The organism is uncultured Methylobacterium sp. (assembly GCF_964244095.1).
Classification (GTDB): Bacteria; Pseudomonadota; Alphaproteobacteria; order Rhizobiales; family Beijerinckiaceae; genus Methylobacterium.
This window is the reverse complement of record NZ_CAXTHR010000017.1, coordinates 1-43246: the sequence shown is the minus strand read 5'-3', so window position 1 is coordinate 43246 and position 43246 is coordinate 1. Positions and strand designations below refer to the sequence as shown.

The following is a 43246-nucleotide window of genomic DNA, read 5'->3' as shown; positions in this document are numbered from 1 at the left end:
TCTTGTCGGCGTTCTTGATGCGCTTGGCGTCGAGGCCGAGGATGTTGCCCGAGGGAATGATCTTCTTCAGGCTGAAGAACTCGGTGTCGATGAGGTCGAAGGAGTTCGGCTGCGTCACCGCGCGCTTGGTCACCTCGTCGGTCACCACCGGGATGTATTCGATGGTGAGTCCCAGATCCTCCTTCACCTTGCGCGCGATGTCGGAGGACTGGTTCACCGCCGTGCCGAGGTAGCGCAGCGTGATCGGGTCGGCCGCGTGCACCGCCGGGAAGCCGGTGACCGGCCCCATGGCGAGGCCCGCGCCAGCCCCCTGGAGCAGCGTGCGCCGCGTCAGTCTCACCGTCTGGCTCATCGTGTTTCCCCTCGTGTCGTAATGGATCTGCGCCGTCATGCGTCGAGACGGTGCGCGGCGGCGGCGTCCCAGCCGAGCGCGACCACCTCGCCCGGTACGAGCGGCCGGCCCGCGAAGACCGCGTCGTCGATCACCGCGGTGAGGCCGCCGCTCTTGGCGAGCGCCTCGGATTCGAGCGCCACCTGCACGCTCGCCCCCTGGTACTCGACGGCGACGACCCGGGCCGGCACGGCGTCCGAGCCCGCCTCGGGGCCGAGCCGCATCCGGTCGGCGCGCACGGCGACCGTCCCCTTGGGCAGCGTGATGACGTTGTGGCCGCCGATGAAGCGGGCGACGAAGGCGGAGGCCGGCCGCTCGAACACGGTGCGCGGGTCGCCGGCCTGCTCGATCCGACCGCCGTTCATCACCACGACGCGGTCGGAGAGCGCCATCGCCTCCTCCTGGCTGTGGGTGACGTGGATGAAGGTGAGGCCGAGCTCGGCCTGGATGCGCTTCAGCTCCACCCGCATCCGCACCCGGAGGAACGGGTCGAGCGCCGAGAGCGGCTCGTCGAGCAGCAGCACCTTCGGGCCGGTGACGAGGGCGCGCGCCAAGGCCACCCGCTGCTGCTGGCCGCCGGAGAGCTGCGCCGGCAGGCGGTCGGCGAGGTGGCCCATCTGCACGAGGTCGAGCATCGCGCCCGCCTTGGCGCGGCGCTCGGCCTTCGCCACGCCGCGCATGCGCAGGGAGAAGGCGACGTTGTCGCGGCAGTTCAGGTGCGGGAACAGGGCGTAGCTCTGGAACATCATCGCGGTGCCGCGCGCCGAGGGCGGCGCGTCGCCGACGGCGCGCGGGCCGATCACCACCTCACCGCTGCTGACGGCCTCGTGGCCGCCGATCATCCGCAGCGTCGTGGTCTTTCCGCAGCCGGACGGCCCGAGCAGGCAGCAATAGGCGCCGGACGGGATCTTCAGGTCGATCGCGTCGACGGCGAGCATCGTGCCGTAACGCTTGGTCAGTGCGATCAGCTCGACGTTCATGCGATGCTCCGGTCATTGCCGGAGCAAGCCGCGCGCCATGTGCCTGCCGCGCCCGCGCGAGACGGCCCCGCGGGGCATGCGATAGGGCCTCCGGCCCGGGGGAGGCACACACGGGGGAAGGCACATACGGGGGAAGGCACATGGGATCACGCTCTACACGTTCGGGCCGTATTTCGGCCTGCCCGACCCGAGCCCCTTCGCGATGAAGGCCGATCTCCTGCTGCGGATGTCCGGGCTTCCCTACGTCGTGGAACGCGGCAACCTGCGCAAGGCGCCGAAGGGCAAGCTGCCCAAGAGCGTATCACTGTGAGCGGCCTTGCAGGGTATCTTATGTCTATGGCCTTGCAGACGGGAGGATGGACTGGCTCAGGCGCGACGCTACGGCATCGGGGTCCGGCCGTCCCGGGATGATCCTGCGCGTCACGCCGGAGGTCGGGTCCGCCGGCCAGGGGCCCCGAAGTCCAGCCCGTCCGGGTCCCGCAGGACCTCAGGCGGCCTGCGCCTTCGGTGCGAGACCGACCGCCTGGCGCAGCGCCTCGATCAGGCTGCGCTCGTCCGCGACCCCCGTGCCGGCGATATCGAAGGCCGTCCCGTGATCGACCGAGGTGCGGATCACGGGCAGCCCCACGGTGATGTTCACGCCGGCCTCGAGCCCCAACACCTTGATCGGGCCGTGACCCTGATCGTGGTACATCGCGACCACCATGTCGTAATCGCCGCGGCCCGCGAGGAAGAACAGCGTGTCGGCGGGCAGAGGCCCGCGCACGTCCCAGCCCCTGGCCCGGCAGGCCTCGACCGCGGGCGTGATCTTCTCCGCCTCCTCGCCGCGGCCGAACAGGCCGTTCTCGCCCGCATGCGGGTTGATCGCGCACACGCCGATCTTCGGGTTTTCGATCCCGGCCTTCACGAGCACGGCATGGCCCCGCGCGATCACGCGTTCGACGAGGCCGGGCTCGATCTTCGCGATCGCGTCGATGAGGCCGATATGCGTCGTGACGTGGATCACCCGGAGCTTGGGCGAGACCAGCATCATCGAGACCTCCGGCGTGCCCGTGAGGTGGGCCAGCATCTCGGTGTGCCCCGGGAATTTGTGGCCGGCGGCGTGCAGGGCCTCCTTGGACAGCGGCGCGGTGCAGATGCCCTGCGCTTGGCCGGCCTGCACCACGTCGACGGCCTTGGCGATGAAGCGGTAGGCCGCCTCGCCCGCCACGGGGGACACCGCCCCGAACGGGAGGTCGCCGGGGACCACCTTGAGGTCGAGGCACTGCACCGCGCCCGTCTCGAAGTCCGCGTCGCCGGCATCCGTCAGGGAATCAACCGGCATCTGCGATCCGACGATCGCGCCCGCCTGCCGGAGGCGCCCGGCATCGCCGATCACCAGGGGCCGGCACAGGGCCTGGACGTCGGCATGCGCCAGCGCCTTCATGATGATCTCGGGGCCGATGCCGGCCGGATCGCCCATGGTGATCGCGATGGTCGGACGGGTCATGAGAAGCTTCCTTCGGTTCGCACGATGCGCAGGCGCTCGCGGATGCGGACGAGGCTGTCGGCGTCGCCGAAGGCGCCCGCCTTGGTCGCGACGGGGACGGAGAGCCGGCCGAGCGTCAGGCCGAGCGAAACGCCTGGCTCGATCTCGTCGACGAGGCGAATCCCGTCGACGCCGAAGCGCGACAGCAGGGCGGCCGCGGTCTCGCCCCCGGTCGCCGCGAAGGCGCCGATCCCGGCGGCGACCGGACCGAGGGCGGCGGCCAGGCCCTGCGCGAGGCGCGGGCCGAGGGCCATGTCGGGGATGCCCGCCATCGCGATCTCGACCAGCGCGTCGTCGCCGGATGCGAGCACGGCCTCGACCCGTGCGGCCAGGGCAGCCGTGCCGGCGGGATCGCCGAGCAGCGTCCCCGGCGAAACCGGAAGGTGGACGACGCCGGCGAGCGCCGCGAGCTTGCGCGTGGCCGCGCGGGAGGCGGCCGCCAGGGACCCCACCACGATCAGGCTGCCGCCCCGGCCGGGCGCGATCCGGACGGGCTCCAGCGGCGGCTTGCCGTCGATCGCGGCCAGGGCATGGGCGAGCCCGGCGCTGCCGATGAAGAAGCGCGCCCGCGCGCCGGACAGGCCGGCCGCCGCGATGCGGTCGAGATCGTCCTCGGTCTCGGCATCGCAGACCGCGACCCGCTCGCCCGCGGCGGCGAGCCGTTCGAGGTGCGAGGCGAGCCCCGGCCCGCGCACGCTCGCCAGCGGCACCGTCTCGGCCTCCACGCCGGCGGAGGCCAGGACGACGGTGAGGTCGGCGCTGGGATAGGTGTGGTCGCGCGCCCACACCTCGGCTTCCTCCAGAGGGCGACCGCCGACATGGACGCGGCCGGCCACCGTGGTCCGCCCGGTCGCGGGGAAGGCCGGCGCGCAGATCCCGAAGGCGGTCCCGGCGCGGGCCCTGAGATGGGTGATCGCGGCGGCCGTCTCGGCGGCGGGCTGGCCCCGCAGCGTCGAGTCGATCTTCTTGAACAGGGTCCGGTCCGGATCGAGCAGCCGCGCCAGGCATTCGGCGTGCCGCTCCGCGGCGGCCTGGGCGGACAGGCCGCGGCTGTCGGCGTCGTAGGCCAGCACCGGCAGACGTCCGGCTTCGACGGTGGTCGCCGCGCCCCAGGTCACCGCCGCCGCGCGGCCGCGGCGAGCGAAGGCGATGGCGCAATCGGCGGCACCGGTCAGGTCGTCGGCGAGGATGAGCCAGCGGTCGGCCATCTCAGTGGCCGGCGACAGGTTTCGGGCCGGCGACGGGTTTCGGGCCGGCGACGGGTTTCGGGCCGGCGACGCGGTCCGCGGCCACCGTCTCCGCGGCGGGCGGGGTCTCGGCCTCCGTCGCCTCGGTGTCGCCGAACATCCCTGCGGCCCAGGCGGTCGCCACGGGGACGAGGATCGCGGTCACCACGACGCAGGCGGCGACCAGGATCGTCGCCGGACCGGCAGCATCCGCATAAGCCGGGTTGGCCGAGGCGACGATCGCCGGCACGGCCGCGGCATTGCCCGCGGTCGAGGCGGCGGCGATCCCCGCGACGCCGGTGCCGCCGGTCAGCCGGTCGGCGAAGAACAGCGGGATACCCGTCACGACCACCACCGCGACGCCCATCGCGAGGCCGAGCAGGCCCGCCTGCCAGACCTTGGACAGGTCGAGGCCCGCCCCGAGCGCGAAGGCGAAGAACGGGATCATCACCGGGATGGCCTTACTGAGGAAGGCGCGCATCTCGCGGTCGAGGTTTCCGATGATCATGCCGACGACCAGCGGCAGGATCGCGCCGACCAGGGTCTGCCAGGGAAAGGCCGCGAGCCCGGCGACGCCGAGCGTCACCATGGTGAGGAAGGGCCCGCTCTCCAGCGACATGACCGTGTAGGCGCCCACATCCCGCGGGCGGCCGTACTGGCCCATCAGCGCCATGTAGAGGCCGCCGTTGGTGTCGTTCATCGCCGCGACCACCGCCAGGGTGGACAGGCCCGCGAACATGCCGGCGGCCACCGGCGCCTCGCCGAGCACGCGGCCGAAGACCAGGCCGAGGACGACGGCGATGCCGACCTTCACGGCGAGCAGCGTGCCACCCTTCCTCACGATGTAGGGCGTCGCCCGGAAATCGATGCTCGCGCCCATGCACACGTAGAAGACGGCCAGGATCGTCAGGGCGCCGGAGAAGAGCGCCCCGGTAAACGAGCCGAACAGCTTCGGGGTGCCGGGGAAGAAGGTGGCGATGAGGGCTCCGGCGAGCAACGGCACCACCATCATGCCACCGGGCACGGCCTCGATCGCCCGCTTGATCGGGATCTGCATCTCGGTTTCCTCCATGCGCGTTTCGCGCAGATTTTTTCGTTTTGTATGCCCTACGCTTGGAGATGGACAGCCTCGTCGCGTTTGTAGCCCACGGTGAGTTCTGTGGTCGTGGCGGTGGCGCCGGTCAGGTCGATGATGACGCGATAGCTGATGGAGCGGCCTGACCTTCCGGTTCATTGGGCTGAACGAGAACAGGCGGTGCTCGATCGCGTTCCAACTGCTCGTTCCCGGCGGCAGATGATGGACGACGATGCCGATGTCGTCGGCCAGCCGTCGCAGTTCCCATTTTCAGAGGCGCACGCGCGAGCCGTTGCCGCCACCTCCATCGGCCGTGATGGTCAACCTGAACAGCCACAAGGGGCCGGCCGTGCGCGCGGCCATCGGAGCGGGCGGCGCAAGCCTGCTCGACTTTCCGCCCTACCCACAAGACTGCAACCCGATCGACATGGCTTTCTCAAAGCTCACGGCGCTGCGGCAGGGCGGCCGAGCGAACCGTCGAGGGCCTCCGGTCCGCCATCGAACGCGGCATCGACATCGTCAGACCGGACGAATGCACCAGCTTCCGCACTGCCGCTGGCCATGAACCTGACTGAACCGAGAACATTTTCATAGGACGGATCGAGAACAGCATAGATATCGATTTCTATATAACATTCATGATGAATATATATAATTATAAATACTAATTCGTAATATTTAAGGACGAGCATTTAATTGACGATAAGATACTAAAAGAACCGCAGCCGGTTGGTTCGAAATATTTGATGCGGCGTCAGTCAAGGTGATGTCATGTCTGTCAACCTCCTCAACGAGATTGAGCCGAGCACCTTCTCCGAACTGGTGATGCGCAACACCAACCTCGGGGACGTGACTTCATCCCACCTGCCGGGTCACCTGTTCCAGACGCCCGACCTGATCCTCGAACTCGATCAAGCCCGACAGATCAGGGCGGACCCGCTTCAGGACAGCCTCATCCTCCAGGCCATCGACCCGAAGGTGACGCGCCACGACCCCGGTGCCGACATCGACCGCGACGGGCACGCGGATGGGGGCTACCTGCGCATCTCGGGCGGCGACCACACCGTCCTCGGCGGCACGGAGGGCGACGATACGCTGATCGGCGACCGCGGCATCGACACGCTCTGGGGCGACGGCGGCGACGACCTCAATGCCGGCACCGAGAGCAGACGGACCGCCTTCAGGAACGCGACCGACTGTACCATCGCGACCGGGCCGAGAACCTCGACCTGTACAACATCGTCGAGGAGCAAGGGTTCGGCGCGATCATCGCGCGCAACACGGCCTGACCAACCTGCGGGAGAACGTCTTCGACGTCGTACCGCCGGGCTCCGGTCCCACGGGACCGGAGACGCTTGCGCCCACGGCGCCCGCTCCGGCGCCGTCTTCAGGTGCCGCCGGCAACGCTTCGGCGGAGCCGAGCCCCGACTCCACCCTCGATCACATCGCCCCGACCGCACGGGCGGACGCAGCGAGCGGTACGGGGGTGGGCGGCCGCGCTGACCGGGCACCTGCTCGCCAACGACGCCGACGCCTCGGCCCTGCATGTCGTGTCCGTGCAGTTCGCCAACGGCCTGTCGCACGCGGTGCCGGCCTCCGGCACGGTTCAGGTCTTCGACCCGAACGGCGCGCTCACCCTGTCGGCCGACGGTTCCTACAGCTACCGCCCGACGGGCTCCGGCCACGCCGTCTTCACCGAGACGGTGGCGGACGCCGCCGGCAACCCCAGCCAGACCACGCTCACCCTCGATGTCGCCAAGGCGGCGATCCCCGCAGCCCTGAGCTTCGCCTTCGCGCTGACCGACGCGCGGTTCGACTTCAGCCACGGCCACGCCCTGATGACGGCTCCCGACGGCACGCTCACGGATCTGACCGGGGTCGGCACCATCGCCTTCACCGACGGCACCGTTCCAGGAGCGGGACGGCTCGCCGCTCGTCGACGACCTCTACTACGCCGCCCACAACCTCGACGTCTGGCGGGCGCATGTCGATCCCGACCGGCACGACGCCGCGTTCGGCTGGCACGAGGGCCGCGATGCTCCTCTAGGGACGCCGCGAAAGCCCCGATGCGCGGGGATGAGGCGGGCGGTTTCCCCAACGCATCGGCCGACGGCCGCTAGAGCGCACTTCGACGAAGCGGATGCCGGTTCGTCGCGAAAGTGCGCGTTAAAACAAGGGTCTAGAGCCGTGACCCGACCCAACGTGGTCGGGCACGGCTCTAAGTCGCTGAGCACTGGGGGTAACAAGGCACGAGGCCGGCCGGTGTGCCCTTCGCTGCATGCGGCGGCTCAGGGATTGCAAGAGGGAGCGGGTGGCTCAGGCGACACCTTCGATCTGCGACCCGGATCTGCGCCGGCGCTTCCTCGGCGGCATGACGTCGGCCGCTTGCACCGCGTCGCGTCGTGACCGCCGCCGGGCCGTCCGGACCCTTCGGGGTCACAGTCTCGGCGATGGCCTCGGTCTCCGCCGACACGGCGACGCGCTCCTTGCGACGAAGCCGGCGTCCGGCATGTCCTGCGACGGCCGCGCCGTGACGGCGCGTCCGCTGGCCGAGACTGTGGAGGCGAACCGCCTCGTCCTGGCGCGGCGGGCCGACGGCTGCCTCGGCCCCGCGGCGGAGGCTTTTCGGATTCCCTATCCAACTGTTCGCCGGCGCCGGGAGCCCGGGCCCGCGCCCTTTCCCGATCCGTCGCAAGAAGAGGCCCCATGACCGTCCACAGGCGCATCCGTCCCTTCAACACCAAGGACACCTATCCGGAGCAGGCGCTCGACAACGACCTGTGCCAGACGGTGGTGGCCAAGGGCAGCATGGTCTTCGTGCGCGGGCAGATCGGCCAGGATCTCGACACCTCGGAGAGCGTCGCGATCGGCGACGCCGGCGCGCAGGCCGAGAAGGCGATGGCCAACATCGCGATGCTGCTGGAGGAGGCCGGCTCCCGGCTGGAGCACGTGTGCAAGGTCACGATCTACCTCGTCGATCCGCGCTACCGCGAGGCGGTCTACCGCACGGTCGGCCGCTGGCTGAAGGGCGTCCACCCGGTCTCGACCGGCCTCGTGGTGTCGGCGCTGGCCCGGCCGGAATGGCTGGTGGAGATCGACGCCGTCGCGGTGATCCCGGAGGACGCGCCATGACCTTCTCCATCGTGGCGCGCTGCGCCGAGACCGGCATGTTCGGCGTCGCAGTCTCCTCCTCCTCGCCGGCCGTCGCGGCGCGCTGCGCCCATGCCAGGGCCGGCATCGGCGCCGTGGCGAGCCAGAACGTCACCGATCCCGCCCTCGGCCGCAGGGCCCTCGACCTGATGGCGCTCGGGGCCGGCGCGGAGCAGGCGGTCGCGGTGCTGAAGGCGGGGCCGCACATGGCCTACCGGCAGGTGCTGGCGGTGGACGCGCACGGCATGCCCGCGATCCATTCCGGGCCGCACGCCCTCGGCACCTGGGCCGAGGCGAGCGCCGAGAACGTCGCCTGCGGCGGCAACCTGCTCGCGGACCGCAACGTCCCGCAGGCGATGGTCGCGGCCTTCACGGCCGCGCCCGGCCATCTCGGCGACCGCCTCCTGGCTGCGATGCGGGCGGCGCTGGCGGCCGGCGGCGAGACCGGCCCGGTGCATTCGGCCGGGCTGATGCTGGTGCGCGAGGTGTCCTGGCCGGTGGCGGACCTGCGCGTCGACTGGACCGAGGACTGCCCGATCGCCGCGCTCGCGGACCTCTGGGCGCTCTACCGGCCGCAACTCGACGCCTACGTCACCCGCGCCCTCGACCCCTCGGCGGCACCGCGCTACGGCGTGCCGGGAGATCCCTGACCGCGATGCCGGCCGGACGCGCGCGAGGCGCTGGACAAGACCGATGCGCTTCTCCCTGCGTCAGCTCGAATATTTCATCGCCGCCGGGGAGACCGGCAGCATCACGCTCGCCTCCGAGCGCATCCACATCTCGCAGCCCTCGATCTCGACCGCGATTTCGCAGCTCGAGAAGGAGCTTCAGGTGCAGCTCTTCGTCCGGCACCACGCGCAGGGGCTGTCGCTGACGCCGGTCGGGCGGGACATGCTGCGCGAGGCGAAGGGCCTGATCGCACAGGCCGAAGGACTCTACACCCTGGCCTCCGAGACCGGCGGGCAGGTGCGCGGGCCGCTTTCGCTCGGCTGCATGGTGACGCTGGCGCCGATGCTGGTGCCGGAACTCGCCCACGCCTTCACCACCGCCTTTCCGGCCACGCGGCTCCGGCACGTCGAGGGGGATCAGGAACAGTTGATCGGCGGCCTGCGGCGCTCGGAGACCGACCTCGCCCTCACCTACGACCTCCAGGTTCCGGACGACATCCTGTTCACGGGCCTCGCCGACCTTCCGCCCCACGTGCTCGTGGGCGAGGCCCATCCGTTCGCGCGGCGGCCGGCGGTGGCGATGGCCGACCTCGTCGGAGAGCCGATGATCCTGCTCGACCTGCCGCTGAGCCGCGAATACTTCCTCGCGCTGTTCATGAAGGACGGGCTCCAGCCGTCGATCGCCGCCCGCTCCGCCCACCAGGAAGTGGTGCGGACCATGGTGGCCAACGGCTACGGCTACACCCTGTTCAACGTCCGCCCGCGCTCCGAGCAGGCGCTGGACGGCAAGCGGCTGGTGCGCGTGCGGCTGGCCGGCGAGCATCGGCCGATGCGGATCGGCCTCGCGCGCCTACGCCAGCTCAACCGCTCGCGCCTCGTCGAGGCCTTCGAGACCCACTGCCGGGCCTTCATCTCCAACGCCTACATCCCCGGCATGGTGGCGCCCGCCACCGAGCGCTGGGTCGCGCGGACCTGATCCGAAGGATGCCATGAGCCCGATTTCCGTCGTCTTCCTCAACGGACCGAACGCCAACCTCTACGGCCTCGACCCGGACGGGACCTACGGCCGCGAGAGCTTCCCCGCCCTGAAGGCCCGCTGCGAGCGGCACGCCGACGGCCTCGGGGTGAGGCTCGACTTCCGCCAGTCCAACCACGAGGGCGTGCTGATCGACTGGATTCAGGAGGCGCGGGGGCACGCGGACGGGCTGATCGTCAACGCCGCCGGCCTGACCTACACCTCGGTGGCGATCCTCGATGCGCTGCTGGCCTTTCCGGGGCCGATCATCGAGGCGCACATGAGCAACATCTGGAAGCGCGAGCCCTTCCGCCACCATTCCTTCGTCTCGAAGGCGGCCACCGGCATCGTCGCCGGCCTCGGCGGCCTCGGCTACGAACTGGCGATCACGGCGGTCGCGACCCTCGTGCGCGACGCCCGGACCTGATGGAGACCCTGGTCTTTTCGAGCCCGGTCGATCCGATCGAACCGTGGCGGACGGCGATCGAGGCGATCCTGCCGGACATCGCCGTCCGGGCGCCGGACGCGATCGAGCCCGACGCCTCCGTCCGCTACGCCCTGGTCTGGAAGCCGCCGCAAAACTTCTTCGCGCGTTATCCCGCCCTCGACCTCATCACTATCCTCGGCGCCGGCGCCGACGCGCTCGCCGGGCGCGACGACCTCCCGGACGTGCCGGTCGCCCGGCTGTCGGACCCGGAGATGGCCCGGATGATGAGCCATTACGTGCTCTTCGCGGTGCTGCGCTACGCCCGCGACATCCCGGCCTTCGAGGCGGCCCAGCGCGAGCGCCGCTGGCACTACGTCCATCCGCGCGAGGCCCGCGAGATCCGCGTCGGCGTCCTGGGGCTCGGCCAACTCGGCGCCGCGGCCGCGACCGAACTCGCCCGCCAGGGGTTTTGCGTGTCCGGCTGGTCGCGCACGCCGAAGCACCTTCCGGGTGTGGCCTGCCACGCCGGGCGCGAAGCGTTGGCCGCCTTCCTCGCCGACACCGAGATCCTCGTCGTGATGCTGCCGCTGACGCCGGAGACCCGCGGGCTGCTCGGTGCCGGCGAACTCGCCGCGCTGCCGGCGGGCGCCAAGCTGATCAACGTCGCCCGCGGCGCGATCGTCGACGAGGCCGCCCTCGTCGAGGCCCTGGCCTCGGGCCGTCTCGGCGGGGCGACGCTGGACGTGTTCGCGCGCGAGCCCCTCGACCGGGACCATCCGCTCTGGCGCCTGCCGAACGTCCTGGTCACGCCCCACCTCGCCTCGGTGGCGATCCCGGCCTCGGCCGCGCGGCAGGTCGCCGACAACATCGCCCGCGTGCGGGACGGCCGGGCGCCGCTCCAGCGGATCGACCTCGCGCGGGGCTACTGACCCGTCCGCCCCCTTGGATCGGGAAACCCGATCCAAGGGCATCCTCAAATCGTATTTTATCGAGGCCCGGCCCCGGCGCTAAGGTTCTCCGACGAGCACGGAGAGAGCGCATGATCCGCACCGGACAAGCCTATCGCGAGGGCCTCAGGGACGGCCGCGAGGTCTGGATCGACGGCGAGCGTGTCCGCGACATCACCAGCCACCCGACGCTGAAGCCGATCATCGACGTCCGGGCGCGCATGTACGACATGCAGCACGAGGCGGCCTTCCAGGATCGCCTGACCTACATCGAGGACAACCAGCGCAGCCCGATCTTCTACCGGCCGCCGCGCGAGAAGAAGGACTGGGCGGACAAGACGACGGCGATCGACCTCGTCCTGAAGGACGTCGGCGGCGTGGTCACCCGCGTCGGCGACGAGACCGTCGGCGAGATGTGGTCGCTGATGGACGGCCGCGACGTCCTCGCCGAGATCGACCCGCGCTTTGCCGACAACATCGACCGCCACATCCGCATGGTGATCGAGAACGACGTCTTCCACGTCTCGGCCAACACCGATCCGAAGGGCGACCGCGGCCGCCCGCCGCAGGACCAGGACCCGGACATGATGGTCCGCGTCACCCGCGAGACCGATGCCGGCATCGTCATCCGCGGCGCCAAGTACGAGACCGCGTCGGCCTATGCCGACCAGGCGTTCCTGAAGCCGACGGTCGGCGCCTGGGCCAACGACGCGCTCTCGGATTACGCCGTCGGCTGCATCGTCAAGATGGGCGCGCCGGGCGTGAAGCACATCTGCCGGGCGGGCTTTGCCGGGCGCTCCAACCCCGAGGACTACCCGCTCGCCAACCGCTTCGACGAGGTCGAGGCGCTCGTGGTGTTCGACGACGTGCTGATCCCGTGGGAGGACGTGTTCTTCTACCGGCACACCAAGGCCGCCCAGCACGTGCGCGCGACGCTGCACCGCTACTCGGCGTTTCCTTACGTCCTGCGCCTGCTCTACACCGCCGACATGATGATCGGCGCGGCGATGTGGAACGCCAAGCAGACCGGCCTCGACAAGCTGCAATCCGTCCGGGAGAAGCTCGCCGACCTCGTCTGCTACCGCGAGGGCATCAACGCCCACCTCACCGCCGCCATCGCCATGGCCGAGCCGAGCCCCGGCGGCCTGCTCATGCCGCAGCAATCGATGCTCTACGCCGGCCGCGTCTTCGCCTGCTCGCAACTGCCGGCGATGATGCACATCGCACGCGAGCTCTGCGGCGGCCAGATCTGCATCACGCCGAACGCCGACGCCTTCCGGGCTTCGGGCTCCGGCGCGTGGCTGAACAAGTTCTACAGTCTCAACGATCAGTGGCAAGCCGACGACCGGCGCAAGCTCCTGGCATTTGCCCGCGACCTGCTGAACTCGGACTATGCCGGCCACCGGCTGACCTTCGTCCAGTTCGCCCAGGCCCCGCACTTCAACCATCTCGCGGCGGTCTACAACAGCTTCGACTTCTCCGGACCCCTCGACTTCGTCCGCAATTCGGCCGGGCTGTCGGATCGGATTCTCAGCCCGCAATCGTAGGCGCGAAGGCAAGGCCGCGGCTCACACGCGGTCTCTCGTAGTCGAACAAGCGGGATGCGCTGCATATGCAGTCATCCTTCGATGAAGCTCGCCCATTGAAATCGATCGAATTCTATAGGATCGGGTGTCCCAGATCGAGAGATCGAAAATTTATTACCTTTTCTCACCAAATGGCACAGCGATTGCCTTTTGAGGACTGCCATCCTCGATCCGGAGCGCGCGTGTGAAACACCATCTGACTGCCGCCCTCGTCGGCCTGTTCGCCGCCTGCGCGCCCGCCGCGGCGGCCGAGACACTCGTGGTCAGCACCTGGGGCGGCAGTTTCCGCGATCTGATCGACGAGACGATCGCGGCGAAATTCAAGGCCGAGACCGGCGCCGAGGTCGCGTACGTCACCGGCGGGACCATCGACCGCCTCAACAAGGCCAAGCTCTCGAAGGGCTCGCCGGAGAGCGACGTGACCTTCACCACCGCGCATGTCGGCTGGCTCTATGCCAATGACGGCCTGTTCGAGACCCTCGACCTCGCCAGGGTTCCGAACGCCAGGAACCTCGTCGAGCCCGCGCGGGTGAGCCCCTACCACCTCGGCACCTGGGGCTACGTCTACACCATCGGCTATCGCCCAGACCTCGCGCCGAAGGGCATGACCTTCTCGTCCTGGGCCGACCTCTGGGACCCACGGCTGAAGAACAGCTTGGCCGCGCCCGACTTCGACCCGAGCCACATCATCGCCGTCTCGGCGATCCTCGCAGGCGCCGACCCGGCGCATTGGGAGAAGGGACAGCAGAAGCTCGAGGCGCTGAAGCCGAACTTCAAGGCGTTCTACACCAACGACGCCAACAGCCAGCAGCTCATCGCCACGGGCGAGACCCCGGTCCAGGTCGTGCTGACGATGAACGCCTATTATATGAAGGCGCAGGACGTGCCGATCACCGTCGTGATCCCGAAGGAGGGCGGCGTGCTCGGCATCGACACGGTGGCGATCAACGCCGGCTCGAAGAAGGCGGATCTGGCCTACAGGTTCATCGACATCGCCCTCGATGCGGGCGTGCAGGCCAAGATCGCCGCGCTGAAGAAGGGCAGCCCCACCGTCACCGACGCGAAGGTCGACCCCGAGGTCGCCAAGCTCCCGGGCGTGTTCACGACGCCCGAGCAATGGGCCACGCAGGCGATCCTCATCGATCCGAAGATGCGCGCGCAGATGACCGCGACGTGGCGCAAGTGGTTCGCCGAGAACATCATGGCGAAGTAGGGCTCAAGGACTGCGACCTCCGAACGAGCGCGCTCGAACGCTGCGCCCGGCCCTGATCATCGCGAGGCATCCGATGCGCCGCAGACCCTTCCTGGCCCTGTTCGTGACGCCGGCCGTCCTGGTCGCCGTGGCGATCGCGGTCGCGATGGCCATGATCCTGCAATACAGCCTGCGCGCCTACGTGCCGGGCTCCCTCGACGTCGGCGGCTTCACCCTGGAGAACTTCACGGACCTGACGCGGCCGATCTTCCTGCGCGCCTTCCGCGACACGGTCGCGATCTGCTTCCAGACGGCGCTGTTCACCCTGATCCTCGGCTACCCCGTCGCCTACGCCCTGGTGCGGACGCGCTCGGTCGCGCTCAAGTCCTTCATCCTCGTCACCGCGGTGACGCCGCTGTTCCTCGGCGAGGTGGTGCGGACCTATTCCTGGACCGTGGTGCTCGGCAATTCCGGCTTCCTCAACGCGGTGCTCGTCGGGAGCGGGCTGATCGACCGGCCGATCCAGTTCCTCTTCACCGAGTTCGGCGTGGTGCTGGCGCTCGTCCACGTAACGCTGCCGGTGATGGTGATCATGCTGACCGCCGCCCTCTCGCATATCGACCGGGACTACGAGAAGGCCGCGGAAAGCCTGGGCGCGGGGCCGGTCCGCGCCTTCCTGACGGTCACTCTGCCGCTGTCGATGCCGGGGGTGGTGGCCGGCTTCACCACGGCCTTCGCCTGGACCTTCAGCGCCTTCGCGACGCCGCAGATCATCGGCGGCGGCAAGGTGAGCGTGGTCTCGACGCTGGTCTACCAGCTCGGCCTGTCGTCGTTCAACTTCCCCTTCGCCGCCACGCTGAGCCTTGCCGGGCTCGCGCTGGCGCTCGTCGTGACGTGGGGCGTGCGCCGCGCCTTCCGCCCCTTCGAAGACATGGCGGCGCACTGACGATGCGCCGCCGTCCCGCCGCCCGCCTGCTGTCGATCGCCGGCAAGACCGCCGTCGGCCTGATCCTCTGCTTCGTCATCCTGCCCGCACTGGTCGTGGGGATCGCGGCCTTCAACGAGCGCGCCATCCTCAGCTTCCCGCCGACCGCCCTCTCGACCCGCTGGTTCGCGCGGGCGCTGAGCTACCGCGACTTCCGCATCGGCCTGCAGAACAGTCTCTACGTCACCCTGTGGGCCTCCACCCTCGCCCTGCTGATCGGCACGGGCTTCGCCCTCGCGCTCAAGCGCCACGCGTTCCGGTGGAAGCGGCTGATCGAAGGGGTGCTGCTGTCGCCGCTCATCGTACCGCATTTCACGATCGGTCTCGGGCTGCTGATCCTCGCCACCGGGCTCGGCCTCGGGCGGGGCTACGCCGTCGTGGTCCTGACCCATGTCATCGTCGTGCTGCCCTTCGTGATCCGCAGCGTCTTCATCTCGCTCCAGAACATCGACGAGCGCCTGGAGCTCGCCGCCGGCAGCCTGGGAGCCTCCCCGCGCCGGGTGCTGACCACGATCACGCTGCCGCTGCTCGCGCCGGGGCTCGCGACCGGCTGGCTGTTTGCCGCGATCCTGTCCTTCAACGAGTTCACGGCCTCGCTGTTCGTGACCGCGCAGGCCACGCAGACGCTGCCGGTGGCGATGTACGGCTACGTCCGGGAATTCGCCGACCCGACGCTGGCCGCGATCTCGGTCCTCTACATCGCGATCACCGCAGCACTCCTGACGCTCGCCAACACGTTCCTCGGTCTCGGCAAGGTGCTGAATGTCGAGCAGGCTCGCTGACCTCAAGCCCCCGTCCGCCGCGCCTGCCCCGGCGCCGCGACCCGCACCGGCCGTCCGGCTCGACGGCGTGGTCAAGCGGTTCGGAAGCGTCGCCGCGCTGGAGGAGACGTGGCTGAAAGTCGAGCAGGGTGAGTTCCTGACGCTGCTCGGGCCGTCGGGCTGCGGCAAGACCACCCTCCTGAACCTCATGGCCGGCTTCCTCGAAGCGGATGGCGGCGAGATCTTCATCGACGGCGACCTCGTGACCGAGACGCCGGCCTGCGAGCGCGGGATCGGCATCGTGTTCCAGAACTACGCCCTGTTCCCGCACATGAGCGTCGCCGGGAACGTCGGCTACGGCCTGCGCGTGCGCGGGGTCGCCAAGGCCGAGATCGCCGAGCGGGTGGCGCAGGCCCTCGACCTCGTGAAGCTCGCCGGCCTCGGCGACCGGCGCCCGCGGCAGCTCTCGGGCGGTCAGCAGCAGCGCGTCGCGCTCGCCCGCGCCCTGGTGATCCGGCCGAAGGTGCTGCTCCTCGACGAGCCGTTCTCGGCGCTGGACAAGAGCCTGCGCGGCGCGATGCAGGTCGAGTTGAAGGAGATCCAGCGCCGCCTCGGCGTGACGACGGTTTTCGTCACCCACGACCAGGGCGAGGCGCTGGGCCTGTCCGACCGCATCGCGGTGATGTCGCAGGGGCGCATCCGGCAGGTCGGCACCCCGGACGCGATCTACCGCCATCCGCAGGACCGCTTCGTGGCCGGCTTCATCGGCGACGCGACCGTGCTGCCGGGCCGGATCGAGGCGATCGCCGGCGACCGGGCGACGGTGGCCATCGGCGACGTGCGGCGGCCGGTCGAAGCGGGCGCGCTCGTCGGCTCGGCGGCCGGAACGGCGGTGGACGTGTTCGTGCGCCCCGACCACGTCCGGCTCTGTGCCGCGGGCGAACCGGGGTCCCTCCGGGCGCACGTGACCGCGCTCGTGTACCAGGGGGCCTTCATCGACGTGCATGCGGATCTCGCCGAGGGCGGGGCCGGACGCGTGCTCGCGCGTATTCCCGGCCAGGACGCGCGCGCGACCCATGCCCCCGGCTTTCCCGTCGGCATCCTGCTCCCGGCAGGCGGCCTCGTCGCCTTTCCCGCCGAGACGGAGGCCGCGGCGTGACCCTCGTTTCGGATCAGGCTGCATCCGCCTCGTCGGCACCGACCCGTCCGGGCGTCTGGCTGAGCCGCGCCGGGGCGTCGACGGCCTCTCGGGGCGCCGCCGCCATGCCCAGGCCCTCGGCGTCGCGCGATCGGCGCCGGGGGCCGGGAGCCGTGATCCGAACCACGGCGCACCCATCCCGCGCAGGCACGGCGCACGGATCGCCACGATCGGAGCCCAAACGGTGAAGCTGCTCTACGCCCCCACCTCGCCTTACGTCCGCAAGGTGCTCGTCGTCGCCCACGAGGTCGGCCTCGCCGACGCGATCGAGATCGTGCCCGTCCAGGCCTCCCCGACCGGGCGCGACGCGGAGACGAGCGTCCACAACCCCTTAGGCAAGATCCCGACCCTCGTGACGGAGGACGGCGTCCTCTTCGACAGTCGCGTGATCTGCGCGTACCTTGACGCACGTTCCCAGGGGCCGCGCCTGTTCCCGGCGGAAGGGCCGGCGCGCTGGTCCGCCCTGACGCGGCAGGCGCTGGCCGACGGCCTGCTCGATGCCGCATTGCTGACCCGCTACGAGCGGGTCTTAAGGCCGGTGCACCTGCGCTGGGACGCGTGGGACGCCGGCCAGGTCGCCAAGATCACCGCCGCCCTCGACCAGATCGAGGCGTCGGCGGCAGGCTTCGGCGGGTCGATCGATATCGGCGCGATCGCGACCGGCTGCGCTCTTGCATACCTCGACTTCCGGTTCCCCGACATCGATTGGCGGAAGGAACGACCGGCGGCGACAGCTTGGTACGCGACGTTCGCAGGCCGACCTTCGATGACCGCAACCACGCCCCGCCAATCTTAAGTGCCCATCTGTAAACCTGGAATCGAAAACTTTGATCTTCTGCGCCGATCTGAGCGGCCTCCCAAGAAGGAAATCTTGGGAAACAGGAGATCCAGGTCTGTCAAATGCCGGGTTTTCTTCGAAATTAGCCTGAACGGACATCGAACAATGGGACGCCGTCAAGGGCGGCGATCCTTCACCACGCGGACAGAAGGCATACGGATGACGCTGGTGCGGTTTCAGGCGGTGTCGAAGCGGTACCCCGGGGTGCCGACGCCGGCCGTGGCCGACCTGAACCTCGATTGCGCCGACGGCGAGATGCTGGCGCTGCTCGGGCCGTCGGGCTGCGGCAAGAGCTCGACGCTCAAGATGGCCGCCGGCCTCGAAGCTCTGTCGGCGGGTGAGATCTTCTTTGACGACGAGCCCGTCTCGCGCCTCGCTCCCGGCGCGCGCAACATCGCCATGGTGTTCGAGGATTACGGCCTCTACCCCCGCATGACGGTGCGCGAGAACATCGCGTTTCCGTTGGTCGCCCGCGGCATGGCGCGGGCCGAGGCCGTCGTCCGCGTCGACGACGCCTTGGCGCTGCTCGATCTCGGCGACATGGCGGACCGCCCGGTGCAGGGCCTCTCCGGCGGCGCGATGCAGCGCATCTCCATCGGCCGGGCGCTGGTGCGGGACCCGCGCCTCATCCTGTTCGACGAGCCGCTGTCGCATCTCGACGGCGACCAGCGGGTGACCCTGCGCACCGAGATCAAGCGGCTGCAGAAGACCCGCGGCGTCACGTCGATCCTCGTGACCCACGACCAGACCGAGGCGACCGCGATGGCCGACCGCATCGCGGTGATGCACCACGGCGTGCTCCAGCAGGTCGACACGCCGGCAGCCCTCTACGAGCGCCCGGCCAACGTCTTCGTGGCGAACTTCATCGGCGAGCCGCCGATGAACATGCTCCCCGGCCGCGTGGAAGGGGAAGGCGGCGCCGTTCGCATCGCGGCGCTCGGCCGCGCGTTCCCGCTCGATCCGCGCCGCGCCCGGCTGCTCGCGGGCCGTTCGGGCGAGCTGACCGTGGGCGTGCGGCCGGAGCACGTCGCGATCGAGCCGGAGGGCGAGGGCCGGCCCGCGGACGCGACGGTGAGCTACCGCGAGAGCCGGGGCGATGCCGACAGCCTCATCCTGTCGCCGTTCGCGGCGCCCGACGTCGCGATCAGGGTCGAGGTTCCGGGGCCGGCGGCGTTCCGGCCGGGCGACCGGGTCGCGGTCGTGCTGGCGCCGGAACGGCTGCACCTGTTCGACAGGGCCAGCGAGCGCAACGTGGAGGCGGCGTCGTGAGCCGCGCGCACGGCCTTGCGCTCTCGGGCATCCGCAAGGCGTTCGACGGCAAGGTCGCGCTCGACGGCGTGACCCTGTCCGTCGCGCCCGGCGAAATCCTGGCCCTGACCGGCCCGTCGGGCGCCGGCAAGACCACGTTGTGCCGGATCGTCGCCGGGCTGGAGCGTCCGGATGCCGGCGCGGTGCGCCTGGGCGGCGAGGTCGTGACCGACAGGCCCCCGGGCAAGCGCCGCGTCGCCTTCATGTTCGAGTCCTACGCGCTCTACCCGCACCTGGACGTGCGCGGCAACGTCCTGTCGCCGCTCCGGGCGCCGGGCAGCGTGCTGAAGCGGTCCGACCACGGCGCGCTGGTCGAGGAGGTCCTGACGCTTCTCGAGATCGCCCATCTCGCGGACCGCCTGCCGTCGGCGCTCTCGGGCGGGCAGAAGCAGCGGGCGGCCCTGGCCCGCGCGCTCGTGCAGGAGCCGAGCGTGCTGCTGCTGGACGAGCCGATCTCCCATCTCGACGCCAAGCTCCGGCACAAGCTCCGCGCCGCGATCCGCCGGAAGCTGATGAGCCGCTCCAGCCCATCGATCTGGGCGACGCCGGACGGGCTCGAAGCCCTGTCGGTCGGCGACCGCGTCGCGGTCCTCGACAAGGGCCGGATCGAGCAGATCGGGACGCCGGAGGACGTCTGGCTCCGGCCGGCGAGCGTCACCGTCGCCAAGCTCATCGGCGACCCGCCGATGAGCGTCCTCGCCGGCGCGCTGGAGCGCAGCGGCGACGCCACCGTCTTCGTGCGGGCGGGCATGCGGCTCGCCCTGCCCGCGCGGGTCGCGGCGGTGGCGCGACGTAGCGCGAGCGGCCGGGTGTCGCTCGGCCTGCGCGCCGACGCGCTGAGCCTGACGGCAGCCGGGGCGCCCGGTGCGGCGGACGGCGAGATCTATGCGCACGAGCCGTTCGGCAAGCACGAGATCGTCACCTTCAGCGTCGTCGACGGCGCGCGGATCAAGATCAAGGCGCGCGGGGGATGTCCCGCGCGCATCGGGGATGCGGCGGGGCTCGTCTGTCCGGAGGGGGCGTTGGTGCTGTTCGACGCCGACACCGGACGCGCCCTGCCGACGGCGACCGCTTGACACGGCGGCTTTCGAAGACGGACGGCCCGCCGGACGAACCGGTCGCGGGCGCGAAATCAGGAGACTGGAACATGACGTCTGTTCGCATCGTGGCGGCCGCGGTCTCCGCCGCCGTCCTGCTTGGAGGCACGCCGGTTGCTGCGGCCGAGTTCTCCTACGCCGCGGCCGGCGCGCCCTACAAGGGTCGGACGATCCGGGTTCTCGACGAGATCACGCCGCTCCAGGAGACGCTGTCCAAGATCGTGCCGGAGTTCGAGACGGAGACCGGCATCAAGGTCGAGTGGGAACTGCTCAACCACTTCGAGGTCATCAACAAGGGGCAGGCGGACATGCTGTCCGGCCGCGGCTACTACGACGTCGTCATGCTGCACGGCTTCCAGCTCGGACCGATGATCTCGGCCGACGCAATCCGCCCGATCGACGACCTGGTGGCGAACGCCAAGCTGTCGAACCCCGGCCTCGACGCCGCGGACTTCATCCAGTTGCCGTACAAGACCGCTGCCTTCAGCAAGGGCAAGCAGTACGCCTTCATCAACTGGAATTACAATCAGGTCTACTGGGCGCGTGCCGACCTGCTGACGAACCCCGACGAGATGAAGGCGTTCAAGGCGAAGTACGGCTACGATCTGGCGCCTCCCAAGACGATGGAGCAGATGCGCGACATCGCCGAGTTCTTCACCCGCAGGAAGGGCGCGATGCTCGCTGGCAAGCCGCTCGAGAGCGACTTCTACGGGATCGTGCTCGAAGGCATCAAGGGCGGCTCGACCTTCCCGGCGCTCTGGACCAACTTCATCAAGAACTATGGCGGCGACCTCATCGATGCGTCCGGCAAGGCGATCTTCGACAGCCCGGAAACCGTGGCTGCGCTGCGGATGTGGGCGCAACTCTGGAAGTTCGCGCCGCCTGGCATCGCCGAATACTCGCTGGTCGACGTGCCGACGGTGATGGGCAACGGCATCGCCGCACAGACGATCGCGTGGTCGGACTTCGTGCTCGGCGTCGACAAGAAGGGCGTGTCGCCGCTCGCCGGGAAGTTCGTCTACGCCACCGTCCCGGTGAAGGCGGGCCGCGAGAAAACCCGCTTCGCGGAGGCCGAACCGTCGGTCACGGCGATCAGCGCGGCGAGCAAGAACCCGGAGCCGACCTTCCTGTTCCTGCAATGGCTCGCCGACAAGAAGCAGCAGGACAAGCTGATTGCCATGGGCGAGGGCGGCGTGCCGATCCGCGAAAGCTCCTGGGCCGCGCCGGCGATCCGGGGCAGCGCCAACGCCAGCCTCTACGGCGCGATGCAGGCGACGCTCGAAGTCTCGGCGGCCAAGCCCAAGATGCCAAAGTTCTACGAGATCTACGACGTCATGAGTGGGATCGCCCAGGAGGTCGGCCTCGGCAAGCTGTCGCCGGAGGACGGCGCCAGGAAGGGTCAGGCCGAACTCCTGAAGCTCTGTCCGACGACCTGTCTGCTCTGAGAACGACACGTCGAAGCGCGGGTCCGTTCGCCGCTCATCAAGACGCAATGAAGGACCGACGATGGCGAACGCCGCAGACGCCGTAATCCTGGAGCCCGAGGCCGCCCGCGCGCGGCCCCGGATCTGGTACCCCTACCTGCTGATCGCGCCGTCGATGATCACGCTGACGGTGGTGTCGCTGATCCCGTTCCTCTACACCGCCTACATCAGTGTCCACGCGGCCAAGTTCGGCCGGGTGACCGACTTCGTCGGCTTCGCGAACTATGCGCAACTGCTGAACGACCCGCGGTTCTGGAATTCGCTAAGCGTCGCCGCGGTTTTCGTGTGCATCTCCGTGCCGATCGAGTTCATGCTCGGCCTCGTCGGCGCGCTGGTGTTGAACCAGAACGTGCGCGGCCGCGGCGTGATCGTGCCGTTGCTGTTCATGCCGACCATGATGGCCCCGATCGTCGTCGGCCTCTTGTGGAAGATCATGCTCGCCGGCTCGTGGGGGCTCATCTCCTTCAACGTGCTGGAGCGGTTCAACCTGATCGGCGAGACCTCCGCCTTCGCCTCGCCGACCTTCGCGCTCTACGCGCTGATCTTCGTCGACGTCTGGCAATGGACGCCGTTCATGATGCTGGCGTTCTTCGCCGGGCTTCAGGCGCTGCCCCTCGGCCCCTACCGTGCGGCGGCGGTCGACGGCGCCTCGACGCTGATGGTGTTCTTCAAGATCACGCTGCCGATGATGACGCCGCTGCTGGTGGTCATCGGCCTGCTGCGCTTCATCGACGCCTTCAAGGTGTTCGACACGGTCTACATCCTGACCGGCGGCGGCCCGGGGATCGCGACCGAGACGCCGAGCCTCTTCGCCAACAAGATGACCTTCGAGTTCTGGAACCTCGGCGAATCCTCCGCCATGGCGGTGCTGGTCTGGATCGCATTCTTCGCCTTCTGCAATGTCTTCTATCAGGTCGCCAAGAAGCGCCTGAACGCATTTTGAGGTTGACGATGGCTCGCACCGCCCGTGACGAACGCTCCGGCGGCTTCGTCTGGACCTCCATCGCCGTCGTCTACGCGATCGTCACGCTGTTCCCGATCTTCTGGATGGCGACGATGATGGTGAAGCCGAACGCGGCGATGTTCGCGCGGCCCACCGTCTGGCTGTTCACGCCGACGCTCGACCATTTCGACTCCGTGATCGCGAAGGGCTTCGCCTGGAGCCTGCTGACCTCCTTCGTGCTGTGCTCGATCTCGACCGCGCTCGTCGTCCTCATCGGCACGCCCGCGGCCTACGCCTTCGCGCGCTTCGAGATGCGGGCGAAGGACGACCTGTTCCTGTTCATCCTGGCGACGCGGATGGCGCCGCCGGTGTGCATGGTGATCCCGTTCTACTTCATCTTCGCCAAGATCGGCCTGCTCGACACCTTCACCGGCCTGACGCTCGCCTACATGACCTTCAACCTGTCGTTCTACGTCTGGGTGCTGCGCAGCTTCTGCCGCGACCTGCCCGTGGAGCTGGAGGAAGCCGCCACGCTGGAGGGCTGGTCGAGGCCGCAGGTGTTCCTGCGGCTGGTGCTGCCGCTCCTGCGCAACGGCGTCGTCGCGACGGCGGTGCTGTGCTTCATCTTCGCGTGGAACGAGTTCCTGTTCGCGTTCATGCTCGGCGGCAAGGCGGTGCAGACGCTGCCCGTGTCGATCCCGAAGCTCATCACCGGCCAGGGCGTGCGCTGGGGCGAGATGGCGGTGGTCGGCGTCGTTGCGCTCGCGCCGGTGCTCACCGTCGTCTTCCTGCTGCAGCGGCACATCATCCGCGGCCTGACGCTCGGCGCGGTGAAGGGATGACCGCTCCGCGCCGGACCGTCCGCCCTCGCTCGCGCTCCGGGGACACGAGCATGACCGCAGACCCGATCGTCGCCCGCAAGGACCCGCGCCTGCCGCCGCCGCTTACCGTCTCCGAAGGCGACGACTGGACCGACGCGCTGACTCTTCTGTCGCCCGCCGCCGCCGCGACGGTGGTCGCGGTCGTGCGCACGCTCTGCCCGCACGACGCCATCCCCGAACGCGTCTACCGCCGCACCGTCCTGCACATGGACCGGCTGTTCGCGGCGAGCCCGGCCGCGGCGCAGTTGGTAGCGGACGCCCTCGACACGCTCGACGCCGCGCTGCCGCTCCCGTTCAGGGACCGCTCCGAGAGCTACCGGGTCGCGAGCCTGAAGGCGATCGAGGCGACGCCTGCCTTCACGGTGCTCCAGCGGGCCGCCGTCCGCTTCTTCTACGACGACGTCGAGGTCTGGCAGGCGTGCGGCTACGAGGGCGCCGCCTCCGACATCGGCGGCTTCGTGCACCGCGGCTTCGACGACCTCGACTGGCTGCCGGAGCCGGCCGAGGCCGCCGGCGGGGAGATCTGAGCATGGCGACCTACGCGCTCAACGACGGCGACGTCGTCGTCGTCATCGGTTCCGGGGCCGGCGGTGGGACGCTCGCCCACGAACTCTGCGCCCACAGCCTGAAGGTCGTGGTGCTGGAGGCCGGCAGGCAGCTCTCCACCGACGATTTCGTCAACGACGAGTGGGCCGGCTACGCGATGCTGTCCTGGCTCGACAAGCGCACCGCCTCCGGCAACTGGCGCGTGGCGCGCGACCATCCGACGGCGCCGTCGTGGAGCTGCATGACGGTCGGCGGCACCACCACGCACTGGTCGGGCTGCTGCTACCGCTTCGAGGACTTCGAGCTTCGCGCCCGCACCGTCTACGGCGACATTCCTGGGGCCAGCCTGATCGACTGGCCGATCACGCTGGCCGAGCTCGAACCCTATTACGAGCGCGCCGAGGCGCGCATGGGCGTCACCGGCACCAACGGCCTGCCGCCGCTGCCGCCGAACAACAACTACAAGGTGATGCGCGCCGGCGCCGAGCGGCTGGGGCTGACCGTCTCGACCGGCCGGCACGCGATCAATGCGGTCCCCTACGACGCTCGTCCGGCGACGGTGCAGGACGGCTTCACCGTCACCGGCGACCGCAACGGCTCGCGCTGGTCGACGCACAATGTCGAGTTGCCGCGCGCCGCGGCGACCGGCCGGCTGGATCTGCGTTGCCAGTGCCGCGCCGTGCAGATCGAGCACGCGGCGTCGGGTCGCGCATCCGGCGTCGTCTACGTGGACGCGGACGGCGTCCGCCGGCGGCAATCCGCCCGCGTGGTCGTGCTCGCCGGCAACTGCATCGAGTCCTCGCGCCTGCTGCTGCACTCCACGAGCGCGCGCTTCCCGAACGGCTTGGCCAACGGCTGGGGTCATGTCGGCCGGCACTACCTGCGTCACGTCGTGCAGACGGTGTGGTCCGTGTTCGACAGGCCGGTCCACATGAACCGCGGCGAGATCATGGCCGGCTACATCTCGGATTTCGGGGGCCACGACCCGTCGCGGGGCTTCTCGGGCGGCTACCTGATCGAGCTGAACAGCATGGGGTTGCCGACCTGCGCGGCGTTCTTCGAGCCGGGCTGGTGGGGCAGGGACTTCGCGCAGGTGATGGAGCAGTACGCCCACATCGCCGGCCTCTTCATGACGGGCGAAGACATGCCTCAAGCCGGCAACCGGGTGACGCTGGGGGACGAACTGGACGCCTTCGGCGTGCCGGTGGCCAACCTCCACTACGACGACCATCCTAACGACTTGCGGATGCGCAACCACGGCTTCAGGATGCTGGCCGGCATCCACAAGGCTGCCGGCGCAAAGCGTTCGATCGAGGCGCCGCCCTACCCGGCGAGCCACAATCTCGGCTCCAACCGCATGAGCGCCCGGCCCGAGGACGGCGTGCTGGACGGCCACGGCCGCGCGCACGAATGCGCCAACCTGTTCATCGCCGACGGCAGCCAGTTTTCGACCGGCGGCGCACGCAACCCGACGCTCACGATCGTCGCGCTCGCGATCCGGCAGGGCGATTTCATCGCCGCCGCGGCGCGCGGCGGCACGCTGTGACGTTCCGCTCCCGAGGAGGCCCTCTCCATGAATCCCGCCGCGTTCGACGTCATCGACGGCCTGCCGCACTACAAGCTGTTCATCGACGGCACGTGGACGATGTCCTCCCGCAACAGGCTCGCCGACGACGTCAATCCCGCGACCGGCGCGGTCTTCGCCCGCACGCAGCAGGCGGGCGCCGAGGAGGTCGACCGCGCGATCGCGTCCGCGCACGCTGCGGCGCAGACGTGGGGCAGGACGATGGTCTCCGAGCGCGAGATCCTGCTGCTGAAGACCGCGGACGTCATCCTCCGCCGCACGCCCGAGATCCGCGACCTGCTGATCGAGGAATGCGGCTCGGTGTTCTCCAAGGCGCTGTGGGAGATCGAATACGTGGTCGACGCGCTGCGCTGTGCGGCCGGAGACGCGCGCCACGTCATGGGCGAGACCATGCCGATGACGATGCCGGGCCAAATCTCGATCTCGATCCGCAGGCCGCTCGGCGTCGTCGCCGGCATAGCGCCGTTCAACTCGCCGTTCCTGCTGTCGATGAAGAAGATCGCCTACGCCCTCGCAGCGGGCAACACGTTCATCCTCAAGCCGTCCGAGGAGACCCCCATCTCCGGCGCGCTGATCGCGGACCTGTTCGACGAGGCGGGCCTGCCGCCGGGCGTGCTGAACGTGATCCCGGGCGTGCCGGCCGAGGTCGGCGACCGCCTGATCGCCGACCCGCGCGTTCGGATGATCACCTTCACCGGCTCCACGCGCACGGGCCGGCATCTCGCCGTGGAGGCGGCCAGGCACCTGAAGCGGTTCACGCTGGAGATGGGCGGCAAGAGCCCGCTGATCGTGCTGGCGGACGCCGACCTCGACTACGCCGTCGACGCCGCAGCCTTCGGCATCTACCTGCACCAGGGGCAGGTCTGCATGGCGAGCGCGAAGGTGATCGTCGAGGCGCCGCTGTTCGACGCCTTCGCGGAGAAGTTCAAGGCCAAGACCGCCGGCATCAAGGTCGGCGACCCGCGCGACCCGGAGACCGTGATCGGCCCGCTGATCCGCGCCCGCCAGTGCGATTTCATCGACGGCCAACTCAAGGACGCCTCGGAGAAGGGCGCCACGATCGTCGCCGGCGGCACGCATGAGGGGCAATTCTACCAGCCGACCGTGCTCACCGGCGTGACGCCCGGGATGCGCATCTACCACGAGGAGAGCTTCGGACCCGTGGTCTCGCTGATCCGCGCCGAGGACAGCGAGGACGCGCTCCGGATCGCCAACGACACCGAATACGGGCTCTCGGCGGCGCTGATCACCAACGACATGCAGAAGGCGCTCGACCTGTCCCTGCGGCTGGAATCCGGCATGGTGCACGTCAACGACACCACCATTTCCGACGAGCCGCACGTCCCGTTCGGGGGCGTCAAGAACTCCGGCTTCGGCCGCGAAGGTGGACGCTACTCGCTGGAGGAACTCACGGAGGTGAAGTGGGTGACGCTGCAGATGGGCAAGCGGCTTTTCCCCTTCTGAAGCACCGTCCACGATCTTCGGATCCTGGACGGTGCTCTCATTGCCTTGTGAAGCCGCATTGTCTTCACGCGAGCCGGCATCCACCGCGCTGGAGAATGCTCCGGCAGGCTGCCGGATCAGCCCTCGATGATCCGCTCGTTGAGTTTCCGATCCACGGTCTGGACCGTCCGGTCGATCTCCGCATCCGGTGCGCCGAGCTGATCCGCGATCAGCTTGACCAGCAGATCGACCCGCTCGATGAAGGGCGCACCGTTGGCCACGGCGCGGGCCGCCGAAGAGGGTTTGAGAAGGCTTTCGGCAGCCTTGGCGTACTTCTCGAACGGCACCTGATCCTGCGGATCGGCGCCCAGGCGCCGGGCGATCGCATCCACGTGCTCGTAGATCGCGCGTGAACGGGCGAGGTCGCCGTGCACCGCGTCGTGGATCGAGCGCGGCTCGGTCGGCGTGATGCAGCGATAGTTGCCGGTCAGCAGCATCGACCATTTCGCCAGGGGGACGAAGAGCGAGGCGAACACCTTCAGCTTCACCGGGACGTCTTGGCCATCGAGCCGCACCGCGTCGATGTCCGCCTCCAGTTCCCGGAGCAGCCGGTTGTGCGCCTCGTCCTGGAACGTCGCCGCCTTGAAGTTCGTCGGCAGCCCGACGTGGAGGACGTTGGCGCCCTCGTCCGGCGGGCGGAAGGCCTGCGGGTCGGGGGAACACAGGGAGATCGAGCCCGGCTCGAACCGGTCCCAGACGGCGGCATTGGTGTAGGCGCGCTCCAGGTCCATCCCCGCAAGCGCCGGGATTCGCTTGAGATACGGCAGCGGCGGCATGTTCATGATCGAGAGGCAGGGCAGCTTTGCCGCGGCGATCTTGATCATGAGGACACGGAGCGTGTGGTTGTTGTATTGCGGCTCCTGCATGGCGAGGCCGACGAGATCGTAGCGGGACAGGTCGACGTCTTCGGGCGTCGTGGCATCCAGCCTGCCCGGCAGGTCCCGCGAGAGGATCGCGCGGTGTTCCGCCTCGTCGCGCAGCTTGATGCGCACCTCGGTGCCGTCGCGATTGATCAGGTCCGCGGTCTTCCTCCGGCAGACCAGAGTCACGTCGTGACCGGCCATCAGCAGCTTCGTCGCGAGCAGGGAGCCGTACGAGGCTCCGAGGATCAAGATCTTGCGCGACATACTTTCACTCCCCGAGTTTATAGTGCCATCTTCTTGAGATGTTTTTGCGCCTATCTGCTGGATTCCTACGCCCTCGAACAACCGAAGACAATCGCCGCCGGTTGTCGGGAAACGAAAATTTTATTTCTGCACGCAGAAGATATCTTTTCGCTTCAGGCTAGGCCGCCACGATCCCCGGTTGGCGCTCAGCGCGAGACCGGTCCCGGCACCTTCGCGTCCCCCGCCTGTCCGATCAGCGTGGCGAGGCGGCGCAGGGCGAGCGCGTAGCCCTCGGTGCCGAGCCCGGCGATCACGCCGTCGGCCCGCAGCGAGACGTAGGACCGGTGTCGGAAGGCCTCGCGCTGGTGGACGTTCGAGATGTGGACCTCGATCACCGGCCCCTCGAAGGCGTTGAGCGCGTCGAGCAACGCCACCGAGGTGTGGGTGAACGCGGCCGGGTTGATGGCGATGCCGCCGGCCTCCCCGCGGGCCGCGTGGACCCAGTCGATCAGCTCGTACTCGCGGTTCGACTGGTGGAACCGGAGGTCGAGCCCGAGCTCGCCCGCGAGCACGCGGCAGCGGGCCTCGACATCGGCGAGCGTCTCGCGGCCGTAGATCTCCGGCTGGCGCGTGCCGAGGAGGTTGAGGTTGGGACCGTTCAGCACGTAGACGAGGCGGCTCATGTCATCTCCTGCGGATCGGCCAAGGGAGGAGCGAAGGGGGCGGGCGAAGGGGGCGGGTGAAGGGCGAAGGGTCGCAAGGGGGGGCCGGCATCCCGGCCGCGTCGTGGACGGACCCGAGCCATGAACCCCATCGGCGGCCGCCTCAAGCCCGCCTCGCGCGGCGGTATGAGGATGCGGGCGCGGGCGGCGCGCCTTACGCTGACGGCGACGGTCGCCGTTCCTCGACCGGAACCGGGCGGCGTGACCGGCCGCCGCGCCTCAGCTTCGCGCGGCGCGCCCTGGGGCGTCCCGCGCCGCGGGCGGGCTTACCAGGAGAGCTGGAACCGCCCGATGACCGTGTCCGCGTCGATGCCGCGTCCGCCGGCGAGGGCCGAGGGCGCGGCGTGCGAGCGGACGTAGTCGGCCATGATCCGCAGGTTGGTGTCGGGGTACCACGACAGCCCGACCGTCACGTTCCGCTCGATCCCGCCGCGCACGCCGCCGTCGTCGAGGTCGATCGCCGAGAACCGCGCGGCGAGCTCGAACACCCCGAAGCCGCCGCGGGTGAGGCGCTGGGCTTCCCCGACCTTCACGCCGCCGAAGGCGGCGTAGGTCGTGCCGTTGAAGCGCGGCGCGATCCGGTAGGCACGGTTGTCGCCGTTGAGCACCCAGCTCGCCTGGACGGTGCCGCCCTGGAAGCTCAGGGGCCGCGCGCCATCGACGCGGCCGACCTCGGTGCGGATGTACTCGGCCGTCACCAGCAACGGGCCCGCGCGGTAGGCGACCTCGGCACCGATCCGGCCGATGCTGCCCGCGGCGCGGATGTCGCCGGTGTCGACGAGGGGCCGCGTGAACAGGAACGCCTCCGGCCGGCTCGACAGCGCAGGCGGGCTCCCGTCGCGCGGCAGGCTGCGGTAGCTCCCGGCGAGCCCGACATGCAGGGTCCGGCCGTCGTCGTTCAGGGGCGCCCAGGTGAGGCGGCTCGTCGAGGCGACGCCCTCGCCGCCGATGCCGGTGTTGGCGTTGCCGCCGAAGACGCCGGTGACGAAGGTCCAGGCCCCCTCGTGCCGGCCGATCGCGCCTCCAAGATTGCGCGCGGGCACGAGGGCGTCGGCGAGCGATCGCTCGGTGAACAGGATGTCGTTGTTGGAGGCCATCTGGTCGAGGCTGAACGGCTCCTTCTCGTTGCCGAGGCTGAGCAGCGTGCTCGGGATGCCGGAAAAGACGATCACCGCATCGTTGATCGGCGTCGCCGGGTCGGCGAGATCGTACTGGAAGCCGATGCCGACATCCTTGCCGAGGCTCAGGTTCGTCTCGATCCACGAGCGGCGCACGGCGATGGCGTCGGAGAACGGCTCGCCGAAGCCTGGCTGGCGGACCGCGCCGGCGCCGAAATCGAGGTGCAGCCGCCCGCCGACGCGCAGCGTCACGTCGTCGGGGAAGGTCAGCGTGAGGCCCTTGTCGTCGAGCCTCAGCCGCTCGCCGTAGGGGCCGGCCATGCCCGCGACCGCGATGGCCTCGCCCCGCGGCGCATCCTGCGCCCGCGCCCCCGCCGCGGCGGCACCGAGGACGAGCCATGCGGCGAGGCCGGGAACGCGTCGCACCGAGATCGAAACTCCAGGGCCGGGGCGCATCGCGCGGGACGGTCGTCCACGCGGAAACGCCGATCGCTGGGATGGGACCCGTGCCGGAATTGCCGCGACCTACACGTCGTTGCCGAGGCGCGCCGAACGGCCCGTCACGGCCGGGTTCCCGCCTGCGAGGCTCGGCGGAGCGTCCTGGCGGCCGCCGGGCACGACGACGAGGCGCTGGACCTCGCCGCTGAGGTAGGCTTGCAGGAAGGCTTGGTAATCCTTGAACGAGACGCAGCCGTTCGAGGCTCCGTCCGGCCCGAGCATGTAGGTGTGGGCGAGCAGGCCGACGCGCCCGTGGACGGCGCCGCTGCCGCCGGCCGGCGTCAGGCGCAGCGCCCGCACCCCGTGGAACAGGTCCTCGCGCTCGGTGAGGTCGTAGGTGCCGGGCGGCGTCGCGCCGCGCATCCGCAGGTGGACGTTGCGCGGGTCGTCCATGCTGTCGCCGAGGCCCGAATGGGCCTCCAGCCTGACGCCGTTCGGCAGGGTGACGATGCGCGCGCTGATGTCGTAGACCGCGGTGCGCGCCGGATCCGGGTTCGGGACCGGCGAGAGCCGCCGGCGCGGCGTCGCGTCGAGGCTTGGCGCCTCCAGCGCCGCGTAGGCCAGGGCCGGCGCGGGCGGTGCCCCGACGTTGAACAGCTTCTCGAGGAAGGTGCGGTCGTCGACCGCCGGCGCCGGCGCGGCCGCGCTCCGCGTCCGGCGCGCGGCCTGCCTCTCCGCCCGGCGCACGATCTCCGGACCGGCCGGACGGCGGAATTCCGGCGGACGGGGCACCGGCAGGGGCACCGTCTGCGCCAGCCGGGCGGGTTCGTCGGCCGTGGGCGCATCCTGCGTCGGAGCCGGCTCCTGCCGCGCGAACGGCGTGGGCGGCTCGGCGCCGGCCGGAGGCCGCTCCGAGGACCAGTCGGGAAAGGCGTCGCGCAGGGTGTCCTGCCAGTGCCGGCGCGCCTCCGGTCCGAGCGTCGGGCTCGCATCCGCCATCGCCACCTCGCCGGCGGATGCGGCGGCCGTCGGTTCGCCGACCGTCCCGCTTTCGGCGGACGGCGGTGCCTGCGGCTCCGTGAGGCCGCCCAGGACGACACCGCCCGAGACGAGGGCGGCGAGGATCGCCACGGATGCGGCCCTGCGGACCGCACGGTTGCGGACACCGCGGAGGGTATGGCCAGCCGACAGCGAAGAGTCTCGTACCGAAGGGTCTTGGACCAGAAGGTCTCGGACCAAAGGCTCTCGGACCATGCGGACGCCGCCCGTTTCCACACGGATGCCAGCGAGCCAGCCCGGCCCTCGCATGACGATCATGCGCGCGCCGCTGGAGAAGCACCGTTCCGGCCCGATCGGCCGCCGTGGAAGAGGCTCGGTGCGCCCGGCTTTTCTTGGGCGGCAATATGGTTGACCGGCGACGAATCCTGGCCTTCGCGGGGCCGGCGCAGGCGGCGCGCCGGCCCCGAAGGTCCCCGCCGGACGACCGAGGTGCCGGAATGCGGGCAGGCGTCGACCGGGCGCTGCGCGCGGCGGCCTATTCCCCGTCGATCTGCCGCCCCATCAGTGCGATGGCGCGCTGGTACACCGAGGCCGCGTTCCAGCCCTGGAGCGCCGCGAAATTCGCCTCGCCCGGCTGGTAGCCGGCGCCGGCCTGCCAGCCGTGGCCCTTCAGGAAGTTCGCGGTCGAGGTCAGGGCGGCGCCGACGTTGTTGAGGTCGCCGGTACCGTAGGTGAGGACGTTCTTCGGCAGGAACTGGGTGTGGCCGACCTCGCCGTGCGCGGCGCCGCGGGTGCTCGCCGTGAGCAGGCCGCGGTCGACCAGCGTCAGCGCCGCGTAGAGCTGGTCGGTGAAGTAGGCGGAGCGGCGGCAATCGTAGGCGAGCGTGGCCACCGCCGAGAGGGTGTTCACGTTGCCGCGCACGGCACCGAAGCCGGTCTCCATGCCCCAGATCGCCAGCAGCGGCCCGGGCGGCACGCCGTAGCGTTGCTCGATCGAGGCGAACAGGGCCGCGTTCTGGCGCTTCAGCCCGCGCCCGCGGGAGACGATCGTCGTGGCGCCGCGCTTGGCCAGGAACTGGTCGAGGGACAGCTTGAAGCTCCGCTGGCCGCGGTCCGCCGAGATCGTCTGCGTCGAGTACGCGGTGCCTATGAGCGCCGACAGGCTCGCCGCGCTGGCCCGGCCGCGGGCCTCCTCGGAGAACTGGCTCTTCCACGCCTCGAACCCGGCCGCCGTGTTGCCGCACTGGGCCGCGTCCGCCCGGCCGGCGACGCAGACGAGCGCCGCGAAGGCCGCGGCGGCCAGGATGTCGCGCAGCTTAGGGTCGGTCACTCGAAACTCCTTCGGCGAGAGGCTGGGAAACGTGGGGCGGTTCGGCCACAACGAATGGCGCATCGGCGCCGCCCGCCGGTTCCAGGCCGTCCAAGACGCTGTCTAGCGGGCGGCGCGGCGCGATAGAACCCCGCCTCCGACTTCGAGGACAAGTTCATGAACGTTGTTGCAGATCTGTGCATTGTGCCGATGGGCGTCGGGCCCTCGGTCTCGGCCTACGTGCGGGAGATCAAAGCGCTCATCGAGGCAAGCGGCCTCGACGCGCAGATGCATGCCAATGGCACCAACATCGCGGGCGAACTGTCCGACATCTGCAAGCTGATCGAGCTGTGCGAAGACAAGCTCAGCGCGTCCGGCGTCCAGCGCGTCTTCTACACGATGGCGTTCTCGTCGCGCCGGGACAAGGCGCAGTCCATGGCCGACAAGCTCGCCGCGGTGTCGTAGGCCGCCGTATCCGAGCGGGCGCCGCAGGTCGAAGCGGGCGGAGGGCCGCGAGGCGCGCGGAAGCCCCGCCCCGCTTCAGGTCGGCGCCGTCCGGGTCAGGCCAGCGTCGAGAGGTCCTGGAACCAGTGCTGCGCCTGGGTGTAGCCCTTCACCTTCGGCGAGAGCGCGTGCGGGTTGGTGTCGTGCACGACCCAGACCTGCACCGCGTCGTCGACCACGATCTCGTGGATGCGGGCGAGCAGCGTGTCCTGCTCGGCCGGGTCGAGGCTGGCCTTGACCTTGTCGCAGAGGGCGTCGACCTCGGCGTTCTTGTAGTGGCTCCAGTTCACGCCGTTGGGCGAGATTTGCTTCGAATCGTAGAAGCGCAGGATCGCGTAGAACGGGTCGGAGGTGACGTAGGCGATGTTGCCGGCCGAGATGCCCTTCTGGCTCGGGTCGGCCGCGCCCTGGCGCCAGCCGGTATAGGCGACCTCCAATTCCACCGTCTTGAAGTCCACCTGGATGCCGACCTCGGCCCAGCTCTGCTGCACGAACTCGTTGATCGGCAGCGACAGCATCTGGCCCGTGCCGCCGGTGGGGATCAGGATCGTGGCCTTGACCGGGTTCTTCACCGAGTAGCCGGCCTCCTCGACGAGTTTCCGCGCCGCCTCCACGTCGGTCTTGATCTCGAACTTCGGCTTGCCGAACCACGGGCTCGACGTCTGCACCTGCCCGATCGCGGGCGCGGCCAGCCCGCCCATCAACTGCACCACGCCGGCACGGTCGATGGCGAGGTTGGCCGCCTTGCGCAGGCGCAGGTCGCGCCACGGGCTGCCCTCCACCATCGACAGGTGGTAGTTCCAGACGTGGGGCGTGTCGTTGCCGACGATGCGCATGCCGGCGGCCTTGAGGCGCGGCACGGCGTCGGGTGCCGGCAGCTCGATCAGGTCGACGTTGCCCGAGAGCAGCGCGTTCACCCGGGCGAGGTCCTCGGGGACGCAGGACAAGGTGAGCTTGGCCAGCTTCGGCATCCGCTTCGGGTTCCAGTAGGCCTCGTTGGCCACCAGTTCGAGCCGCACCCGCGGCTGCAGCACGCCCATCCGGTAGGGGCCGGTGCCCGACGGCTGGAACGCGAACTTCGCCCAGTCGCGGCCGACCGCCTCGAACTGCGCCGGCGACGAGATCAGGAACCACAGCATCTGGTACGGGAACAGGCTGTCGAGCGCCTTGGTCGTGACCTGCACGGTCATCGCGTCGAGCTTCCTGTAGGAGGCGACGCCGGGCAGGCGCGGCCTCACCTGCGCCGCCTGGCGCTGGTCGAAATGCGGCGCCTCCTTGTTGAGCACCTTGTCGAAGTTCCAGATCACCGCGTCGGCGTCGAAGGCCGAGCCGTCGTGGAACTTGACCCCGTCGCGCAGGCGGAACGTCCAGTTCCGGCGCTCGGAGGGGTCGCTCTCCCAGGAGGTGGCCAGCCCCGGCACCATCTTGCCGGGGCGGTCGGAGACATCGAGCTCCCAGGCGACGAGGGGATCGTAGAGGGTCAGCCCGGTGAACTGGTAGCCGCCCGCGCCCTTGTCCGGCTGGCCGGTGGTCAGCGGCAGGTCGGACATCGAGATGCCGTAGGTCAGCGTGCCGGAGGCGGATTTCGCCGCGGCCGGCGCCGCGCCCTGGGCGCGCGCCGGCGGAGCGGACACTTGCCCGCCGGCGCCGAGGGCGCCAAGCGCGGCGCTTCCCAGCATGACGGTGCGGCGCGTGAGCGTGTTCTTGTCCATCGGGCACTTTTCAAAACGGGGTGGCGGCGACCCGCGCGTGGTACGGATCGCCGACGCCGTCCGTTGGCCGGACGGCATCGCGATCCCGGAACGAGACGATCGCGCCCCGCTCCCCGTTTTGCGGGCATCGTGCCTATGAGGAAGGCATACACTATGCCAAGCCGCCGGCGACGGCCGGCCGAAAGGAGGCTTCGGCTCCTACGTCACCACGCTCGGCTCGGCCCGGCCGGTGAGCGCCGCGATGTCGGCGATCGTGCGCGCCAGCGCCACGACCGGCGCCAGCACGTCGGCGACCGGCCGTTCGAGCCGGTCGGGAGCGGCCTCGTAACGCTCGACGTAGACGCGCAGCGTCGCGCCGGCGGTGCCGGTGCCGGAGAGCCGGTAGACGATCCGCGCATCCTCCGCGAAGGTGATGCGCACGCCCTGGCGGTCGCTCACCGCGCCGTCGACGGGATCGACGTAGCGGAAGTCGTCGGCCGCGGCGACCGTGAAGCCGTCGATGCGCTGGCCCGGCAGGCGCCCGAGGTTGTCGCGAAGCCCGTCCATCAGGCGGTTGGCGGCCTCCGATTCGATCTCCTCGTAATCGTGGCGGGTGTAGTAGTCGCGCCCGAAGGCGGCCCAGTGGTCGCGCACGACCGCGTCGGCGCGCTTGCCGGTGGCGGCGAGGATGTTGAGCCACAGCAGCACCGCCCAGAGGCCGTCCTTCTCGCGGACGTGGTTCGAGCCGGTGCCGGCGCTCTCCTCGCCGCAGAGCGTGATCAGGCCGGCATCGAGCAGGGTGCCGAAGAACTTCCAGCCCGTCGGCGTCTCGTAGGCCGCGATCCCGAGCGAGGCCGCGACTCGGTCGGCGGCCCGGCTCGTGGGCATCGAGCGAGCGATCCCGGCAAGCCCCCCCGCGTACCCGGGAGCGCAGGCGGCGTGGGCGCTAAGGATCGCGAGGCTGTCGCTCGGGGTGACGAACAGGCCCGGCGCGACGATCATGTTGCGGTCGCCGTCGCCGTCCGACGCCGCACCGAAATCCGGGGCGTCGGGGCCGAGCATCAGGTCGTAGAGCGCGTGCGCGTGGACCGGGTTCGGATCGGGGTGGTGCCCGCCGAAATCCTCCTTCGGCACGCCGTTGACCACCGTGCCGGCGGGCGCGCCGAGCATGCCTTCGAGGATGGCGTGAGCGTAGGGGCCGGTGACCGCGCTCATCGCGTCGAAGCGCATGCGGAAGCCGGAGGCGAACAGGCGGCGGATCGCGTCGAAATCGACGAGTTCGGCCATCAGCGCGGCGTAGTCGGCGACCGGGTCGATCACCTCCACCGCCATCTCGCCGATCCGCGCGGTGCCGAGGGCGTCGAGGTCGAGGTCGGGCACGTCCGCGATGCGGTATCCGGTCAGCGCCTTCGTCGCCGCGAAGATCGCCGCGGTGACGCCCTCCGGCGCCGGGCCGCCGTTGGCGGTGTTGAACTTGATGCCGAAATCGCCGTCCGGGCCGCCGGGATTGTGGCTCGCCGACAGGACGATGCCGCCGACTGCCCCGCATTTGCGGATCACGCAGGAGGCGGCCGGCGTCGAGAGCAGGCCGCCGCGGCCCACGAGCACCCGGCCGAAGCCGTTGGCGGCGGCGATCTTCAGGGTGGTCTGCACCACCGTGCGGTTGAGGAAGCGACCGTCGCCGCCGAGCACCAGGGTGGCGCCGTCACGCTCCGGGATGGTCGCGAAGATCGCCTGGACGAAGGTCTCGACGTAGTGCGGCTGGCGGAAGACCGAGACCTTCCTGCGCAACCCCGACGTGCCGGGCTTCTGGTCGGAGAACGGGGCCGCCGGCACGTTCCTGACAACCATATCCCGGCACCTCCCTCGAACGGTCGCCCAAGAACGCCGTTTCGGACAGGCGGTCAATCATCCGCCCGGACCGCCCGCGAGAAAGCGCGCCACCAGCATCCGCGCGAGGTCGGCGGGGGGCGTCGCGGTCAGCGCGCCGAGCTTGCCCGAGGTCGAGAGCGAGGCGAGCCCGTGCAGGGCCGCCCACAGAGCGGCGACCGCGCAGGCACGCTCGGCCGCATCCGGCAGCAGGGGCGCGAGCGTCGCATCGACCACGTCCGTGGCGCGGGCGAGCGCCTCCCGGTGCCAGACCGGCACCGGCGTGCCCGGCGCCGGCGCATGCTCAAAGACGAGGCTCCAGACCGCCGGATCAGCGGCGACGAAGGCGAGATAGGCGTCCGTCAGCGCGAGCGCCTTCGCCCGCGGCGGCACCTCCGGGTCGAGGGCCGCGCCGAGCGCCGCGTGCAGCCGGTCGAAGGTGCGGGCGTTCACCCGCAGAAGCACCGCGTCGAGGTCGCCGACCGCGTTGTAGATCGAGTTCGGCGCATAGCCGATCGCCGCCGCCAGCGGCCGCATCCCGAGCGCGCGCACGCCGTCCCTCCGGACGATCGTCTCGGCCGCCTCGCAGACCAAGGCGACGAAGCCGGCGCGGTCCACCTCGCCGCGGGGGCCCGCGGCACGCTTCTTTACGGTCTTCACGGTATGGGATCCGGCTGCTCCCGTGCGGTGGCGCACGGGGTGAAGCGATAGATTGCACGGCGTGCAAGAACAAGGTTGAACCCGCGCGCGGATCAGCTAGTTTGCACGTTGTTCAAAAATCGGGAGCCGCTCCGGCGCAGGCCCGATTTGACGCGACCGCGCAGGTTGAGCCAGTCATGGCCCAGCCGGGGAGAGTGCCATGTTCCGTTCATTGATGACCGCCCGGCGCTTCGCGCCGCTGTTCTGGTGCCAGTTCTTCTCGGCCTTCAACGACAACTTCCTCAAGAACGCGCTCGCCTTCCTGATCCTGTTCAAGGTGTCGGAGGGCTCCGATTCCAACGCCGGCATCTTGGTCACGCTGGCGAGCGCGGTGTTCATCGGCCCGTTCTTCCTCCTGTCGGGCTTAGGCGGCGAACTCGCCGACCGCTACGACAAGGCGGTGATCGCCAAGCGGCTGAAGTTTGCCGAGATCTTCGCCGCCGGCACGGCCGTGCTGGGCTTCTCCCTCGGGTCCGTGCCGGTGCTGTTCGTGGCGCTCGGGCTGTTCGGGGCGATCGCCGCGCTGTTCGGCCCGATCAAGTACGGCATCCTGCCCGACCACCTGCGGCGGGAGGAACTGCCGGCCGGCAACGCGCTCGTCGAGGCCGCGACGTTCCTGGCGATCCTGCTCGGCACCATCGCTGCGGGCTTCGCCAGCGCCATGGGCGGCTCGCACCTCGTGTTCGGCGGCCTGATCATGGTGTTCGCGGTGCTGTGCTGGCTCGCGGCGCGCCTGATCCCGCGGACGGGGGAGGGCGCGCCCGACCTGAGGGTCGACCGCAACGTCGCGCGCTCCACCGTGGCGCTGCTGCGCGACCTGTGGGGCGACCGCCGCCTGTGGCGCGGCTCGCTCATCGTGAGCTGGTTCTGGCTCGTCGGCGTCGTGGTGCTGTCGCTGCTGCCGCTCTTGGTGCGCCACGACTTCAACGGCTCCGAGACGGTGGTGACGCTGTTGCTCGCGGTGTTCTCGGTCGGCATCGCCATCGGCTCCGGCCTGGCCTCGTGGCTGTGCAGCGGGCGCATCGTGCTGCTGCCGACGCCGGTCGGCGCGCTGCTGATGGGCGTGTTCGGCCTCGACCTCGCCTGGACGGTGGCCCACCACGCGCCCGGGGCCGGCGCGGTGATCGGCGCGGACGCGTTCCTGCGGACCGGCGCGGGCCTGCGCGTCGCGATCGACTTCCTCGGGCTCGCCATGGCCGGGGGCCTCTACATCGTGCCGTCGTTTGCCGCGGTGCAGGCCTGGACCGACAAGGACAAGCGCGCGCGCATCATCGGCGCCGTCAACGTGATGACCGCGGCCTTCATGGTGGCCGGGACGCTGGCGCTCGCCGCCCTCCAAGGGGCCGGCTTCTCGACGGCGACGCTCATCGCGCTCGTCTCGGTGCTGAACCTCATCGTCGCCGCGGTCGTGCTCGCGACGCTGGAGACGAGCCCGTTTCGCGACGTCCTCTCGATCCTGTTCCGGGCGTTCTACCGGCTCGAAGTGCGCGGCCTCGACAACGTCGAAAAGGCGGGCCCGAACTGCATCGTCGCGCTCAACCACGTCTCGTTCCTCGACGCGCCGCTCGCCCTGTCGCTGCTCGACCAGGAGCCGGTCTTCGCGATCGACCACGGCATCGCGCAGCGGTGGTGGGTGAAGCCGTTCCTGGCGCTGACCAAGGCGATGCCGCTCGATCCGACGCGCCCGCTCGCCACGCGCACGCTCATCAACGCGGTCAAGGCCGGCGAGACGCTGATCATCTTCCCCGAGGGGCGGCTGACCGTCACCGGCAGCCTCATGAAGGTCTACGACGGCGCCGGCCTGATCGCCGACAAGTCCGGTGCGATGGTCGTGCCGGTGCGCATCGAGGGCCTGGAGAAGACCGCGTTCTCGCGGCTCTCACGGACCCAGGTGAAGCGGCGCTGGTGGCCGAAGGTGATCGTCACCGTGATGCCGCCGGTGAAGCTCACGGTCGATGCGGGCCTCAAGGGCAAGGCCCGGCGGCAGGCCGCGGGTGCGGCCCTCTACGGCATCATGTCGGAGCTGGTGTTCCGCACCACCGACATCGACCGCAGCGTAATGACGGCGCTGATCGAGGCCGGCGACCGCTACGGCTGGCGCCGCACCGCGCTCGAAGATCCGGTCTCCGGCACGCTCAGCTACGCCCGCCTCGTGATGGGTGCCAACATCCTTGGCCGCAAGCTGATGCCGATGGCAGGCGAGGGGAAACCGATCGGCCTGATGCTGCCGAACGCCAACGGCGCGGCGGTCACGTTCTTCGCGCTGGCCTCGGCCGGCCGGGTGCCGGCAATGATCAACTTCTCCGCGGGCGCCGCCAACATCCTCTCGGCCTGCAGGGCGGCCGAAGTGTCCACGATCCTGACCTCGCGGGCCTTCATCGAGAAGGGGCGGCTTGGGGTGCTCGTCGAGGCGATCAAGGACAATGTGAAGCTCGTCTACCTGGAAGACGTGCGTGCCACGGTGACGGCGGGCGACAAGCTCCGCGGCCTCCTCGCCAAGCGGGCGCCGCTCGTCGTCCGCACGGGCGAAGATCCCGCCGCGATCCTGTTCACCTCGGGCTCGGAGGGCACGCCGAAGGGGGTGATGGTCGCCCACCGCAACATGCTGGCCAACGTCGCCCAGGTCGCCGCGCGGATCGATTTCGGCCCCCCCGACAAGGTGTTCAACGCCCTGCCGGTGTTCCACGCCTTCGGGCTGACGGCGGGGCTGGTGCTGCCGCTGATCTCGGGCGTGCCGGTCTACCTCTACCCGTCGCCGCTGCACTACCGGATCGTGCCGGAACTGGTCTACGGCTCGAACGCGACGGTGCTGTTCGGCACCGACACCTTCCTCACCGGCTACGCACGCGCCGCCCACGCCTACGACCTGCGCTCGCTCCGCTACGTCGTCGCCGGCGCCGAGCCCGTGAAGGAGATCACCCGCAGGACCTACGCGGAGAAGTTCGGCCTGCGCATCCTGGAGGGCTACGGCGTCACCGAATGCGGGCCGGTGGTCGCGGTCAACACGCCGATGTTCAACCGCTTCGGCACCGTCGGCCGGCTGGTGCCGGGCCTGGAGCACCGCCTCGATCCGGTCCCCGGCCTCACGGAGGGCGGGCGGCTCGTGGTGCGCGGCCCCAACATCATGCTCGGCTATCTGCGCGCGGACAAACCCGGCGTGCTGGAGCCGCCGCCGGACGGCTGGCACGACACCGGCGACATCGTCGCCATCGACGCGCAGGGCTTCGTCGCGATCAAGGGCCGGGCCAAGCGGTTCGCCAAGATCGCCGGCGAGATGGTGTCGCTCGCCGCCATCGAGGCGCTCGCCGCCGACCTCTGGCCGGATTCGCCGAGCGCGGTCGCTGCGGTCCCAGACCCGCGCAAGGGCGAGCGGCTGGTGCTGTTCACCGAGCGCAGGGACGCAACGCGGGCCGCCTTCCAGAGCTTCGCCAAGGGGCGGGGCGCATCCGACATCGCGATCCCGACCGATGTCGTGGTGCTGGAGAAGGTGCCGCTGCTCGGCACCGGCAAGATCGATCAGGTGGCGGTGACCCAACTCGCCCTCGCGCGCGTCGCGGCACCGGAGGCGACCGCGGCCGCGTGAAGGAAAAACGCCGGTGGCTCCCGCGACGGGGCGGCATATAATGCCGGACGATCCGGTCCCGCTAAGAGTCCGCCTATGACCTCCCGCATCCCGAACTTCTCCGAGATCGCGTGGGCGGGCGATGCGCTCGCCGTGCCGCAACCGGCGCCGGGCGAGCCGTGGATGACCCCCGAGGGCATCCCGGTGAAGACCCATTACGGGCCGGAAGACCGTGCGGGCCTGGAGTTCCTGAACACCTATCCCGGCCTGCCGCCGTACCTGCGCGGGCCGTATCCGACGATGTACGTCACCCAGCCCTGGACGATCCGGCAGTACGCCGGCTTCTCCACGGCCGAGGATTCGAACGCGTTCTACCGGCGCAACCTCGCCGCCGGGCAGAAAGGGCTCTCGGTGGCCTTCGACCTCGCCACCCACCGCGGCTACGATTCCGACCACCCGCGGGTGTCGGGCGACGTCGGCATGGCGGGCGTCGCGATCGATTCGATCTACGACATGCGCACGCTGTTCTCCGGCATCCCGCTCGACGAGATGACCGTGTCGATGACGATGAACGGCGCGGTGCTGCCGATCCTCGCCCTCTACATCGTGGCCGCGGAAGAGCAGGGCGTGCCGCCGGAAAAGCTCGCCGGCACGATCCAGAACGACATCCTCAAGGAGTTCATGGTCCGCAACACCTACATCTACCCGCCGAAAGGTTCGATGCGGATCATCTCGGACATCTTCGCCTACACCTCGCAGAAGATGCCGAAGTTCAACTCCATCTCCATCTCCGGCTATCACATGCAGGAGGCGGGCGCGACGAACGACCTGGAGCTGGCCTACACGCTCGCCGATGGCGTCGCGTACATCAAGGCCGGGCTGGCCGCCGGCCTGACTATCGACCAGTTCGCGCCGCGGCTGTCGTTCTTCTGGGCGATCTCGACGAACTTCTTCATGGAGGTCGCCAAGATGCGCGCCGCGCGCCTGATCTGGGCCAAGCTCGTGAAGGAGTTCGATCCGAAATCGGAGAAGTCGCTGCCGCTGCGCACCCACGCGCAGACCAGCGGCTGGTCGCTCACCGCGCAGGACGTGTTCAACAACGTTACCCGCACCTGCATCGAGGCGATGGCCGCGACCCAGGGCGGCACGCAGTCGCTGCACACCAACGCGCTCGACGAGGCGCTGGCGCTGCCAACGGACTTCTCCGCGCGCATCGCGCGCAACACCCAGCTTTTCCTGCAACAGGAGAGCGGCACCACCCGCATCGTCGATCCGTGGGGCGGCTCGTACTACGTGGAGAAGCTCACCGCCGACATCGTGGCCCGCGCCTGGGGGCATATCCGCGAGGTGGACGAACTCGGCGGCATGGCGAAGGCGATCGAGGCCGGCATCCCGAAGCTCCGGATCGAGGAGGCGGCGGCGCGGGCCCAGGCCCGGATCGATTCCGGCCGGCAGACGATCGTCGGCATCAACAAGTTCAAGTCCGACGACGAGACGAAAATCGAGTTGATGCGCGTCGACAACGGCAACGTCCGCACCCTCCAGATCGACAAGCTCAAGCGCCTGCGCGCGGAGCGCAGCCAAGCCGACGTGACCGCCCGTCTCGACGCCCTCACCACGGCGGCGGAGGGGGAGGGGAACCTGCTGGCCCTCGCGGTCGAGGCCGCCCGCGCCAAGGCGACGGTCGGCGAGATCTCGGATGCGCTGGAGAAGGCGTGGGGCCGGCACCGGGCCGAGATCCGCTCGATCTCGGGCGTCTACAAGCGGGAGGTGGGGGGCATGTCGCCGGTGGTCGAGGAGGTGCGAAGGCTCGTCGAGGCCTTCGAGGAGAACGACGGGCGCCGGCCGCGCATCCTGGTGGCCAAGATGGGCCAGGACGGGCACGACCGCGGCCAGAAGGTGATCGCCTCGGCGT

36 protein-coding genes and 3 pseudogenes are annotated in these 43246 nt (G+C 69.9%); 25 read left to right on the top strand and 14 right to left on the bottom strand.

Annotation, left to right across the window (positions count from 1 at the left end):
- The 6 genes and pseudogenes from ACFE86_RS04855 to ACFE86_RS04830 all read right to left on the bottom strand — a co-directional run.
- Positions 1-352, bottom strand: a pseudogene (locus ACFE86_RS04855) (ABC transporter substrate-binding protein); the annotation flags it as partial.
- Between the two features lie 35 nt (positions 353-387).
- Entirely contained in the window at positions 388-1371 is a 984-nt protein-coding gene (locus ACFE86_RS04850) for an ABC transporter ATP-binding protein (protein ID WP_375454194.1), read from the bottom strand.
- 487 nt (positions 1372-1858) lie between these two features.
- A complete protein-coding gene (gene pdxA, locus ACFE86_RS04845) occupies positions 1859-2860 on the bottom strand; it encodes a 4-hydroxythreonine-4-phosphate dehydrogenase PdxA (protein ID WP_375454193.1) in 1002 nt (333 codons plus the stop codon).
- Positions 2857-4107, bottom strand: a complete 1251-nt coding sequence (locus ACFE86_RS04840; RefSeq protein ID WP_375454192.1) for a four-carbon acid sugar kinase family protein — start codon at positions 4105-4107, stop codon at positions 2857-2859. Before ACFE86_RS04840 ends, pdxA begins: the two co-directional genes overlap by 4 nt.
- A gap of 1 nt (position 4108) precedes the next feature.
- Positions 4109-5182, bottom strand: a complete 1074-nt coding sequence (locus ACFE86_RS04835; protein WP_375454191.1) for a 2-keto-3-deoxygluconate permease — start codon at positions 5180-5182, stop codon at positions 4109-4111.
- A gap of 159 nt (positions 5183-5341) precedes the next feature.
- A pseudogene (locus tag ACFE86_RS04830) lies at positions 5342-5461 on the bottom strand (hypothetical protein); the annotation flags it as partial.
- Positions 5462-5513: 52 nt separating this feature from the next.
- Here ACFE86_RS04830 and ACFE86_RS04825 point away from each other — a divergent pair.
- From ACFE86_RS04825 to ACFE86_RS04720, 22 genes and pseudogenes are all read left to right on the top strand, one after another.
- Positions 5514-5775: pseudogene (locus ACFE86_RS04825) on the top strand (IS630 family transposase); the annotation flags it as partial.
- Positions 5776-5971: 196 nt separating this feature from the next.
- Positions 5972-6703, top strand: a complete 732-nt coding sequence (locus ACFE86_RS04820) for a hypothetical protein (RefSeq protein WP_375454190.1) — start codon at positions 5972-5974, stop codon at positions 6701-6703.
- Positions 6704-6750: 47 nt separating this feature from the next.
- A complete protein-coding gene (locus ACFE86_RS04815; RefSeq protein WP_375454189.1) occupies positions 6751-7320 on the top strand; it encodes an Ig-like domain-containing protein in 570 nt (189 codons plus the stop codon).
- Between the two features lie 586 nt (positions 7321-7906).
- Positions 7907-8332 carry a RidA family protein gene (locus tag ACFE86_RS04810; RefSeq protein WP_375454188.1) on the top strand — a complete coding sequence of 142 codons (426 nt, stop codon included), beginning with the start codon at positions 7907-7909 and terminating at the stop codon, positions 8330-8332.
- Positions 8329-9000, top strand: a complete 672-nt coding sequence (locus ACFE86_RS04805; RefSeq protein WP_375454187.1) for a DUF1028 domain-containing protein — start codon at positions 8329-8331, stop codon at positions 8998-9000. Before ACFE86_RS04810 ends, ACFE86_RS04805 begins: the two co-directional genes overlap by 4 nt.
- 43 nt (positions 9001-9043) lie before the next feature.
- On the top strand, positions 9044-9994 hold the full coding sequence (locus ACFE86_RS04800; protein ID WP_375454186.1) for a LysR family transcriptional regulator: 951 nt from the start codon (positions 9044-9046) through the stop codon (positions 9992-9994).
- Between the two features lie 13 nt (positions 9995-10007).
- Positions 10008-10460 carry a type II 3-dehydroquinate dehydratase gene (locus ACFE86_RS04795; RefSeq protein ID WP_375454185.1) on the top strand — a complete coding sequence of 151 codons (453 nt, stop codon included), beginning with the start codon at positions 10008-10010 and terminating at the stop codon, positions 10458-10460.
- Positions 10460-11389: a 2-hydroxyacid dehydrogenase gene (locus ACFE86_RS04790; protein WP_375454184.1), complete on the top strand. Its 930-nt coding sequence runs from the start codon at positions 10460-10462 to the stop codon at positions 11387-11389. The genes ACFE86_RS04795 and ACFE86_RS04790 overlap by 1 nt, the downstream gene beginning before the upstream one ends.
- 110 nt (positions 11390-11499) lie before the next feature.
- Entirely contained in the window at positions 11500-12954 is a 1455-nt protein-coding gene (locus ACFE86_RS04785) for a 4-hydroxyphenylacetate 3-hydroxylase family protein (protein WP_375454183.1), read from the top strand.
- 223 nt (positions 12955-13177) lie between these two features.
- Positions 13178-14206 (top strand): ABC transporter substrate-binding protein, encoded by a 1029-nt coding sequence (locus tag ACFE86_RS04780; RefSeq protein WP_375454182.1) that lies wholly within the window; start codon positions 13178-13180, stop codon positions 14204-14206.
- Between the two features lie 73 nt (positions 14207-14279).
- Positions 14280-15131, top strand: a complete 852-nt coding sequence (locus ACFE86_RS04775) for an ABC transporter permease (RefSeq protein ID WP_375454181.1) — start codon at positions 14280-14282, stop codon at positions 15129-15131.
- A gap of 2 nt (positions 15132-15133) precedes the next feature.
- Positions 15134-15952, top strand: coding sequence for an ABC transporter permease (locus tag ACFE86_RS04770; protein WP_375454180.1), 819 nt, complete (start codon positions 15134-15136; stop codon positions 15950-15952).
- Positions 15933-17090 (top strand): ABC transporter ATP-binding protein, encoded by a 1158-nt coding sequence (locus ACFE86_RS04765; protein WP_375454179.1) that lies wholly within the window; start codon positions 15933-15935, stop codon positions 17088-17090. The genes ACFE86_RS04770 and ACFE86_RS04765 overlap by 20 nt, the downstream gene beginning before the upstream one ends.
- A gap of 223 nt (positions 17091-17313) precedes the next feature.
- The gene (locus tag ACFE86_RS04760; RefSeq protein ID WP_375454178.1) at positions 17314-17925 is read left to right on the top strand and encodes a glutathione S-transferase; all 612 of its coding nucleotides are present in this window, start codon (positions 17314-17316) and stop codon (positions 17923-17925) included.
- Positions 17926-18126: 201 nt separating this feature from the next.
- Positions 18127-19236, top strand: coding sequence for an ABC transporter ATP-binding protein (locus ACFE86_RS04755; RefSeq protein WP_375454177.1), 1110 nt, complete (start codon positions 18127-18129; stop codon positions 19234-19236).
- On the top strand, positions 19233-20351 hold the full coding sequence (locus ACFE86_RS04750; protein ID WP_375454176.1) for an ABC transporter ATP-binding protein: 1119 nt from the start codon (positions 19233-19235) through the stop codon (positions 20349-20351). The genes ACFE86_RS04755 and ACFE86_RS04750 overlap by 4 nt, the downstream gene beginning before the upstream one ends.
- A gap of 71 nt (positions 20352-20422) precedes the next feature.
- The gene (locus tag ACFE86_RS04745; protein ID WP_375454175.1) at positions 20423-21817 is read left to right on the top strand and encodes an extracellular solute-binding protein; all 1395 of its coding nucleotides are present in this window, start codon (positions 20423-20425) and stop codon (positions 21815-21817) included.
- A 61-nt stretch (positions 21818-21878) separates the two neighbouring features.
- Positions 21879-22799, top strand: coding sequence for a carbohydrate ABC transporter permease (locus ACFE86_RS04740; protein WP_375454174.1), 921 nt, complete (start codon positions 21879-21881; stop codon positions 22797-22799).
- 8 nt (positions 22800-22807) lie between these two features.
- Positions 22808-23641 carry a carbohydrate ABC transporter permease gene (locus ACFE86_RS04735; RefSeq protein ID WP_375454173.1) on the top strand — a complete coding sequence of 278 codons (834 nt, stop codon included), beginning with the start codon at positions 22808-22810 and terminating at the stop codon, positions 23639-23641.
- A gap of 50 nt (positions 23642-23691) precedes the next feature.
- Positions 23692-24207, top strand: a complete 516-nt coding sequence (locus ACFE86_RS04730; RefSeq protein WP_375454172.1) for a hypothetical protein — start codon at positions 23692-23694, stop codon at positions 24205-24207.
- 2 nt (positions 24208-24209) lie between these two features.
- On the top strand, positions 24210-25772 hold the full coding sequence (locus ACFE86_RS04725) for a GMC family oxidoreductase (RefSeq protein ID WP_375454171.1): 1563 nt from the start codon (positions 24210-24212) through the stop codon (positions 25770-25772).
- A 27-nt stretch (positions 25773-25799) separates the two neighbouring features.
- Positions 25800-27275, top strand: coding sequence for an aldehyde dehydrogenase family protein (locus ACFE86_RS04720; protein ID WP_375454170.1), 1476 nt, complete (start codon positions 25800-25802; stop codon positions 27273-27275).
- A 116-nt stretch (positions 27276-27391) separates the two neighbouring features.
- Here the strand turns inward: ACFE86_RS04720 and ACFE86_RS04715 are convergent, their stop codons facing one another.
- The 5 genes from ACFE86_RS04715 to ACFE86_RS04695 all read right to left on the bottom strand — a co-directional run bounded on the left by ACFE86_RS04715 (position 27392) and on the right by ACFE86_RS04695 (position 33027).
- Positions 27392-28441 carry a ketopantoate reductase family protein gene (locus ACFE86_RS04715; RefSeq protein ID WP_375454169.1) on the bottom strand — a complete coding sequence of 350 codons (1050 nt, stop codon included), beginning with the start codon at positions 28439-28441 and terminating at the stop codon, positions 27392-27394.
- A gap of 185 nt (positions 28442-28626) precedes the next feature.
- Positions 28627-29103 carry a type II 3-dehydroquinate dehydratase gene (aroQ, locus tag ACFE86_RS04710; RefSeq protein WP_375454168.1) on the bottom strand — a complete coding sequence of 159 codons (477 nt, stop codon included), beginning with the start codon at positions 29101-29103 and terminating at the stop codon, positions 28627-28629.
- A gap of 305 nt (positions 29104-29408) precedes the next feature.
- Complete coding sequence (locus ACFE86_RS04705) at positions 29409-30686, bottom strand: OprO/OprP family phosphate-selective porin (RefSeq protein WP_375454167.1); 1278 nt, start codon at positions 30684-30686, stop codon at positions 29409-29411.
- Positions 30687-30785: 99 nt separating this feature from the next.
- Entirely contained in the window at positions 30786-31829 is a 1044-nt protein-coding gene (locus ACFE86_RS04700; RefSeq protein WP_375454166.1) for a DUF2778 domain-containing protein, read from the bottom strand.
- Between the two features lie 403 nt (positions 31830-32232).
- Positions 32233-33027, bottom strand: coding sequence for a lytic transglycosylase domain-containing protein (locus ACFE86_RS04695; RefSeq protein WP_375454165.1), 795 nt, complete (start codon positions 33025-33027; stop codon positions 32233-32235).
- A 156-nt stretch (positions 33028-33183) separates the two neighbouring features.
- Between ACFE86_RS04695 and ACFE86_RS04690 the strand changes: the two genes are divergently transcribed.
- On the top strand, positions 33184-33471 hold the full coding sequence (locus tag ACFE86_RS04690) for an MTH1187 family thiamine-binding protein (RefSeq protein WP_375454164.1): 288 nt from the start codon (positions 33184-33186) through the stop codon (positions 33469-33471).
- 95 nt (positions 33472-33566) lie between these two features.
- Here the strand turns inward: ACFE86_RS04690 and ACFE86_RS04685 are convergent, their stop codons facing one another.
- From ACFE86_RS04685 to ACFE86_RS04675, 3 genes are all read right to left on the bottom strand, one after another.
- The gene (locus ACFE86_RS04685; protein WP_375454163.1) at positions 33567-35222 is read right to left on the bottom strand and encodes an ABC transporter substrate-binding protein; all 1656 of its coding nucleotides are present in this window, start codon (positions 35220-35222) and stop codon (positions 33567-33569) included.
- 198 nt (positions 35223-35420) lie between these two features.
- Entirely contained in the window at positions 35421-37052 is a 1632-nt protein-coding gene (locus tag ACFE86_RS04680; RefSeq protein ID WP_375454162.1) for an alpha-D-glucose phosphate-specific phosphoglucomutase, read from the bottom strand.
- A gap of 57 nt (positions 37053-37109) precedes the next feature.
- A complete protein-coding gene (locus ACFE86_RS04675) occupies positions 37110-37730 on the bottom strand; it encodes a TetR/AcrR family transcriptional regulator (RefSeq protein ID WP_375454161.1) in 621 nt (206 codons plus the stop codon).
- Between the two features lie 199 nt (positions 37731-37929).
- On the opposite strand from ACFE86_RS04675, the gene ACFE86_RS04670 reads away from it, so the two are divergent.
- Both ACFE86_RS04670 and scpA read left to right on the top strand, forming a co-directional pair.
- The gene (locus tag ACFE86_RS04670) at positions 37930-41352 is read left to right on the top strand and encodes an acyl-[ACP]--phospholipid O-acyltransferase (RefSeq protein WP_375454160.1); all 3423 of its coding nucleotides are present in this window, start codon (positions 37930-37932) and stop codon (positions 41350-41352) included.
- A 75-nt stretch (positions 41353-41427) separates the two neighbouring features.
- Positions 41428-43246: methylmalonyl-CoA mutase (gene scpA, locus ACFE86_RS04665; RefSeq protein WP_375454159.1), on the top strand; the 1819-nt coding region annotated here is incomplete at its 3' end.

Excerpts from the sequence above, each read along its gene's own strand:
- aroQ (WP_375454168.1), bottom strand. The coding sequence starts at position 29,103 with ATGAGCCGCCTCGTCTACGTGCTGAACGGTCCCAACCTCAACCTCCTC.
- ACFE86_RS04720 (WP_375454170.1), top strand. The coding sequence starts at position 25,800 with ATGAATCCCGCCGCGTTCGACGTCATCGACGGCCTGCCGCACTACAAG.
- ACFE86_RS04680 (WP_375454162.1), bottom strand. The coding sequence starts at position 37,052 with ATGGTTGTCAGGAACGTGCCGGCGGCCCCGTTCTCCGACCAGAAGCCC.
- ACFE86_RS04835 (WP_375454191.1), bottom strand. The coding sequence starts at position 5,182 with ATGCAGATCCCGATCAAGCGGGCGATCGAGGCCGTGCCCGGTGGCATG.
- ACFE86_RS04685 (WP_375454163.1), bottom strand. The coding sequence starts at position 35,222 with ATGGACAAGAACACGCTCACGCGCCGCACCGTCATGCTGGGAAGCGCC.
- ACFE86_RS04735 (WP_375454173.1), top strand. The coding sequence starts at position 22,808 with ATGGCTCGCACCGCCCGTGACGAACGCTCCGGCGGCTTCGTCTGGACC.
- ACFE86_RS04800 (WP_375454186.1), top strand. The coding sequence starts at position 9,044 with ATGCGCTTCTCCCTGCGTCAGCTCGAATATTTCATCGCCGCCGGGGAG.
- ACFE86_RS04810 (WP_375454188.1), top strand. The coding sequence starts at position 7,907 with ATGACCGTCCACAGGCGCATCCGTCCCTTCAACACCAAGGACACCTAT.
- ACFE86_RS04795 (WP_375454185.1), top strand. The coding sequence starts at position 10,008 with ATGAGCCCGATTTCCGTCGTCTTCCTCAACGGACCGAACGCCAACCTC.
- ACFE86_RS04725 (WP_375454171.1), top strand. The coding sequence starts at position 24,210 with ATGGCGACCTACGCGCTCAACGACGGCGACGTCGTCGTCGTCATCGGT.
- ACFE86_RS04715 (WP_375454169.1), bottom strand. The coding sequence starts at position 28,441 with ATGTCGCGCAAGATCTTGATCCTCGGAGCCTCGTACGGCTCCCTGCTC.
- ACFE86_RS04755 (WP_375454177.1), top strand. The coding sequence starts at position 18,127 with ATGACGCTGGTGCGGTTTCAGGCGGTGTCGAAGCGGTACCCCGGGGTG.
- ACFE86_RS04820 (WP_375454190.1), top strand. The coding sequence starts at position 5,972 with ATGTCTGTCAACCTCCTCAACGAGATTGAGCCGAGCACCTTCTCCGAA.
- ACFE86_RS04765 (WP_375454179.1), top strand. The coding sequence starts at position 15,933 with ATGTCGAGCAGGCTCGCTGACCTCAAGCCCCCGTCCGCCGCGCCTGCC.
- ACFE86_RS04775 (WP_375454181.1), top strand. The coding sequence starts at position 14,280 with ATGCGCCGCAGACCCTTCCTGGCCCTGTTCGTGACGCCGGCCGTCCTG.
- ACFE86_RS04790 (WP_375454184.1), top strand. The coding sequence starts at position 10,460 with ATGGAGACCCTGGTCTTTTCGAGCCCGGTCGATCCGATCGAACCGTGG.
- ACFE86_RS04690 (WP_375454164.1), top strand. The coding sequence starts at position 33,184 with ATGAACGTTGTTGCAGATCTGTGCATTGTGCCGATGGGCGTCGGGCCC.
- ACFE86_RS04745 (WP_375454175.1), top strand. The coding sequence starts at position 20,423 with ATGACGTCTGTTCGCATCGTGGCGGCCGCGGTCTCCGCCGCCGTCCTG.
- ACFE86_RS04730 (WP_375454172.1), top strand. The coding sequence starts at position 23,692 with ATGACCGCAGACCCGATCGTCGCCCGCAAGGACCCGCGCCTGCCGCCG.
- ACFE86_RS04740 (WP_375454174.1), top strand. The coding sequence starts at position 21,879 with ATGGCGAACGCCGCAGACGCCGTAATCCTGGAGCCCGAGGCCGCCCGC.
- ACFE86_RS04805 (WP_375454187.1), top strand. The coding sequence starts at position 8,329 with ATGACCTTCTCCATCGTGGCGCGCTGCGCCGAGACCGGCATGTTCGGC.
- ACFE86_RS04770 (WP_375454180.1), top strand. The coding sequence starts at position 15,134 with ATGCGCCGCCGTCCCGCCGCCCGCCTGCTGTCGATCGCCGGCAAGACC.
- ACFE86_RS04850 (WP_375454194.1), bottom strand. The coding sequence starts at position 1,371 with ATGAACGTCGAGCTGATCGCACTGACCAAGCGTTACGGCACGATGCTC.
- ACFE86_RS04840 (WP_375454192.1), bottom strand. The coding sequence starts at position 4,107 with ATGGCCGACCGCTGGCTCATCCTCGCCGACGACCTGACCGGTGCCGCC.
- ACFE86_RS04785 (WP_375454183.1), top strand. The coding sequence starts at position 11,500 with ATGATCCGCACCGGACAAGCCTATCGCGAGGGCCTCAGGGACGGCCGC.
- ACFE86_RS04670 (WP_375454160.1), top strand. The coding sequence starts at position 37,930 with ATGTTCCGTTCATTGATGACCGCCCGGCGCTTCGCGCCGCTGTTCTGG.
- pdxA (WP_375454193.1), bottom strand. The coding sequence starts at position 2,860 with ATGACCCGTCCGACCATCGCGATCACCATGGGCGATCCGGCCGGCATC.